Origin of the sequence: Nocardia wallacei, from assembly GCF_014466955.1 — a bacterium.
Classification (GTDB): Bacteria; Actinomycetota; Actinomycetes; order Mycobacteriales; family Mycobacteriaceae; genus Nocardia; species Nocardia wallacei.
Window position 1 is genome coordinate 2,097,180 of record NZ_AP023396.1, and the last position, 54,689, is coordinate 2,151,868.

The 54,689-nt window shown below is 69.3% G+C and carries 59 protein-coding genes (2 of these 59 cut by a window edge); 33 read left to right on the top strand and 26 right to left on the bottom strand.

From position 1 onward, the window contains the following. From ctaD to NWFMUON74_RS09490, 9 genes are all read left to right on the top strand, one after another. Positions 1-1,038, top strand: the 3' portion of a protein-coding gene (gene ctaD / locus NWFMUON74_RS09450; RefSeq protein ID WP_187687453.1) for an aa3-type cytochrome oxidase subunit I. The gene continues 699 nt to the left of window position 1, outside the view; the window shows 1,038 of its 1,737 coding nt (coding positions 700-1,737); the start codon falls outside the window, past its left edge; it ends in the stop codon at positions 1,036-1,038. Between the two features lie 186 nt (positions 1,039-1,224). Further along, positions 1,225-2,481, top strand: a complete 1,257-nt coding sequence (gene serB, locus NWFMUON74_RS09455) for a phosphoserine phosphatase SerB (RefSeq protein WP_187689039.1) — start codon at positions 1,225-1,227, stop codon at positions 2,479-2,481. Between the two features lie 113 nt (positions 2,482-2,594). Continuing rightward, complete coding sequence (locus NWFMUON74_RS09460; protein WP_232111135.1) at positions 2,595-3,080, top strand: protease inhibitor I42 family protein; 486 nt, start codon at positions 2,595-2,597, stop codon at positions 3,078-3,080. A 202-nt stretch (positions 3,081-3,282) separates the two neighbouring features. Beyond that, a complete protein-coding gene (locus NWFMUON74_RS09465; protein WP_187687455.1) occupies positions 3,283-4,041 on the top strand; it encodes a peptidyl-tRNA hydrolase in 759 nt (252 codons plus the stop codon). A gap of 118 nt (positions 4,042-4,159) precedes the next feature. Beyond that, a complete protein-coding gene (locus NWFMUON74_RS09470) occupies positions 4,160-4,999 on the top strand; it encodes an ABC transporter ATP-binding protein (protein ID WP_187689040.1) in 840 nt (279 codons plus the stop codon). Between the two features lie 146 nt (positions 5,000-5,145). Further along, positions 5,146-5,919 (top strand): NUDIX hydrolase, encoded by a 774-nt coding sequence (locus tag NWFMUON74_RS09475; protein ID WP_232111136.1) that lies wholly within the window; start codon positions 5,146-5,148, stop codon positions 5,917-5,919. 54 nt (positions 5,920-5,973) lie between these two features. Beyond that, on the top strand, positions 5,974-6,738 hold the full coding sequence (locus tag NWFMUON74_RS09480) for an enoyl-CoA hydratase-related protein (RefSeq protein WP_187687457.1): 765 nt from the start codon (positions 5,974-5,976) through the stop codon (positions 6,736-6,738). A gap of 37 nt (positions 6,739-6,775) precedes the next feature. After that, positions 6,776-7,753: a class I SAM-dependent methyltransferase gene (locus NWFMUON74_RS09485; protein WP_187687458.1), complete on the top strand. Its 978-nt coding sequence runs from the start codon at positions 6,776-6,778 to the stop codon at positions 7,751-7,753. A gap of 202 nt (positions 7,754-7,955) precedes the next feature. Next, complete coding sequence (locus NWFMUON74_RS09490; protein WP_187687459.1) at positions 7,956-9,194, top strand: THUMP-like domain-containing protein; 1,239 nt, start codon at positions 7,956-7,958, stop codon at positions 9,192-9,194. Between the two features lie 64 nt (positions 9,195-9,258). Here NWFMUON74_RS09490 and NWFMUON74_RS09495 read toward each other — a convergent pair whose 3' ends face one another. Next, the gene (locus tag NWFMUON74_RS09495) at positions 9,259-10,656 is read right to left on the bottom strand and encodes an outer membrane protein assembly factor BamB family protein (RefSeq protein ID WP_232110931.1); all 1,398 of its coding nucleotides are present in this window, start codon (positions 10,654-10,656) and stop codon (positions 9,259-9,261) included. Positions 10,657-10,815: 159 nt separating this feature from the next. Between NWFMUON74_RS09495 and NWFMUON74_RS09500 the strand changes: the two genes are divergently transcribed. After that, positions 10,816-11,571 (top strand): acyltransferase, encoded by a 756-nt coding sequence (locus tag NWFMUON74_RS09500; RefSeq protein ID WP_187687461.1) that lies wholly within the window; start codon positions 10,816-10,818, stop codon positions 11,569-11,571. Positions 11,572-11,612: 41 nt separating this feature from the next. Beyond that, positions 11,613-12,152, top strand: a complete 540-nt coding sequence (locus tag NWFMUON74_RS09505; RefSeq protein WP_187687462.1) for a DUF1697 domain-containing protein — start codon at positions 11,613-11,615, stop codon at positions 12,150-12,152. Positions 12,153-12,179: 27 nt separating this feature from the next. Here the strand turns inward: NWFMUON74_RS09505 and NWFMUON74_RS09510 are convergent, their stop codons facing one another. After that, entirely contained in the window at positions 12,180-13,475 is a 1,296-nt protein-coding gene (locus NWFMUON74_RS09510; RefSeq protein WP_187687463.1) for an NAD(P)/FAD-dependent oxidoreductase, read from the bottom strand. Between the two features lie 111 nt (positions 13,476-13,586). Here NWFMUON74_RS09510 and NWFMUON74_RS09515 point away from each other — a divergent pair, with 111 nt between their 5' ends. Further along, the gene (locus tag NWFMUON74_RS09515; RefSeq protein WP_187687464.1) at positions 13,587-14,444 is read left to right on the top strand and encodes a LysR family transcriptional regulator; all 858 of its coding nucleotides are present in this window, start codon (positions 13,587-13,589) and stop codon (positions 14,442-14,444) included. Positions 14,445-14,447: 3 nt separating this feature from the next. Here NWFMUON74_RS09515 and NWFMUON74_RS09520 read toward each other — a convergent pair whose 3' ends face one another. From NWFMUON74_RS09520 to NWFMUON74_RS09545, 6 genes are all read right to left on the bottom strand, one after another. After that, positions 14,448-15,659 (bottom strand): cytochrome P450, encoded by a 1,212-nt coding sequence (locus NWFMUON74_RS09520; protein ID WP_232110932.1) that lies wholly within the window; start codon positions 15,657-15,659, stop codon positions 14,448-14,450. 32 nt (positions 15,660-15,691) lie between these two features. Then, complete coding sequence (locus NWFMUON74_RS09525) at positions 15,692-16,318, bottom strand: GTP-binding protein (RefSeq protein WP_187687466.1); 627 nt, start codon at positions 16,316-16,318, stop codon at positions 15,692-15,694. Then, positions 16,293-16,643 (bottom strand): DUF742 domain-containing protein, encoded by a 351-nt coding sequence (locus NWFMUON74_RS09530; RefSeq protein ID WP_187687467.1) that lies wholly within the window; start codon positions 16,641-16,643, stop codon positions 16,293-16,295. Before NWFMUON74_RS09530 ends, NWFMUON74_RS09525 begins: the two co-directional genes overlap by 26 nt. An 86-nt stretch (positions 16,644-16,729) precedes the next feature. Beyond that, positions 16,730-17,137 (bottom strand): roadblock/LC7 domain-containing protein, encoded by a 408-nt coding sequence (locus NWFMUON74_RS09535; RefSeq protein WP_187687468.1) that lies wholly within the window; start codon positions 17,135-17,137, stop codon positions 16,730-16,732. Beyond that, on the bottom strand, positions 17,137-18,702 hold the full coding sequence (locus NWFMUON74_RS09540; protein WP_425300683.1) for an ATP-binding protein: 1,566 nt from the start codon (positions 18,700-18,702) through the stop codon (positions 17,137-17,139). Before NWFMUON74_RS09540 ends, NWFMUON74_RS09535 begins: the two co-directional genes overlap by 1 nt. 387 nt (positions 18,703-19,089) lie before the next feature. After that, complete coding sequence (locus NWFMUON74_RS09545; protein WP_187687470.1) at positions 19,090-20,037, bottom strand: aminoglycoside phosphotransferase family protein; 948 nt, start codon at positions 20,035-20,037, stop codon at positions 19,090-19,092. A gap of 130 nt (positions 20,038-20,167) precedes the next feature. Between NWFMUON74_RS09545 and NWFMUON74_RS09550 the strand changes: the two genes are divergently transcribed. Further along, entirely contained in the window at positions 20,168-20,560 is a 393-nt protein-coding gene (locus tag NWFMUON74_RS09550) for a DUF1707 domain-containing protein (RefSeq protein ID WP_187687471.1), read from the top strand. A gap of 59 nt (positions 20,561-20,619) precedes the next feature. Here the strand turns inward: NWFMUON74_RS09550 and NWFMUON74_RS09555 are convergent, their stop codons facing one another. Both NWFMUON74_RS09555 and NWFMUON74_RS09560 read right to left on the bottom strand, forming a co-directional pair. After that, positions 20,620-21,579, bottom strand: a complete 960-nt coding sequence (locus NWFMUON74_RS09555; protein ID WP_187687472.1) for an electron transfer flavoprotein subunit alpha/FixB family protein — start codon at positions 21,577-21,579, stop codon at positions 20,620-20,622. 69 nt (positions 21,580-21,648) lie between these two features. Further along, complete coding sequence (locus tag NWFMUON74_RS09560) at positions 21,649-22,434, bottom strand: electron transfer flavoprotein subunit beta/FixA family protein (RefSeq protein WP_187687473.1); 786 nt, start codon at positions 22,432-22,434, stop codon at positions 21,649-21,651. A 193-nt stretch (positions 22,435-22,627) separates the two neighbouring features. Between NWFMUON74_RS09560 and NWFMUON74_RS09565 the strand changes: the two genes are divergently transcribed. From NWFMUON74_RS09565 to NWFMUON74_RS09590, 6 genes are all read left to right on the top strand, one after another. After that, the gene (locus tag NWFMUON74_RS09565; protein ID WP_187687474.1) at positions 22,628-23,413 is read left to right on the top strand and encodes a class I SAM-dependent methyltransferase; all 786 of its coding nucleotides are present in this window, start codon (positions 22,628-22,630) and stop codon (positions 23,411-23,413) included. Next, the gene (locus tag NWFMUON74_RS09570; RefSeq protein WP_187687475.1) at positions 23,410-24,933 is read left to right on the top strand and encodes a 1,4-alpha-glucan branching protein domain-containing protein; all 1,524 of its coding nucleotides are present in this window, start codon (positions 23,410-23,412) and stop codon (positions 24,931-24,933) included. Before NWFMUON74_RS09565 ends, NWFMUON74_RS09570 begins: the two co-directional genes overlap by 4 nt. Beyond that, positions 24,930-26,192 carry a glycosyltransferase family 4 protein gene (locus tag NWFMUON74_RS09575; protein ID WP_187687476.1) on the top strand — a complete coding sequence of 421 codons (1,263 nt, stop codon included), beginning with the start codon at positions 24,930-24,932 and terminating at the stop codon, positions 26,190-26,192. Before NWFMUON74_RS09570 ends, NWFMUON74_RS09575 begins: the two co-directional genes overlap by 4 nt. Positions 26,193-26,251: 59 nt before the next feature. Beyond that, the gene (locus tag NWFMUON74_RS09580) at positions 26,252-26,563 is read left to right on the top strand and encodes a PadR family transcriptional regulator (protein ID WP_187687477.1); all 312 of its coding nucleotides are present in this window, start codon (positions 26,252-26,254) and stop codon (positions 26,561-26,563) included. Positions 26,564-26,947: 384 nt separating this feature from the next. After that, on the top strand, positions 26,948-27,772 hold the full coding sequence (locus NWFMUON74_RS09585; protein ID WP_187687478.1) for a GNAT family N-acetyltransferase: 825 nt from the start codon (positions 26,948-26,950) through the stop codon (positions 27,770-27,772). Positions 27,773-27,777: 5 nt separating this feature from the next. Further along, positions 27,778-28,749 carry a lysophospholipid acyltransferase family protein gene (locus tag NWFMUON74_RS09590; RefSeq protein ID WP_232110933.1) on the top strand — a complete coding sequence of 324 codons (972 nt, stop codon included), beginning with the start codon at positions 27,778-27,780 and terminating at the stop codon, positions 28,747-28,749. 109 nt (positions 28,750-28,858) lie between these two features. Here the strand turns inward: NWFMUON74_RS09590 and iolB are convergent, their stop codons facing one another. The 3 genes from iolB to NWFMUON74_RS09605 form a co-directional block, all read right to left on the bottom strand. Then, positions 28,859-29,725, bottom strand: coding sequence for a 5-deoxy-glucuronate isomerase (gene iolB / locus NWFMUON74_RS09595; protein ID WP_187689041.1), 867 nt, complete (start codon positions 29,723-29,725; stop codon positions 28,859-28,861). 209 nt (positions 29,726-29,934) lie between these two features. Then, complete coding sequence (locus tag NWFMUON74_RS09600; protein WP_187687480.1) at positions 29,935-31,221, bottom strand: ArsB/NhaD family transporter; 1,287 nt, start codon at positions 31,219-31,221, stop codon at positions 29,935-29,937. 25 nt (positions 31,222-31,246) lie between these two features. Beyond that, positions 31,247-31,693 carry a CBS domain-containing protein gene (locus NWFMUON74_RS09605; RefSeq protein ID WP_187687481.1) on the bottom strand — a complete coding sequence of 149 codons (447 nt, stop codon included), beginning with the start codon at positions 31,691-31,693 and terminating at the stop codon, positions 31,247-31,249. Positions 31,694-31,967: 274 nt separating this feature from the next. Between NWFMUON74_RS09605 and NWFMUON74_RS09610 the strand changes: the two genes are divergently transcribed. Then, positions 31,968-32,450, top strand: coding sequence for a hypothetical protein (locus NWFMUON74_RS09610; RefSeq protein WP_187687482.1), 483 nt, complete (start codon positions 31,968-31,970; stop codon positions 32,448-32,450). A gap of 32 nt (positions 32,451-32,482) precedes the next feature. Here the strand turns inward: NWFMUON74_RS09610 and NWFMUON74_RS09615 are convergent, their stop codons facing one another. Beyond that, a complete protein-coding gene (locus NWFMUON74_RS09615; protein ID WP_187687483.1) occupies positions 32,483-33,310 on the bottom strand; it encodes an endonuclease/exonuclease/phosphatase family protein in 828 nt (275 codons plus the stop codon). Between the two features lie 31 nt (positions 33,311-33,341). Next, positions 33,342-33,818 carry a carboxymuconolactone decarboxylase family protein gene (locus NWFMUON74_RS09620; protein WP_187687484.1) on the bottom strand — a complete coding sequence of 159 codons (477 nt, stop codon included), beginning with the start codon at positions 33,816-33,818 and terminating at the stop codon, positions 33,342-33,344. A 248-nt stretch (positions 33,819-34,066) separates the two neighbouring features. Between NWFMUON74_RS09620 and NWFMUON74_RS09625 the strand changes: the two genes are divergently transcribed. After that, on the top strand, positions 34,067-34,573 hold the full coding sequence (locus tag NWFMUON74_RS09625; RefSeq protein WP_187687485.1) for a MarR family winged helix-turn-helix transcriptional regulator: 507 nt from the start codon (positions 34,067-34,069) through the stop codon (positions 34,571-34,573). Beyond that, entirely contained in the window at positions 34,570-35,787 is a 1,218-nt protein-coding gene (locus NWFMUON74_RS09630; RefSeq protein ID WP_187687486.1) for a multidrug effflux MFS transporter, read from the top strand. Before NWFMUON74_RS09625 ends, NWFMUON74_RS09630 begins: the two co-directional genes overlap by 4 nt. A gap of 141 nt (positions 35,788-35,928) precedes the next feature. Here NWFMUON74_RS09630 and NWFMUON74_RS09635 read toward each other — a convergent pair whose 3' ends face one another. The 3 genes from NWFMUON74_RS09635 to NWFMUON74_RS09645 are packed head-to-tail and all read right to left on the bottom strand — an operon-like array spanning position 35,929 to position 38,136. Next, on the bottom strand, positions 35,929-36,441 hold the full coding sequence (locus tag NWFMUON74_RS09635) for a carboxymuconolactone decarboxylase family protein (protein WP_187687487.1): 513 nt from the start codon (positions 36,439-36,441) through the stop codon (positions 35,929-35,931). 37 nt (positions 36,442-36,478) lie between these two features. Continuing rightward, positions 36,479-36,919: a DoxX family protein gene (locus NWFMUON74_RS09640; RefSeq protein WP_187687488.1), complete on the bottom strand. Its 441-nt coding sequence runs from the start codon at positions 36,917-36,919 to the stop codon at positions 36,479-36,481. A 44-nt stretch (positions 36,920-36,963) separates the two neighbouring features. After that, complete coding sequence (locus NWFMUON74_RS09645; protein WP_187687489.1) at positions 36,964-38,136, bottom strand: serine hydrolase domain-containing protein; 1,173 nt, start codon at positions 38,134-38,136, stop codon at positions 36,964-36,966. Between the two features lie 241 nt (positions 38,137-38,377). On the opposite strand from NWFMUON74_RS09645, the gene NWFMUON74_RS09650 reads away from it, so the two are divergent. Next, on the top strand, positions 38,378-39,259 hold the full coding sequence (locus NWFMUON74_RS09650) for a sigma-70 family RNA polymerase sigma factor (protein WP_187687490.1): 882 nt from the start codon (positions 38,378-38,380) through the stop codon (positions 39,257-39,259). A gap of 112 nt (positions 39,260-39,371) precedes the next feature. Here the strand turns inward: NWFMUON74_RS09650 and NWFMUON74_RS36535 are convergent, their stop codons facing one another. The 3 genes from NWFMUON74_RS36535 to NWFMUON74_RS09660 form a co-directional block, all read right to left on the bottom strand. Further along, the gene (locus tag NWFMUON74_RS36535) at positions 39,372-39,500 is read right to left on the bottom strand and encodes a hypothetical protein (protein WP_269475327.1); all 129 of its coding nucleotides are present in this window, start codon (positions 39,498-39,500) and stop codon (positions 39,372-39,374) included. A gap of 236 nt (positions 39,501-39,736) precedes the next feature. Further along, positions 39,737-40,039, bottom strand: a complete 303-nt coding sequence (locus NWFMUON74_RS09655; RefSeq protein ID WP_187687491.1) for a hypothetical protein — start codon at positions 40,037-40,039, stop codon at positions 39,737-39,739. A gap of 51 nt (positions 40,040-40,090) precedes the next feature. Beyond that, positions 40,091-40,624, bottom strand: coding sequence for a hypothetical protein (locus tag NWFMUON74_RS09660; RefSeq protein WP_187687492.1), 534 nt, complete (start codon positions 40,622-40,624; stop codon positions 40,091-40,093). A gap of 360 nt (positions 40,625-40,984) precedes the next feature. On the opposite strand from NWFMUON74_RS09660, the gene NWFMUON74_RS09665 reads away from it, so the two are divergent. The 4 genes from NWFMUON74_RS09665 to NWFMUON74_RS09680 all read left to right on the top strand — a co-directional run bounded on the left by NWFMUON74_RS09665 (position 40,985) and on the right by NWFMUON74_RS09680 (position 45,475). Further along, positions 40,985-41,764, top strand: coding sequence for a hypothetical protein (locus tag NWFMUON74_RS09665; RefSeq protein ID WP_187687493.1), 780 nt, complete (start codon positions 40,985-40,987; stop codon positions 41,762-41,764). Between the two features lie 195 nt (positions 41,765-41,959). Continuing rightward, positions 41,960-43,189 carry a cysteine desulfurase family protein gene (locus NWFMUON74_RS09670; protein ID WP_187687494.1) on the top strand — a complete coding sequence of 410 codons (1,230 nt, stop codon included), beginning with the start codon at positions 41,960-41,962 and terminating at the stop codon, positions 43,187-43,189. After that, entirely contained in the window at positions 43,186-44,304 is a 1,119-nt protein-coding gene (gene mnmA / locus NWFMUON74_RS09675) for a tRNA 2-thiouridine(34) synthase MnmA (RefSeq protein WP_187687495.1), read from the top strand. Before NWFMUON74_RS09670 ends, mnmA begins: the two co-directional genes overlap by 4 nt. A gap of 121 nt (positions 44,305-44,425) precedes the next feature. Next, positions 44,426-45,475: a methionine synthase gene (locus NWFMUON74_RS09680; protein ID WP_187687496.1), complete on the top strand. Its 1,050-nt coding sequence runs from the start codon at positions 44,426-44,428 to the stop codon at positions 45,473-45,475. Positions 45,476-45,482: 7 nt separating this feature from the next. Here NWFMUON74_RS09680 and NWFMUON74_RS09685 read toward each other — a convergent pair whose 3' ends face one another. After that, positions 45,483-45,851: a hypothetical protein gene (locus NWFMUON74_RS09685; protein WP_187687497.1), complete on the bottom strand. Its 369-nt coding sequence runs from the start codon at positions 45,849-45,851 to the stop codon at positions 45,483-45,485. A 31-nt stretch (positions 45,852-45,882) separates the two neighbouring features. Beyond that, entirely contained in the window at positions 45,883-47,181 is a 1,299-nt protein-coding gene (locus NWFMUON74_RS09690; RefSeq protein ID WP_232110934.1) for an AAA family ATPase, read from the bottom strand. A gap of 61 nt (positions 47,182-47,242) precedes the next feature. On the opposite strand from NWFMUON74_RS09690, the gene NWFMUON74_RS09695 reads away from it, so the two are divergent. After that, positions 47,243-48,028: an ArsR/SmtB family transcription factor gene (locus NWFMUON74_RS09695; RefSeq protein WP_187689043.1), complete on the top strand. Its 786-nt coding sequence runs from the start codon at positions 47,243-47,245 to the stop codon at positions 48,026-48,028. A gap of 92 nt (positions 48,029-48,120) precedes the next feature. Beyond that, entirely contained in the window at positions 48,121-48,423 is a 303-nt protein-coding gene (locus tag NWFMUON74_RS09700) for a hypothetical protein (protein WP_187687498.1), read from the top strand. A 32-nt stretch (positions 48,424-48,455) separates the two neighbouring features. Here NWFMUON74_RS09700 and NWFMUON74_RS09705 read toward each other — a convergent pair whose 3' ends face one another. Beyond that, the gene (locus NWFMUON74_RS09705) at positions 48,456-48,875 is read right to left on the bottom strand and encodes a PPOX class F420-dependent oxidoreductase (RefSeq protein ID WP_187687499.1); all 420 of its coding nucleotides are present in this window, start codon (positions 48,873-48,875) and stop codon (positions 48,456-48,458) included. A gap of 173 nt (positions 48,876-49,048) precedes the next feature. Here NWFMUON74_RS09705 and ligA point away from each other — a divergent pair, with 173 nt between their 5' ends. Together ligA and NWFMUON74_RS09715 are read left to right on the top strand one after the other, a co-directional pair. Next, positions 49,049-51,127: an NAD-dependent DNA ligase LigA gene (ligA, locus tag NWFMUON74_RS09710; protein WP_187687500.1), complete on the top strand. Its 2,079-nt coding sequence runs from the start codon at positions 49,049-49,051 to the stop codon at positions 51,125-51,127. 49 nt (positions 51,128-51,176) lie between these two features. Beyond that, positions 51,177-51,674 (top strand): GNAT family N-acetyltransferase, encoded by a 498-nt coding sequence (locus tag NWFMUON74_RS09715; RefSeq protein WP_187687501.1) that lies wholly within the window; start codon positions 51,177-51,179, stop codon positions 51,672-51,674. Positions 51,675-51,693: 19 nt separating this feature from the next. Here NWFMUON74_RS09715 and NWFMUON74_RS09720 read toward each other — a convergent pair whose 3' ends face one another. After that, positions 51,694-52,344: an ACT domain-containing protein gene (locus NWFMUON74_RS09720; protein ID WP_187687502.1), complete on the bottom strand. Its 651-nt coding sequence runs from the start codon at positions 52,342-52,344 to the stop codon at positions 51,694-51,696. Positions 52,345-52,538: 194 nt separating this feature from the next. On the opposite strand from NWFMUON74_RS09720, the gene gatC reads away from it, so the two are divergent. Next, a complete protein-coding gene (gatC, locus tag NWFMUON74_RS09725) occupies positions 52,539-52,835 on the top strand; it encodes an Asp-tRNA(Asn)/Glu-tRNA(Gln) amidotransferase subunit GatC (protein WP_187687503.1) in 297 nt (98 codons plus the stop codon). Beyond that, complete coding sequence (gene gatA / locus NWFMUON74_RS09730) at positions 52,832-54,307, top strand: Asp-tRNA(Asn)/Glu-tRNA(Gln) amidotransferase subunit GatA (RefSeq protein ID WP_187687504.1); 1,476 nt, start codon at positions 52,832-52,834, stop codon at positions 54,305-54,307. The genes gatC and gatA overlap by 4 nt, the downstream gene beginning before the upstream one ends. 73 nt (positions 54,308-54,380) lie before the next feature. Here gatA and NWFMUON74_RS09735 read toward each other — a convergent pair whose 3' ends face one another. After that, positions 54,381-54,689, bottom strand: the 3' portion of a protein-coding gene (locus NWFMUON74_RS09735; RefSeq protein WP_187687505.1) for a MarR family winged helix-turn-helix transcriptional regulator. It continues 141 nt past the right edge of the window; only the last 309 of its 450 coding nucleotides appear in the window; its start codon lies beyond the right edge, outside the window — the gene reads right to left on this strand; its stop codon occupies positions 54,381-54,383.

Below are 54,689 nucleotides of genomic sequence, written 5' to 3' on the forward strand. Positions count from 1 at the left end.
GCGCTGGCCTACGACCGGCACCTCGGCGGCCACATCTACGACCCGGCCAACGGCGGCGCGCTGCTCTACCAGCACCTGTTCTGGTACTTCGGCCACCCCGAGGTGTACATCATCGCATTGCCGTTCTTCGGCATCGTGTCCGAGATCTTCCCGGTGTTCAGCCGCAAGCCGATCTTCGGATACACCACGCTGGTCTACGCCACCCTGGGCATCGCCGCGCTGTCGATCGCGGTGTGGGCGCACCACATGTACGCGACCGGTGCGGTGCTGCTGCCGTTCTTCTCGTTCATGACGTTCCTGATCGCGGTACCGACGGGCGTGAAGTTCTTCAACTGGATCGGCACGATGTGGAAGGGGCAGTTGACCTTCGAGTCGCCGATGCTGTTCTCGGTCGGCTTCCTCGTCACCTTCCTGTTCGGTGGGCTGTCGGGCGTCATCCTGGCCAGCCCGCCGCTGGACTTCCACGTGTCCGACTCGTACTTCGTGGTCGCGCACTTCCACTACGTGCTCTTCGGCACCATCGTGTTCGCCACCTTCGCGGGCATCTACTTCTGGTTCCCGAAGATGACCGGCCGCATGATGGACGAGCGCCTGGGCAAGTGGCACTTCTGGGCGACCATGGTCGGCTTCCACACCACCTTCCTGGTGCAGCACTGGCTGGGTGCGGAGGGCATGCCGCGCCGCTACGCCGACTACCTGCCCACCGACGGGTTCACGATGCTGAACACCATCTCCACCATCGGCGCCTTCATCCTCGGCGCCTCGACGCTGCCGTTCATCTGGAACGTCTTCAAGAGCTACCGCTACGGTGAGGTCGTCACGGTGGACGATCCGTGGGGTTACGGCAGTTCGCTGGAGTGGGCCACCACCTGCCCGCCGCCACGGCACAATTTCTACGAGTTGCCGCGCATCCGGTCGGAGCGTCCGGCGTTCGAACTGCACTACCCGCACATGATCGAGCGAATGCGGGCCGAGGCCCACGTCGGCTGGGGCTCGAAGTCCCACCACGTCGAGGAACTCGACAAGGTTTCCAGCTAGTCGGGATCGAATCCGCGGCGGCCGTCGACACGACGGCCGCCGCGTTTCGGTTTTCGGGTGGCCGCCGAGGCTCCCGGGCCGACCTGAGAGAATGTGCGAGCCGTCATCGGCGGCCGAGCATGTCACGAGAAACGGAGTTTTCGCTTGAGCACGTCCGAGTCTGATGGCGCTACCCGCGAGCCCTCCGTGGTCGGGCAAGCTGCCTCCTCCGGGCCTGACGCGGGTACCGCGGCGACGACCGTGCTGATCACCGTCACAGGCCCCGACAAGCCGGGCGTGACCTCGGTACTGCTGACCGCGCTGGCGCGCAACGCCGTGAGCCTGCTCGACGTCGAACAGGTCGTGATCCGCGGGCGACTCACCCTCGGCGTGCTGGTGAGTTGCCCCCGCGACCCGGAGGATCTGCAAGACCAGCTCGAGGAGGCCATGGCCACGGTCGGCATGCAGGTCGACATCGAGATCGGCGCGAACTCGGTGAGCGGCGCCCGGCTCTCGACCCATGCGGTGGTGGTGCTCGGCAGTCCCGTGACGGCGCGGGCGTTCAGCGTGATCGCGCGCAAGCTGGCCGAGCAGAACGTCAATATCGACTCGATTCGCGGCATCGCGGACTATCCGGTGACCGGCCTGGAACTGATGGTGACCGCGCCGACCGACCCGGCGGCGGAAACCGCGATGCGCACCGTGCTGTCGGTGGTGGCGGCGAAGGAGAACGTCGACGTCGCCGTCGAACGCGCGGGCCTGGCACGACGGGCCAAGCGGCTCATCGTGTTCGACGTCGACTCCACCCTCATCCAGGGCGAGGTGATCGAGATGCTGGCCGCGCACGCCGGCGTCGAGGACGAGGTCCGCAAGGTCACCGAGGCGGCGATGCGCGGCGAGATCGACTTCGCGGAATCGCTGCGGCAGCGGGTCGCGACGCTGGCGGGACTGGACGAGTCGGTCATCGACGAGGTCGCCGAGGTCATCGAGCTGACGCCCGGCGCCCGCACCACGATTCGCACGCTGCGGCGGCTCGGCTTCCGCTGCGGTGTGGTGTCCGGGGGCTTCCGGCAGGTGATCGAGCCGCTGGCGCACGACCTGGAACTGGACTTCGTGCAGGCCAATACGCTCGAGGTGGTCGGCGGCAAGCTGACCGGCAAGGTGATCGGCGAGATCGTGGACAGGCCCGCGAAGGCCGTGGCGTTGCGCCGTTTCGCCGCCGAGGCCGGGGTGCCGATGGAACAGACCGTCGCGGTCGGCGACGGCGCCAACGACATCGACATGCTCAACGCGGCCGGGCTGGGCATCGCGTTCAACGCCAAGCCCGCGCTGCGCGAGGTCGCCGACGCCGCGCTCTCGCACCCGTATCTGGACGCGGTGCTGTTCATTCTCGGCGTCACCCGCGACGAGGTGGAAGCCGCCGACGCCCGCGACGGACTGCTGCGCCGGGTGCCGTTGACCTGAGGTTAGCCGGGCGATCGCTCCGGCGCGGTGCAGGTCACCCGACGTGGGCCGCCGATACAGTCTGCCCTGAGTTTGCCCGAACGCCGGATCGATGACTGGAGAACAACGTGCGGATGCCTCTGCTGGTATTGGTGTCGGGCCTCGTGCTGGTCGCGTGCGGGGACGAGAATTCGGGGCGAGTGGCGGCGAATTCCGCTACGCCGCAACCGTTTTCGTCGGCGGTCCGGCCCTCGCTCGACCGGACCACGCAATCCGTCGCGCCCGGCAGGCCGCTGACCGTCACCGGTGACTCCGACGGCAAGGAGATATCGCTGGCGCCCGGCCGACGGCTCGAGGTGTCGCTCGCGGCCAACCCGAGCACCGGCTACCAGTGGGAGCTGGACGCCCTCGATCCGGCAGTCCTCGAGCAGACCGGTGACCCGGAATACCGGTCCGCCCCCGGCGCGGAAACCGCCGTCGGTGTGGGCGGCGCCTCGATCTGGCACTTCGTCGCCGTAGCCCCCGGCAGGACCCGACTGCGCCTCGGCTACGCACGCCCCTGGGAGCCGGGAATCGAACCGGCACAACGCTTCACACTCGAGGTGACCGTCGGCAACTGATCGCGCGCGAGTGTGTCCTCGTCGGCGGGTGATCGAATCGGCTCGGTCCGGTGTGACCGGTGAGCGGCCGGGAATTTCGTGGCGGGCACGCTCGCTGTAGTTGCGGGTCGTTCGCCGCGCGGCGATAGGCTGACAAGCGGTTGTTCGCGTGATCGGAGTGAGGGTTGGGTATGGGGGCTGTGGGCGTACGGGGAACTCGAGGATGACCGATTCGATCGATGCCGTGACGCGCGGGCTGGACGCGGGATTCCTCGCGCGGCACGCGGAATTGGCGCAGGGTTACGGCGGCGGCGACCCGGACGACCCCGCCATGGTCCAGGCGATGCAGATGGTGCTGCACGTCCCCAAGGTCGGCCCACCGGCGCGCAGCTCCCTGCTCGCCGCCGCCGCCACGGCGGTGGTGCGGCTGTGCCTGGATCCGCGGGTGGGCCCGGACGGGGAATGGTCGGACCGATACCTGGCCTGGAAGCGTTCCCGCATCCGCAAGGTGGCACGGCGGGCCCGGGGCGCCCAGTGGCTGGCGGCGGGCGAGGTCGACGGCGTGACAGTCGACATCGGCGGGGCACAGGCGCGCGCCCTGGTGCCCGGTCCGGTCGGTGCCGTCGACCCGCGCATCCGGAAACTCCAGATCGGCGGCACCGACCTCGAGCCCGACGAACCCGGCCCGCCCGCTCCGGAACTCCCGGTGCTCTGGGTGAACTCGGAGCTGGGCATGACCGTGGGCAAGGCCGCCGCACAGGTCGGGCACGCGAGCATGCTGCTGGCCGGGGCGCTGCCGGTGGAGCGGGCGTACGCGTGGTCACTGCGCGGCTTCGAATGCTCGGTCCGCGACGCGGACCCGCGGCAGTGGTCGGCGTTGTGCGACCGGGTCCGCCGCGGTGCGGCGACCGCGGTCCGCGACGCCGGTTTCACCGAGGTCGCGCCTGGTTCGACGACGGTGATCGCCGTTCCGCCCGGGTAGGAGTCCCGAATCACACCCGTCGCGACGACGATTCGGCACGCGCCCGGCCGCCCGGCCGACTATGACACTTACCGTGCAAACCGACCACGTTGGGCGCGGTTCGAAGGCGTGGGCCAAGATGGAGCCCGTGCCGCAACCGGATCCCGATCTGCTCATCGACTTCAACGAGGTGACTGTCCGGCGCTCGGGTCACACCCTGGTGGGTCCCGTCAGCTGGCAGGTGGAACTAGACGAACGCTGGGTCGTGCTCGGCCCCAACGGCGCCGGCAAGACCTCACTGCTGCGAATGGCGGCCGCCGAGGTGCATCCGACGTCGGGCACGGCCACTCTGCTCGGCGAGGTGATCGGCCGGACCGACCTCACCGAGCTGCGCCCGCGCATCGGGATGTCCTCCGCGGCCGTCGCCAGCCGGGTCCCGCTGGACGAGAAGGTCTGTGACCTGGTCGTTTCCGCCGGGTACGCCGTGATCGGGCGCTGGCGCGAGGAATACGCCGACATCGACACCGACCGCGCCATCGACATGCTGGAAAGCCTGGGCGCCGAACATCTTTCCGATCGCGCCTACGGCACCCTGTCGGAGGGCGAGCGCAAACGCGTGCTGATCGCGCGCGCCCTGATGACCGATCCGGAACTGCTGCTGCTCGACGAACCGGCCGCGGGCCTCGACCTGGGTGGCCGCGAGGAACTGGTCGAGAAGCTCGGCGATCTCGCGGCCGACCCCGACGCCCCGGCGACGGTGCTCGTCACCCATCACGTCGAGGAGATCCCGCCGGGCTTCACCCACGCGCTGCTGCTGAACGAGGGCAGCGTGGTGGCGCAGGGACTGCTCGAGGAGGTGGTGACCGCGGAGAACCTCAGCGAGGCGTTCCGCCAGTCGATCACCCTCGATCGCATCGACGGCCGGTACTTCGCTCGCCGCTCGCACCGCTTCGGCCGCCACCGTCACCGCCGCGGCTGACGGGGCGGCGGCGCGTACCGGCACGTTTGTACGGTGCATACCTGTCGGCGGTCGGCGCCCGAGCAGACGTTAGGGTGCGAGATGTGAGCGAGACTGTTGCCGAGCCCGATTCGACGCCGCCGCGGGCCAGGGACGCCTCCACGGTGATGCTGGTGCGCGACGGCGCGTCCGGCCCCGAGGTGTTCATGCAGCGACGGGTGCAGGCGATGGCGTTCGCCGCGGGCATGACGGTCTTTCCCGGCGGCGGCGTCGACCCCTCCGACGCCCAGGCCGAAATCGCCTGGGCCGGGCCCGATCCGGTGTGGTGGGGCCGGCGGTTCGGCACCGACGCGGCCCGGGCCCAGGCACTGGTGTGCGCGGCGGTCCGCGAGACGTTCGAGGAGTGCGGGGTGCTGCTGGCCGGGCCGACCGCCGACACCGTCGTCTCCGACACCGCCGTCCACCGCGAGGCGCGCGGGCGGCTGGAACGCCGGGACCTGTCGCTGGGGACCTTCCTCGCCGAGGCGAACCTGGTGCTGCGCGCGGATCTGCTGCGCCCCTGGGCCAACTGGATCACGCCGGTCGTCGAGGAACGCCGCTACGACACCCGGTTCTTCGTCGCGGTGCTGCCCACCGGCCAGCGGGCCGACGGTGCGACGTCGGAGGCGCACGAGGTCGCCTGGCGCACACCCGCCGAATCCCTGCGGCGCTGGCGCGCGGGCGACGACGTGCTGCTCCCCCCGACCTGGTCACAGCTGGTGGCACTCGGCGAATTCGGCTCCACCGCGGACATTCTCGCCGCCGACCCGATCATCGAGCCGATCCAGCCCGTGCTGGGCACGCTCGACGGCAGACCGAGACTGCAATTCCCCGACAACGACCGCTATTTCGCCGACCTGCCCGACCCCTCCCGCCTGCAAGGCTCGAAGCGTCCGAGCTGAGGCGTCGCCCACCGCCTCCGGAGCGGGCGTCGTTGCCCAGTAGGCTCCAGCCCCGTGGCCGAATACGTGACCGTGGACCGTGCCGAGGCGGGGATTGCCGTGCTGCGCTTCGCGCGGCCGCCGATGAACCTGATCGACGTGCAGTCGGCGCTGGAGCTGGCCGAGGCCGCCGATCGGATCGCGGGGGACGCCGAGGTGCGCGCGGTGCTCGTCTACGGAGACGAGCGCGTTTTCAGCGCGGGCGACGAACTCGCGGAACTGGCCCGGCTGTCCGCGGAGCAGGCTCGCGCGGTGGTCGGTGACCTGCAGCGGGCCCTCGGCTGCCTGGCCCGCCTGCCGCAGCCGACGGTCGCCGCGATCAGCGGGTACGCGCTCGGCGCCGGGCTGGAACTGGCCCTGGGCGCCGATCGCCGGATCATCGGCGACAACGTCAAGCTCGGCCTGCCACAGATTCACGCGGGCCTGATCCCCGTCGCCGGGATCCGGCGGCTGAGCCTGCTGATCGGACCGGCTCGCGCCAAGGACCTGGTGTACACCGGCCGTTTCGTCGAGGCCGAGGAGGCGGCGGCGCTCGGCTTGGCCGACGAGGTCGTCGCCCCCGACGACGTGTACACCGCCGCCCTGCGCTGGGCGCGCCGGTTCACCGCCGGCCCGGCCCGCGCGCTCGCCGCCGCCAAGCGGGTCTTCGAGGCCGGTACGCACGGCCACGATCGGGCTCGCGCCGAATGGTCGGAGCTGTTCGACACCGAGGACCGCAGCATAGGAACACGTTCCTATTCGGCGTCGGGTCCGGGTTCCGCCGAATTCGTGGGCCGCTGATCTCGGCCCGCTGATCGCTCGAGTACGCTAGCGGACCATGACCGCACGTCCTGACGACCCCGCGCCGAACCCGCACGCCACCGAGGCGGAGGTCCAGGCGGCGCTTGCCGACAACAAGCTGGCCCAGGTGCTTTACCACGACTGGGAAGCGGAGACCTACGACGACAAGTGGTCGATCTCCTACGACGAGCGTTGCATCGAGTACGCCCGGGGCCGTTTCGACGCCGTCGCGCCGAATGCGCCGCTGCCGTACGAACGGGCTCTGGAACTCGGCTGCGGTACCGGCTTCTTCCTGCTGAACCTGATGCAGGCCGGGGTCGCGAAACGCGGCTCGGTCACCGACCTGTCCCCGGGCATGGTCAAGGTGGCGCTGCGCAATGCCGAGCACCTCGGCCTGGAGGTGGACGGCCGGGTCGCCGACGCGGAGACCATCCCGTACGAGGACGACACCTTCGACCTCGTCGTCGGGCACGCCGTGCTGCACCACATTCCCGACGTGGAACTGGCTCTGAAGGAATGCCTGCGGGTGCTCAAGCCGGGCGGGCGGTTCGTCTTCGCGGGCGAGCCGACCACGGTGGGCAACCTGTACGCCCGCAAGCTGGGTCAGGTCACCTGGAAGGTCACCACCGAGGTCACCAAGCTGCCGTTCCTGCGGGAGTGGCGGCGTCCGCAGGAGGAACTCGACGAGTCCTCGCGCGCGGCCGCGCTGGAGGCCGTGGTCGACCTGCACACCTTCGATCCGTCCCAGCTGGAGGGCATCGCCCGCGCGGCCGGCGCGACCCAGGTGCACGCCGAGACCGAGGAGTTCGCCGCCGCCCTGTGGGGCTGGCCCGTGCGCACCTTCGAGGCCGCCGTCCCCGCCGAGAAGCTCAGCTGGCGCTACCGCCTCGCCCAGTACCGCGCCTGGCTGGGCCTGAGCTGGGTGGACGAGCGCGTCCTCAAGCACATCGTCCCCCGCCGCTTCTTCTACAACGCCATGATCACCGGCGTGAAGCCCCTGGCCGCCGGAAAGTAGTGCGCCCCAGCCTTATTCGCACGATGGCCGAACCGGCCCGGTCCGTACGCACCCGGGCTGTAGGGCATCGGCGGGTGCCGGTCTCGGCTCGAGCGTGCCGTCGCACGCCCGCGTTACCGCGGATCGGCCGTCCGCTGCCGAGTGACTCGGTGGGCGCTGACATGCTCGGCGCCGGGTCGGTCGTCGGGGAGGGGCGGCGGTAGTGGGCTATCGGTTCTCGGTGGCGGACGTCGCGTATTTGCGTAGTGGCACCGGGGTTTCGGCGTTGGCGGAGGTGGGGCGGCTCGGGTTGACGGCGGGGTCACTGGTGGGGGACTTGGAGCGGGTGCGGCGTGAGCACGGGGAACGGGCGGCGGCGCTGGTGGAGACCGTGCGGCTGCGGCGGCGGGCCGGGGCGAAGCTGGCGCGGCCGGGGGAGTGGCTGTTCACCGACGACGCTCTGCAGCAGGCGACGCCGAGTGCGGTCGCGCGGCATCGGGCCCGGCGGCTGGCGGGCCGGGACGTCCACGACGTGACCTGCTCGATCGGGGCGGAACTGGTTGCGCTGCAAGAAGTCTGCCCGGCGGTGATCGGCAGCGACCTCGACGACGTCCGGCTGGCCATGGCCGCGCACAACCTGTCCGGGGCCGGGAACGTGCTACTGGCCCGCGCCGACGCGCTCGCCCCGTGCACCACCGGCACCGTGGTCGTCGCCGACCCGGCCCGGCGCTCGGACGGCCGCCGTACGCACGACCCCGCCAAGCTGCAGCCCCCGCTTCCGGACCTGATCGACGCCTATCGCGGCCGGGATCTGGTCGTCAAGTGCGCTCCCGGCCTCGATTTCGACGGTTTCGCGCCGCGGGGGATCGGGCATCCACTCCGCGACTCCAGTCCGGCAGCGGGGCGCACAGCCGCCATGACGTGGGCCGGTGAGGTGGAGGTGGTCTCCCTGGACGGCGCGGTCCGGGAGGCCTGTCTGTGGTCGTCGGCCCTCACCGAGCCGGGCGTCACCCGCCGCGCCACGGTCCTCGGTTCCGACGGCTCGTCCTGGTCGCTCACCGACGCCGAACCCGACGACATCCCCGACCGCGCCCCCGGCGAGTGGATCATCGACCCCGACGGCGCGGTGGTGCGGGCCGGACTCGTCCGCCACTACGCGGCGAAACACCGGCTGTGGCAGCTCGATCCCCGTATCGCCTATCTCACCGGCGACAGCGTTCCCACCGGCGTGCGCGGCTTCCGCGTCCTCGACCGCCTCGACTTCCGCGAGAAACCCCTCCGCGCCGAACTGCACCGCCGCGACTGCGGCCCCTTGGAAATCCTCACCCGCGGAGTCGATCTCGACCCGGACGCCCTGCGCGCCCGCCTCAAACCCCGCGGCACCCACCCGCACACCTTGGTGGTCACCCGAATAGGCCGCACCCCGACGGTCTTCCTCTGCGAGACCCCGCCGCCCCGCTGAGTCGGGTTCGGCCCGGTGTTCGACCACCGAGGGGGTGAATGCCGTTGCCGCGCAAGGGGAAGTTCTACTCGTCCGGCTGGAAGGCGAACAGCTCGCCGATGCGGGTGGTCACGACCACATCACCATTGGCGCTCACCGCGGTACCGACGGTCGTGCCCTGGGCGCCGGGCAGACCGATGGAGGCGAGGGTCTTGCCGTCGCTGGTGTCGAAAGTGACCAGGCTCAGCGAGTCACCGAGGGGAGCCACCGCGTAGCCGGTGTTTCCCGCGGTCTGCACCGGGCGGCCACGCAGCCGCAGATCCTTGCGCTCCCAGGCGATCTCGGCACTGTCGCCGTTGTCGCGCAGCGCCAGCAGGTGACCGTCGTCGCCACCGGGGATCAGCAGCCCGTCCTGCGCCGAGACCGCGCCTTGCGGTGCGAAGCCCAGCGGCTGCGTCCATTTCGTGTGCCCGTCGGCGGCGTCGACGGCCAGCAACCGGCCGCTGTTGTCGCCGACGTACACGGTCTCCCCGTCTCCGGACAGCGTCGGGCTGGTGGCACTGCCGTCGGTGAGGATGTCGACGCTCCACTCCTGCCGGATCTGCTTGTCCGCGTAGCGCAGGGCGACCAGCGCCGCGGTGGTCGTGCCCGGCCGTCGCACGGTGAGATAGAAGCGGCCGGAGTTCTGTTCCAGCGCGGACACATTCGCCACCGGGCACTGCGGGCCGCCGGTGGCGCAGTCGCCGACGCCCTGGCCGTCCGGTGGCCGCGGCAGGCCCGGCTGCCGCAGGAAATCGGGCTCACCCAGCGTCTGGAAGGTGGCCGCCGCCAGCTTCCCGGTCTGCCGTTCGACCACGTCGATCTGACCGGACTGCGTCACCGACAGCACCTTGCCGTCGCTGGTGAACTGGACCGATACCGGCACTCCCGCCACCGGGGTGCGCCAGCGCGGCTGCCCGAGCGCGTTGAACGAGAACAGGCCGCCGTTGTCGCCGACGTAGACGTTGTCCAGCCCGTCGACCGCCGCGCCCGCCGCGGCGACATCCGGTCCCATGGCATTACAGAACCGCTTGCGGCCCGTCGGCATCTGCAGCGACACGATCGCGCCCGTGGCGCCCGGAACGCCGACGCAGTCCGTCGCGAGGCGGGTGGTGACATACATCTGCCCACCGGGCCCGATGATGGTCGGCGTCGCGGCGGGCCCACCGAGCGGCCGGGCCCAGCGCGCGACCAGATGCCGCGACCCGGTGACCGGGCTGGCGCCGCTGTTACGCGCGTCGTGATAGGCCACCGGCCAGCCCTTACCCGGGCCGACCTTGATGTCGTCCAAGGTGGTGCTGCCGCACGCGGTCAGCGCGAGTAGGCCGCAGGCGCCCGCCAGCGCGGCCACTCGGCGCGCGGGACGGCGCGACGCCGCGCGGTGATCGGTGACTGTCCCCCGGTCGTGCTCGCTGCGCGGGGATCGCCGGCTGCCGCTTCGCACCTGCTGGACTCCCATCTGCTCGTACGGGCCTGCACGAGACTAGAACATCGGCCCCGCTACCACCGGGCTGGGTGAGCCGAGGGCAGCGGGTGCCGCATCGCGCGGCGAAAGTACCCTGGTACCTCGACGACGACACCGCTGGACGAGGGAGCAGAGTTCGTGACGAGCATGTGGGGCGCACCGTTGCGCTCGCGATGGCGTGGGTCGCGCCGGCGGGACCCCGAGCAGGCGCGTTTCCTGACCATGGCATCGCTGCGCTGGGTGCTCGCCAACCGCGCCTACACCCCCTGGTACCTGGTGCGGTATTACCGCTTGTTCAAATTCCGGCTGACCAACCCGCATATCGTGCTGCGCGGCATGGTCTTCCTGGGCAAGCGGGTGGAGATCCACGCGACGCCGGAGCTGAGCCGCATGGAGATCGGCAAGTGGGTGCACATCGGTGACGGCAACGCCATCCGCTGCCACGAGGGCTCGCTGCGCATCGGCGACAAGGTGGTGTTCGGCAAGGACAACGTCGTCAACACCTACCTCGACATCGAGATCGGTGAATCCACGCTGGTCGCCGACTGGTGCTACATCTGCGACTTCGACCATCGCATGGACGACATCACGCTGCCGATCAAGGACCAGGGCATCGTCAAGAGCCCGGTGCGCATCGGCCCCGACACCTGGATCGCGGCCAAGGTGACCGTGCTGCGCGAGACCCGGGTCGGTCGCGGGTGCGTGCTCGGCGCGCACGCGGTGGTCAAGGGCGACATCCCCGATTACGGCATCGCCGTCGGCGCCCCCGCCCGCGTGGTCAAGAACCGCAAGGAGGCGTGGGAGGCCGGAGCCGCGGAGCGCGCGAAGTACCTGGCGGCGCTGGAGGACATCGAACGCAAGAAGAACGGGGTCGGCGCGTCGCAGGCCGGCTGACACGTTCGAACCTGTCCGAGGGCGCGAGTACCGTCAGGCCCATGCACCGGTACGCCGCCCTGCTACGCGGGATCATGCCCAGCAACCCGAACATGCGCAACGAGAAGTTGCGGGGCGTGTTCGAGGGGCTGGGTTTCGACGCGGTGGGCTCGGTGCTGAGCAGCGGCAACATCGTGTTCGGCAGTGCCGAATCCGACGCTGCCGCACTGGAATCGCGCATCCAGAAGGCGTTGAACGCCGAGTTGGGCATCGGCGGCGGCACCATCCTCCGCAGCCGCGAGGAACTGCGCGCACTGGTCGACTCCGACCCCTTCCCGGGGCTGACCCATGGGCGCGGCACCTACCTCACGGTGACATTCCTGAAGGACCGCACGGCGGCCGCCCCGGACGCGCTCCCGGCGGAACTCGCTGCCGCGGTACGCATCGTGGGGTACGACGAGGCGGCCGCGGCCGTGCTCGCCGTCATCGACAACACGGCGAGCACCACGCCCAACCACATGGCGTGGCTGGAATCCGTGTACGGCAAGGACATCACCACCCGCACCTGGCTGACGGTGCGCAAGGTGCTGGCGAAGCTGTAGGCCCCGCCACAACCTCGGGCGTGATGGTTACGCCGCGCGGCGCTCCGAATCCGAGCGCGGCGCGGCGGTGGGCTTCTCGGTCTCGGCGAAGCCCGGGCGGCCGGTACCGATGAAGGCCACCAGCCACGACACCACCGCGACGAACCGGTTGCGGAAGCCGACCAGGTAGAACAGGTGCACCGCGAGCCAGGCCATCCACGCGATGAAACCGGTGAACTTCACCTTGTCGTTGAGCTTGGTGACCGCGCTGAACCGGCTGATCACCGCCATGGAACCCTTGTCCCAGTAGACGAAAGGAGTGCCCGGTTGCTTCTTGCGGCGAATGATGTCGGCGACGTGCCGGCCCTCCTGCATCGCCGTCGGCGACTGCCCGGGGTAGCCGTTGAGCGAGGTCATGTCGCCGATGGCGTAGATATCGGCGTGCCCGCCGACGGTGCAGTCGGGGTTGATCAGCAGCCGCCCGGCGCGATCGGTCTCGCAGCCGGTGGCCTCGGCCAGCAGCCGCGCGAATCCGCCGGCCTGCACACCCGCCGACCACACCACCGTCTCCGCGCCGATGCCGCGTTCGACACCGTCCTTCGTCTTGACCGTCACCTTGCCGGCCTCGATGTCGGTGACGAATGTGTCCAGCAGCACCTCGACACCGTTGCGCGCCAACGACTCCCGCGCGTACTCCGACAGGCTGCCCCCGAACGGCGGCAAGACCGCCGGCGCGCCCTCCACCAGCGACACCGAGATCTCCTGGTGGTAATGCCGCTTGGCGAGCTCCTTGAGCTGCCCGGCGACCTCCACGCCGGTGGGCCCCGCGCCGACCACCACGAAGCTCAGCAGCCGCTCCCGCGAATCGGGGTCGGCCGTCGCCGCCTCGGTGAACACCCGCTCGATCTGCGCGCGCAACCGCTTGGCGTCGTCGATGGTCTTGAGCGAGAACGTCTTCCGGGCGAAATCGTCACGCCCGAAGTAGGACTGGTTGGCGCCCGTCGCGGCGATCAGCGAGCCGTAGCGGATCCGGCGCGGGCCGTCCGCCGTCTCGTAGGTGAGCACCGCGTCCTCGGCGTCGATGTCGACGACCTTGCCGAGCCGCACATCGGCGCCCTTGTGCCGGTGCAGGATTCCCGCGATCGGCGGCGCGATGTCCGTGCTGGGCAGCACACCGGTCGCTACTTGGTAGAGCAGCGGCTGAAACAGGTGCTCGGGCGTGCTCGAGATGAGTACGTAGTTGACCCCCGACTTGCTCAGCTGCTTCGCGGCGGCGAGTCCGCCGAAGCCCGAGCCGACGATGACGACCTCAGCGGTTTCGATTCCCGCATCCACGTGTTGCATGACAGCCTCCTTCTGTCATTACTAACCGTGATTCGGAATCCAGATGTTCCGAGGGTCAGGGCGCATAATTTAGATGAATCTTATCTGGATCGGTCATGAATGGAGATCTTGATGGAACTGCGGCAGCTGTCCTACTTCGTCGCTGTCTGCGAGGAACTCAGCTTCAGCCGAGCCGCGCAGCGGTGCTTCATATCGCAATCAGCTATCAGTCACCAGATCGCCCGGCTCGAACATGATCTTGGTGTACAGCTCTTCGAGCGCTCCACGCGGTCGGTCGTTCCGACCGACGCAACGACGCGGCTACTTCCCCTTGCGAAACAAATGCTGAGCCTGGAATCGGCCATTCGCGCAGCTGTGCGGTCGTCTGGGCCGCGAATTCGCTTGGCCGCCAACATGTCCTTCGCAACAAGATCGCTCTCGGCCATCGCGGGTGCGCGCGAGGCGCATCCGGGTGCGGAGATCGAGTTCGTGATCAAGCCGTTCCGGCAGCGCATCGCCGCGGTGGCGGACGGCGACTGTGATCTCGCTCTCATCCGTGGCCGGGTGGATCAGCCGGGTCTGACGGTCGAGAAACTCTGGGTGGAGGACCTCGTGATCGCCGTGTCGACGGCCCATCCGCTGGCCGGTCGCGACGATGTGACGCTCACGGAATTGGGGAACTATCCGCTGCTCCTGCCCCCGGAGCAAGAACAGGTGCTGTTGCACAACGTGGTTCGGCGCGCGTTCGCGGACCTGCCCGCCCCGCCGACCTACGGCCCGCCGATCCCGCCCGACCACACCGCCACCATGGAACTGATCAACCGCCCCGACGCGTGGACGATCCTCTACGCCGATACCCCCGCCGAGGGCATTGCCGGACTGCGCCTGTCGGGCCGACCGCTGCGCGTGCCGGTCTCGGCGGTACTGCGCAGCGACCTGCGCCCGTCACCGATCCTCACCACGCTGCTGGCGGCATTGCACAGCGCCTGACGACTACACGCGCAGCGGCGGCGATTTCGGGAAGGTGACCGGCAGCGCCGTCAGCGCGCGATGGAACGGCCCGGGTCGCCAGGTCAATTCGTCGCCGGGCACGGCCAGCTGCAACTCCGGCAACGCGTCGAGCAGCTGATCGATGGCGTCCTGCGCGACCAGATAGGCCACCGACCGGGCCGGGCACGAGTGCGGGCCGACGCTCCACGCCAGATGCGAACGGTTGTCGGTGAATTCACGCACCCCGACGGCCGGGTCGTTGTTGGCCCCCGACATGCTGATGATCACCGGATGATTCGCGGGCAGCCAGACGTCGTCGATCAGCACCGGCTGCCGCGGGTAGGTGACGCAGTAATTGGCCATCGGCGGGTCGGTGAACAGCACCTCGTCCAGCGCGTCCCGCGTCGACAGGCTGCCGCCCAGCAGGTTTCCGGCGAAGCGGTCGTCGGTCATCATCAGCAGCAGCGTGTTGACGATGAGGTTCTGCTGGGGTTCGATGCCCGCGCCGTAGAGGGTGACCAGCTGGTGGATCATCTCCGTGTCGTCCAGACCGACCGGATGCGCCAGCAGTCGCGAGATGATGTCGTCGCCGGGGTGGGCCCGCTTGAGCGCGACCAGCTCGACCAGCGCCTGGGTGAGCATCTCGTTACCGCGCTCGGCCTCGACGACCTCGAACATCATCGCCATACCCTGCGCCACCCGCTGCCCGATCTCGGCGGGGCAGCCCAGCATCACATTGAGCACCTCGAACGACAGCGGGAAGGCGTAGTGCTGGATCAGCTCGGCCGAGCCGGTCTCGCAGAACGTGTTGATCAACCGGGACGCGATGCGCTCGACGGTGGCGTGCATCGCGTGCAGATCCACCCCGTCGATCGCGGCGACGTTGGCCTGGCGGTACCGCTCGTGTTCGACGCCCGCGCTGCGCAGCGCGTTCGGCCGCCACTCCAGCATCGGGAGGATGGGGGAGTCGGCGGGCGCGGACTGCTGCCAGGCGCGCGGGTCGGCCGGAAAGTGCTCGGGGTCGTTGAGGATTCGCACCGCCGTCCGATACCCGATGACCAGCGTGGCCGGCACGCCAGGCGCCAGATCGACCGGCACCAGCGACCCGTAGCGCCGCCGCATGTCCCGATAGGCCGCGTGCGGATCGGCGGCGAACTCGGGGACGTGCAACGGAACCCGCGGACCGTCGGTGTCGATCGGTGAGCCGTGGCGCACCGGGCACCCCTGGTTCGGTGCCGGCGGCCGGGTCAACCCTGCGACTCCAGCCGCTGGAACAGGAACTCGACGAGCGTGATGAGCGATCGCAGGCACGGGCCGCGATCGCGCGCGTCCAAGGCCGTCAGCGGGGTATCGGGCTCGAGGTCCAGCGCCTCCCGGATCTCGTGCAGCGGAAAGCGTTGCGCGCCCTCGAACTCGTTGACCGCGACCGAATACGGCACCCCGCGCTCCTCGAGCACCGCGAGCACCTCGTCGGCCTTGTCGATGCGGCGGGTGTCCACGAGGACCAGCGCGCCGAGCGCACCGCGGGACAGCTCCTCCCACAGGGGCAGGAACCGCCGCTGCCCGGGTGTGCCGAAGAGATACAGCGCCAGTTGCGGATTCAGCGTGATGCGGCCGAAGTCCATGGCGACCGTGGTGGTCACCTTGCCCGGCAGGTCGGCCATGTCGTCCACACCGATGCTGGCCTCGGTGATGGTTTCCTCGGTACGCAGCGGCCGGATCTCGGACACGCTGTTGACGAACGTGGTCTTACCGACGCCGAAATTACCCGCCACCAACAGCTTGACCGACCGGGTGACGGTTTCGGGCACGTAGTCGACGGTGCGTTCGGTGAGGGCAGACGGGCGCTCAGACGGCGAGAGCGCGGAGCCCATTGAGTACCTCCTCCAGCAAGGCGAGTTCCGGAACCTGGTCGGCGGGTGCCGGATTGACCAGATGGCCGCTGTCCAACAGATCGGATGCGATGATCTTGACCACCGAGGGCGGAAGATCGAGATAGGCGGCGATCTCGGCGATCGACAGGGCGCCGCGCCGGCTGCACACGCTCATCACCCGCCGCCCGTCGGGGCTCAGCCCCGGCGGCGGGTCCTGCGCCACCACAACCAGGGTGACCAGATCGAGCACCCGGCTCGCGCGCGAGCGTCCACCCGTGCGCACATACGCCCGTACCAGGTCGGGGTCGCGACGATGCCTGCTCATATCACCGCCTCGCTCGCGCTCGGCGTCATCACGAGCAGGCGCCGGGCTGTGCCGTCAGTTCGCTCGCTGCGCGCTCCCATGGCCCGCTACCGCGTGCGCGGCAGGCTGCCGAGTTCGCGGCCCACCCGCGCCGCGAGCTCGTTCATCCGATGCGCGACCAGACTGACGTCCACCTGCGAGGTGGTGGATACGCCGATCAGCGCGCCTTCCCCGGCGGCGGTAATGAAGATCATCCCGTCGTCGTATTCGGTCATGTTCTGCCGCACCGAATTCGCCGCGCCGCAGAATTCACCGAGCGCCTTGCCCAGCGACCGCAGGCCGGAGGCCGCGGCGGCGAATCGTTCGGCGTCGTCGACGGAGATCTCGCCGATCTGCGCGATCCGCAGGCCGTCTTCGGAAAGCAGGACGGCGAAGCGGACGCCGGGAACGTTGAGGTCCTCGAGCATCCAGGCCAGTTTGTTGCCGTCACTGACGGCTGTACCGGGTGTGCCCATCAGGATGTCATCCCTTCGGTGTTTTCGTGCGCGGCAGACGTGCGGCCGCTCTGGGTGCCGCTCTGCCACGCGGCGGCGATATCGGGGCGGGGGAGTTCGGTATCGGTGTCCGGCCCACGCGACAGCGTGGACACCGACACGGTCCGGCGTCGGCGACGCGGCAACCCGCCCGGTGTGATTTCGTGGACGGTCGATATGGATTCGGATTCGTCCTCGGCTTCGTTCGCTGTCACAAACTGATCATCCGTCGCTGCGGCGTGCGCGCCGCTGGTGGTCAGAGGCCGCGGGCCCGATGCGGTGGCCCGGATGTCGTCCGTCCCGCCCGTACGCAATCCCTCCGTTGTCACCGTGTGTGCTCCGCCCGTCATCCGGACGGGGGCCTGGCCGGAATCCGCGGTCTCCCGGTCGAATCCGTGCCGTGCCGAGGGCGAGGTGGCCGGCTCGGGAGCCGCGGAGATCATCGGCGGCGTACCGGCCTCGAGCTCCGGAGTGGTGGATTCGCGCGGGGCCAGCAGCGCCTCGGGGACGTAGACCATGGCCCGCATGCCACCGTAGGTGTTGGGGCCGTCGATGTACACGGTGAACCCGTAGCGGCGGGCCAGGGCGGCGATGCCCGGGAAACCCACCCGCGGAGCGGGTCCGAGCTGGTGGATGTCGACCACGCGCTCGCCGGCGAGCACCTGCCGGGCCTCTTCCATCTGCTCGGCGTTCATGCGCACACCCGCGTCGTCGACGATCACGGTGACGCCGTGGTGACCTTCCTGGAAGGTGACGTCGACGAACGAGGTGGGCGGCGAGTAGCGCAGCGCGTTGTCCAGCAGCGTCGCCAGCGTGTGTACCAGCGGTTCCACCGCGCGGCTGATCACGACGCGGTCGAGCTGGTGCGGCCGCACGCGGGTGAAGTCGCGGACGCGGCCGACGGCGCCACCGACGACGTCGGTGAGCGCCTGCTGCGGCCAGCGGCGACCGGGCAGGCCACCACACACGATCACGTAGGACTGCGCCTGGCGGATCATCTGCTGGACACTGTGGTCGATGCGGGTCAGCGTCTCGTACACATCGTCACCGCGGTGCTCACGTAGCGCGGTGCTCACCACCTGGCTCACGTCGGCGCCGAGGCTGACCACCGAGGTGCCGAAGGCGCGCACCGCGGCGCTTGTCGCCTCGCGGGCGGCGTTCTCGGTATCGGTGCGGGCCTTGGCCTCGGCCCGGGCGGCTGCCTGCTGCGCCTCGTAGTCGGCCTCGCGGCGGGCCCGGTCGCGGGTCTCGGCCTGCATCATGCGGAGATCGCCGATATAGCGCTCGCCGAGTGCGTGCAGCAGCTGCCCCAGGCGGGTCTGCCCGCCGGCGACCGGTATCTCCACCGTCACCTCGGATCGGCGTACCGCATCGGCCACATAGGGCATGGTGCTGGTGGTGAACTGTTCGAGTTCGTCCTCTTGCCCGCGCAGCGCCTGTTCGGCCGTCTCGGCGCGCGAGCGCTGATGTACGGCGTAGTACGCCGCATACAGCGCCGCCGCGACGGCCAATATGAGAACTGCAGCGAGGATCCACGAAATCGTCACGGCGGTAGATTGATTCATCAGGTTCCCTTGTTGCCGGCTGCCCGGCCGCCTCGTCCTTCCTCAACTCGCCGACCACCAGACACCAGGGCCGGATGACTCTCACGTCGGCACCGGCTCGAAGTTGCTTACCGGACAGTAGGTTTCGATTTCGAAATCCTGCCCGAGCGGGCCGTATTCGGCCCCGATGCCCGACGACGGCAAACATTATCAGTTATTCCGAGCAACAGCGACCGATTCGTTATGGACTTCCCGGTCTGCATGGAGTCGGTGCGAAGGTTGCAAATGCCTTGTCCGGTAGCCGATCACGGCAAATCCGCCGCACCGCCAGGCGAGTCGCGGGTCGGCCCGGCGTGAGCGGCCATTCGCTCGGGCACACCCGGCGACGTGTCAACTATCCGCGAGGGCGTGCGCGACGGCCAGGTGCAGCCGCACCATGTCCGGTTCGTCGTCCTCCACCGCGTACGCGACTTCCTCCAGCGCACGCATGAACGCCCAGCCCCGGGCGCGTTCCGGGTCGACCTCGAGGGCGCGGGCGGTGTGCCGCACGACTCGCCGGGCCTGCTCGGTCGTCGGTGCGCACTGCGTTTGGATCATGATCAGGAAGCCGGCGTCGAAGGCGGCCTCGCCCAGGTACGGTTTCGGGTCGATGAGCAACCAGGGTTCCCGCTCGGCGGCCAGGATATTGCCCAGGTGGGTGTCGCGGTTGACGATCAGCAACGGCCCGTCCGGGACGGCGAGCGTCTCGCACCAGGTGGCCGCCCGGTCGAACAGGACACGCGGAATCACCTGCGCGACTTCGGCATTCGGGTGGCCGAACAGAACCGTCCAGTCGGCGACCATGGCGGCCGCTTCGGGCAGGGCGGGGAACTCTTCGCCGATCCCGGTCGGCGGCCGTCGCAGGCGGCGATACAGCCGACCGGCCAGTTCGATCTTGTCGGCGTGCTCGGGACGCCCCTCCAGACTCGGGAAGCCGGGCTGGCGCAGCAGCGGCGTGCCCGGCCGGGCCCACTCCAGCAGCAGCGCTCCGGAGGTGGCATCGAAGTCGTACATCCGTACCGCGCCGTCGCCGCCGTAGCAGCGCAGCCCGGCCGGTTCGCCGACATTCTCCTCGTCGACCACCGGGACCTTCAGCACCGCGACCGACCCGTCCGCACGCCGCACCGGCGCCACGAAGGAATGCGTGCCCCCGCGCAAGGAATCCCCGATCAGCTCCAGACCCCAACCGGCGCAGAGTTTGTCCACCACCGCGGGCAACCGGCGCAACCACTGTTCACCCCGCTCCTCGAAGACGGTGCGAATTGTCGACTCGACCTCGGGCGGCAGCGCGATCGGCATCCGCCCAGCATTCCCGTCGAAGGTCGGGCCGCGCAATCGAATTCTTTCGCCGCCGCATGATCTCCCCGTGATCTGTCGCCGCATACGTGATCGGGCAGCGCCGACGCCGCTGTCGACTTAGGCTGACGGCGTGGGGAACGAGAACTTGCGGGCGTCCGACGCCGATCGCGAGAAGTATGTCGCGCGTCTGCGCCTCGCCATGGACGAGGGCCGGTTGAATCTGCCCGAATTCGACGAGCGGGTGCAGCGGGTATATACCGCCCGGACGTACGGCGAACTGGAGCCGCTGCTGTCCGACCTTCCGGCCCAGCGCATTTCGCCGCACGCCGAGCGGTCGTCCGCGGGCCGGGTGCCGACGTGGGTGCTGATCATGTGGACCCCGTGGGTCTTCGTCAATCTGCTGTGCGTGGTGATCTGGCTGGCCACGGGAATGGGCTACTTCTGGCCGTTCTGGGTCGAGGTCCCGTGGGGCCTGGCCCTCTGCATCCCCACCGCCATCGGCGTCATCACCAACCGCCGCTGAGCAGTGCGGGACACGCGAACGGCCCCGGGGCAGCTGCCCCGGGGCCGTTCGCGAGTGAATCAGCCCTTGTGGGTCTTGACCGCCTCGGTCAGCTGCGGGGCGACGTTGAACAGGTCGCCCACGATGCCGTAGTCGCTGATCTCGAAGATCGGCGCTTCTTCGTCCTTGTTGACGGCGACGATGGTCTTCGAGGTCTGCATGCCGGCCCGGTGCTGGATCGCGCCGGAGATACCCAGGGCGACATACAGCTGCGGCGAGACCGTCTTACCGGTCTGGCCGACCTGGAACTGGCCCGGGTAGTAGCCGGAGTCGACGGCGGCACGCGAGGCGCCGACCGCGGCGCCGAGCGCGTCGGCCAGCGGCTCGACGACCTTGTGGAAGTTGTCCTCACTGCCGACGCCGCGGCCACCGGAGACCACGATGGTGGCCTCGGTGAGTTCCGGCCGGTCGCCGCCCGCGACGGGCTCGCGGGAGGTCACCTTGGTGACGCCCTCTTCCTGCGCGGGGACCTCGACGGTCACCTTCTCGCCGGCGCCGGCCTGCGGGGCGGCCTCGACGGCGCCCGGGCGGACCGAGATCACCGGCACGTCGCCGGTGGCCTTGTAGTCCACGGTGAACGCGCCACCGAAGATGGAGCCGGTGACCGAGCCGTCGGACTTCACGTCGATGACGTCCACCAGCAGGCCGGAGCCGATGCGCGCGGCCAGCCGACCGGACACCTCCTTGCCCTCGGCGGAGGCGGCGACCAGCACCGCGGCGGGGGAGGCGGACTCGACCAGACCGGCCAGCACGTCGACCTTGGGGGTCACCAGGAAGCCCTCGACGTCGTCGGACTCGGCGACGTAGATCTTCTCGGCGCCGGCCGCGGCCAGGGCGTCGGCGAGCTTGTCGGCGGTACCGGCCGCGCCGAGCACGACGGCGGCCGGGCTGCCCAGCGTGCGGGCGGCAGTGAGGAGTTCCGTGGTGACCTTCTTCGGCGCACCCTCCGCGTGCTCGACGAGCACGAGTACTTCTGCCATTTGTTCTCTTCTCCTAGTATCGAGATTCTCGTCCGGCGGTCGAAAGCCGGCGCAGCGTACGGGCGCGGATCAGATGACCTTCTGGCCGACCAGGTACTGGGCGATCTGGTTGCCGCCCTCGCCCTCGTCGACGATCTTCTCGCCCGCCGTGCGCGGCGGCTTCGGGGTGACAGCGGTGACGACGGAACCCGCGTTGCCCACACCGACGGTCGACGGGTCGATGCCCAGATCGGCCAGGGTGAAGGTCTGCACTTCCTTCTTCTTCGCGGCCATGATGCCCTTGAAGGACGGGAAGCGCGGCTCGTTGATCTTCTCGGTGACCGAGACGATGGCCGGGAGGCTGGCCTCGAGCTTGAACACGCCCTCGTCGGTCTCGCGCTCGCCGGAGATCTTCTCCCCGTCGACGCTCAGCTTCCGCAGGTGGGTGAGCTGGGGAATGCCCAGGTACTCGGCGATGATGGCCGGCACCGCACCGGAGCGGCCGTCGGTGGCCTCGTTGCCGGCGATGACCAGTTCGACGCCCTCGATCTGGCCCAGCGCACCCGCCAGCACCCACGCGGTCTGCACGGCGTCGGAGCCGTGGATGGCGTCGTCCTTGACGTGGATGGCCTTGTCGGCGCCCATGGACAGCGCCTTGCGGATGGCCTCGGTCGCGCGTTCGGGTCCCATGGCCAGGACGGTGACCTCGCCGCCCTGGGCTTCCTTGATCAGCAAGGCCTCTTCGACGGCGCGCTCGTTGATCTCGTCCAGGATCGCGTCGGCGGCCTCACGGTCGAGGGTGTAGTCACCGTCGGTCAGCTTGCGCTCGGACCAGGTGTCGGGAACCTGCTTGATCAGTACGACGATGTTCGGCATTGGTCTTCGTCGACCTCCTGTTCTGGTGGCACGTGAGGTGGGGTCGCACGATCGGGGTGGCCGTACGTCCACGAAAAGTCTTCGTGCGGGACATTACCCTACGTTAAGTTACTCGTGGGTAACTTAGGGTGTGATGTTCTCCATCACTACTCCGAGCGCGGGTGTGATAGAGGCAACCGCTAACGTCGGTCGAATGAGTGAGGCCGTTTTCTCCCCGGCGAACGGGGAGTCCGCCGCGGTGGACCCGCTACCTCTGACCGGTGAGCGGACGGTGCCGGGAGTCGCGGAGGAGAACTACTGGTTCCGCCGCCACGAGATCGTGTACGCGCGCCTGCTGGAGCGCTGCGCCGGCCGCACCGTACTGGAGGCCGGGTCGGGAGAAGGCTACGGCGCCAACATGATTGCCGGGGTGGCCACCCGGGTGATCGGGCTGGACTACGACGTGAGCGCGGTCGAGCACGTGCGCGCGGCCTATCCGCGGGTGGAGATGATCCAGGGCAACCTCGCCGAGCTGCCCTTCGACGACGAGTCGGTCGATGTGGTGGTCAATTTCCAGGTCATCGAACATCTCTGGGATCAGGCGCAATTCCTGCGCGAATGCTCGCGAGTGCTGCGTCCGGGCGGTGAACTGCTGATCAGCACGCCGAACCGGATCACCTTCTCGCCGGGGCGCGACACCCCGCTCAATCCCTTCCACACCCGCGAACTGAACGCCGCCGAACTCTCGGAGTTGTTGGTGGGCGCGGGTTTCCGGGTCGAGGTGATGACCGGCGTGCACCACGGTCCCGCACTGGCCGAACTGGATGTCAAGTGGGGTGGGTCGCTGATCGACGCGCAGATCCAGCGGGCGCTGGCCGGGGAGCCGTGGCCCGCCGAGTTGGCCGCCGACGTCGCCGCTGTGCGGATCGATGACTTCGAACTGACGGCCGAGGATATCGACGCGAGCCTCGACCTGGTCGCCGTCGCGGTGAAGCCTTGACCGCAGTACCCGGTCAGTTCACCCTGGTCCTGCACTCCCATCTGCCGTGGCTGGCCCATCACGGCCGCTGGCCGGTCGGCGAGGAGTGGCTGTACCAGTCCTGGGCGGCGTCCTATCTGCCCCTCGCCCGGGTACTGAGAACCCTTGCCGCCGAAGGGCGTTCGCATCTGCTGAGTTTCGGTATCACGCCGGTGCTGGCGGCGCAGCTCGACGACCCGCACAGCCTGGCGGGCATGCACCACTGGCTGGGCAACTGGCAGCTGCGCGCCGACGAGGCGGCGATGGCGGGCAATATCGCCCTCGGCGCGCACGAGCACCGGCTGGCCGCGGCGGCGCTCGCCGATTTCGAGCAGCGCTGGCGGCACGGCGGCTCGCCGGTCTGGCGCGAACTGATCGACGCCGGGACCATCGAACTGCTCGGCGGCCCGCTGGCCCATCCGTTCCAGCCGCTGCTGGATCCGCGGCTGCGCGCCTTCGAGCTGACCGAGGGCCTGTCCGACGCCCGGCACCGCTGGGGCCACACCCCGTCGGGCATCTGGGCGCCGGAATGCGGTTTCACGCCCGGTATGGAGAGCGGGTACGCGGCGGCGGGTGTGACGCATTTCATGGTCGACGGGCCCGCGCTGCGCGGCGACACCACGCTGGGCCGGCCGGTGTGGGATTCGGACGTGCTCGCGTTCGGGCGTGACCTGCAGGTCAGCTACCGGGTGTGGTCGCCGAAATCCGGATACCCGGGCCACACCGCCTACCGGGACTTCCACCACTACGACCACGCCACCGGTCTCAAGCCGAGCCGGGTCACCGGTAAGCAGGTCGCTGGCCCGGACAAGGCGCCCTACGACCCGGAGCTGGCCGACGCGGCGATCCGCACCGACGTCGAGGACTTCGTGCGCACCGTGCGGGAGCGATTGCTCGCCGAATCCGCGCGGATCGGCCGCCCCGCGCTGGTGGTGGCCGCCTTCGACACCGAATTGTTCGGGCACTGGTGGCACGAGGGTCCGCAGTGGCTCGAGCAGGTGCTGCGCGCGCTGCCCGAGGCCGGGGTCACCGTCGGGACGCTGGCCGACGCGCGGGCGCGGGGTTTCGTCGGCGAGCCGGTGCGGCTGGCGGACTCGTCGTGGGGTTCCGGCAAGGACTGGCGGGTGTGGGCCGGAGACCAGGTGCGGGATCTGGTGGAGCTGAACGCCGATATCGTCCGGCTGACCCTGGACACGATGGACAAGGTGCGGTCGCAGGGCCACAGCCTGCGCGATCCGGTGGCCGACCAGTTGCTTCGCGAGGCGGTGCTGACCGTGTCCAGCGATTGGGCGTTCATGGTCAGCAAGGACTCCGCGGCCGGTTACGCCCGCGACCGCGCGCATCAGCACGCGCACGCCGTTCGCGAGATCGCGGCCGCGGTCGCCGCCGGACAACTCGCCAAAGCCCGGCAGTTGGCGGCAGGATGGTACGCGGCCGACGGTTTGTTCCCGGCGCTCGACGCGCGCCGGCTCGCCGCGTCCGATACAGAAGGACCCGCATGAAGATTCTGATGGTGTCGTGGGAGTACCCGCCGGTGGTGGTCGGCGGGCTGGGCCGGCACGTGCATCACCTCGCCACCGAGCTGGCCTCCGCCGGGCACGAGGTCGTGGTGCTGGCGCGCCGCCCGATGGGGACCGACTCCTCGACCCACCCCACCTACACCTTCATCGAGGACCGGGTGCTGGTGGTCGCGGCCGCCGAGGACCCGCCGTGTTTCGACTTCGGCGAGGACATGCTGGCGTGGACGCTGGCGATGGGCCACGCGATGGTGCGGGCCGGGATCGCGCTGAGCAAGCCGGGCATCGCCGAGGGCTGGACCCCGGATGTGGTGCACGCGCACGACTGGCTGGTCGCGCATCCGGCGATCGCGCTGGCCGAGCACTACGACGTGCCGCTGGTGTCGACCATCCACGCCACCGAGGCCGGCCGGCACAGCGGCTGGGTGTCCGGCCGGGTGAACCGGCAGGTGCATTCGGTGGAGTGGTGGCTGGCCCGTGACTCCGACGCGCTCATCACCTGCTCGGCGTCGATGCAGGACGAGGTGGAGCGGCTCTACGGTCCGGATTTGTCGCCGGTGACGGTGATCCGCAACGGAATCGACGTGGGCGCGTGGAGTTTTCGCGAGCGCGCCCCGCGCTCGGGGCCGCCGAAACTGCTGTATGTCGGGCGGCTCGAGTACGAGAAGGGTGTGCAGGACGCGATCGCCGCGCTGCCGCGCATCCGCCGGGCGCATCCGGGCACCACGCTCACCATCGCCGGTGTCGGCACCCAGTTCGAATGGCTGCGCGAGCGCGCCCGCGCCCATCGGGTGGCGCGGGCGGTGAACTTCACCGGGCGCCTGGATCACACCGAACTGCTGGGCTGGCTGCACGGCGCCGACGCCATCGTGCTGCCCAGCCGCTACGAGCCGTTCGGGATCGTGGCCCTCGAGGCCGCCGCCGCGGGCACGCCGCTGGTCACCTCGAACGCGGGCGGTCTGGGTGAACTCGTCATCGACGGTGTCACCGGCGCCTCCTTCGCCCCCGCCGATGTGAACGGTCTCGTCGACGCGGTCTGCGCGGTCCTCGACGACCCGCCCACCGCCCAGGCCCGCGCGCACGCCGCCCGCGCCCGCCTCACCGCCGACTTCGCCTGGGACGTCGTCGCCGCCGAGACCATCCAGGTCTACCAGGGCGCCAAGCGCCGCGTCCGCAACCCGCTGGGCCGCCCGGTGGTCGTGGAACGTCCACTGCCGGAACGGGATCCGAACAACCCGTACTGATCCTCTCCGTCGGCGGTGGACCGGCCGGGTACCGCCGGTGCCGAGGGCAGAATTTCGGCATGGCCGTTCCGGCGACGCGCATGCAGGTGCCGGCTGTCGTGCGCATGATGCAACCCGTGCACGGTTACGACGTGCGACGCGAACTGCTGTCCTGGCATGCCGACGAATGGGCCAACCTCGAACAGGGTTCGGTGTACGGCGCGATGAAGACCATGCAGCGCGACGGGTCGATCGCCGTCGAGGGTGTCGGGCAGGACGGCGCCCGGCCCGAACGCACGACCTATCGGCTGACCGCCGAGGGCGAGAAGGTCTTCGGCGACCTGCTGCGCGAGGCGCGCTGCGCCCGCAGCTTCGCCCGCGAGAACGCGTGACCCCGCCGCTGCGCGTCGGGGTAGCGGTGTAGGTGGCAGTGCCGGGGAGCGGTGTAGGTGGCAGTGCCGGGGAGCGGTGTAGGTGGTAGCGCCGGGGAGCGGTGTAGGTGGTAGCGCCGGGGAGCGGTGTAGGTGGTAGTGCCGGGGAGCGGTGCAGGCGATAGCGCCGGGGAACGGTGTGGTGATAGCGGAATGGTGTGGGCCTAGGTAAGTGGTGCGGTCCCAGGTAGGTGGGCGGTCCAGTTGTGCAGCAGGCAAACTGGGCGAACCCGACGCATCGGGACGGTGAACGGCGCGTGTGACTGGCGTCTCGTTCACCGGACTGGCATCGGCCGGACACGCGATGGTAGCCGCGACGCTGATTCGGACTGGCTTCATCGGGACATGACAACAATGTCCGTGCTGACAGCGCCGACCCGCACGACGGACACCGGGGTGGAGCGGCCACGGTACTCGCTGGTCGTGTCCTCCGACGCGGAGCACCGCCGGGCGGCACAGCGACTGCGCTACCGCGTCTTCGCCGCCGAGCCCGGATTCCACATTCCCGAGAGCGCCGACGGCCTGGACGCCGATCGCTTCGACGAACACTGCGACCACCTGCTGGTGCGCGACGATCGCACCGACGAGTTCGTCGGCTGCTACCGGATGTTGCCTCCGCATCAGGTCGCCACGGCGGGCGGGTACTACACCGCCACCGAATTCGACCTGGCCGCAATGGATCCCGAGGGGCGGCGGATCGTGGAGATGGGACGCGCCTGCGTGGTCCCCGAACACCGCAACGGTTCCACGCTGACACTCATGTGGGCGGGCATCCTGCACTACATCCAGCTCACCGGTTACGACTGGGTGATGGGCTGCGTGTCGGTGCCGATGCAGGACAGCCCCGGCGATCCGGCCGGTGTCAACGTGCGAGGCGTGCGGGATCTGTTGCTGCGCAAACACGGCGGCGATCCGGCCCGGCGGGTGCGGCCCTACCGCCCGGTGGTCGTGGACGGCCGCCCGCTCGACGAACTGGCGGCGCCCGCCCGCCCGAAACTTCCGCCGCTGTTGCGCGGCTACCTCCGGCTGGGTGCGGAGATCTGCGGCGAACCCGCGCACGATCCGGACTTCGGCGTCGCGGATTTCGTGGCGCTGCTGGGCCTGGAAACCATCAACCGGCGCTACCTGGACCGCCTACAGAGCGCCGCGAACACCTTCGACGAACGGTGAGATAGATGCCCGCTCTGATTGCGCCCGGAACCTCCGCGCTGTCGTGTCCCCCGGCGGCGCCGTCCCATGCCTGGATGCCGTCGAGCCCATGCGGGCCCCGCTGCGTGGATGTTCCCGCCGCGGTCGGGACGGTGCGGGTGGCGGTGCGGGTGGCAGGCTTGATCGTCCTGCTGGCCGGTTTCCCGGTGATCAATCTGGCCACGCCGCGCGGTCGGCGCACCGGGTTGCACAAGCGCTATGCCCGCACGGTATTGCGGTGCTGCGGAATAGATTTACGGGTCGTCGATCAGCGCGGTGGGGAGCCGGAGGGGCGGCGCGCGGCCGGCGGCGGGCCACGGGTAGCCGATGAGGGGCTGCTCGTGGTCGCCGGTCATATCGGGTGGACCGATGTGCTGGCGCTGGCGGCGGTGCAGCCGATGGGCTTCGTGGCGCGGGCCGACCTCATCGAATGGCCCGTGCTGGGCAAGCTCGCTCGCCTGATGCGGGTGATTCCGATCGAGCGGGAACGCCTGCGGCAGTTGCCCGAGGTGATCGCGGCGATATCGCGGCGGCTGGCGGCGGGGGAGCGGGTCGGCATGTTCCCCGAGGGCACCACCTGGTGCGGCCGGGCGCACGGCCGCCTGCGGCCCGCACTGTTCCAGGCGGCGCTGGACTCCGGCGCGCCCGTGCAGCCGATCCGGGTGCGGTACCTCGACCGCGACGGTGAACTGTCGACGGTGCCGGGTTTCGTCGGACTGGACACCTTCATCGATTCCGCCCGCCGCGTACTGCGGTCCAAGGGCGTCGTCGCCGAGATCGTCCTGCTGCCCCTCGAGCGGCCCGGCGCCGACCGTCACGAGCTGGCCCGGCGTTGCGAGCGCGCGATCCGGGGCCGCGAAACCCTCGACATCGACGCCCATGCGACCGCGGTCGGCACCGGCCCCACCCGCGACATCGTGCCGGACGAACCGGCCGAAACCCTCGCTCCCGCACGGTAACTCGGCACCGAGCCGGTGAGGATCACCCTCCGGATACCGGCTCATTGTGACCACCGGCCGCCGAGTCGGCGCCGGAATTCGTTGCCGGTGCGGCCGGGTTCGGGCTCGCCTAGTGCGGTGGGTTCGTGTTGCCCAGGGGGAGTCTGGAGTCGATAGGCATGTCCCGCCAGGTTTCACGGAGCCACGCATGGGCCGGGTCGTCGCAGCTGCGCCAGGCGCGTTCGGGGCCCGACATGATGTTCAGGTAGTACATGTGGTGGCCGGGGGCGGCGATGGACGGGCCGTGGTAGCCGTGTGGGACCAGCACCACGTCGCCGCCGCGGACCTCCTCCAGGACATCGATGGGGCGCTCCGCCGTGCCGTATACACGGTGGTAGCCGAAACCGGGCGAATCGCCCGCGCCGGAAGCGAATTCGAAGTAGTAGATCTCCTCCAGCGGTGTCTCGCGGTCGGAGTACTCGTCGTGTTTGTGCGCGGGATACGACGACCAGTTGCCGCCCGGTGTGAGCACCTCGCAGGCCAGGATGGCGTCGGCCTCGAACGTGTCGGCCATCGCGAAATTGTGCACCTGGCGGCTGGCGCTGCCCGCGCCGCGCAACTCCACCGCGACACCCGCGGCAGGGGCATATCGGAACGGCAGCGACCGCCGGGCCACCGCGCCACCGAGGGCGACCCGGCCGGTGCCGGTGACGGTGTACGCGCTGTCCCGGCCGACATACGCGAAATCGGTGGGGCCGTCGAAAATACTGCTCCGGCCGGACAATTCGTGCGACTCGCCGCCGCAGGACACCCGGAACGACCCGGCGAGCGGCACCACCACGATCTCCTCCGCGCCGCTGTGCGCCCGAAGAGGTTGCCGCGCGGTCACATCCGCGACGTGCAGGCTGCAATGGTTCCATCCGGCGGACTCCCGGGTGACCGACACGGTGTACGGCGCGGCGGCGCTGCCCGCCGGAATGTAGAACCTGCTGTGCATCGTGCTCACCGCACCAGCGGACGGCGGCGGCGCGCGGCGAACCCGCGAGCGACGGCATCCGGATCGGCCGCTCGCAGGTGGGTCAGCTCGGCGGGGGTACGCACGAGGAGCGCGGGAGGTCTTGTCCGATCGAGGGTTTCGGTCACTGCGGGGCCTTCCGGTCGGTGCCGGCGGAGCGGCATTCGTGGTGCGATCGAGGCTGGGCCCGATCAGCCGAGTGCGAAGTAGCGCAGCCACAGGTAGGGGGCGGCGATGGCGATGGTGATCCCCGTGACGATGGCGCCCTTGCGGGTGAACTCCCAGAACGAGATCGGGGTGTCGGCGCGTTTGGCGATACCGAGCATCACCACGTTCGCGCTGGCGCCGACGGCGGTGAGGTTCCCGCCGAAGTCCGCGCCCGCGGCCAGCGCCCACCACAGCGAGTGACCGTGTCCTTCCATGCCACCGGCCAGCTCGGCCACCAGCGGGCTCATCGTGGCGACATAGGGAATGTTGTCGATGACTCCGGACAGCACCGCGGACACGACGAGGATGAGCATGGTCGCCACCAGCGCGTTGCCGCCGGTGGCATCGACCGCGTGCCGCGAAAGATTCTCGATGACACCGGTTTTCACCAGCGCGCCGATCATGACGAACAGTCCGGCGAAGAACAGCAGCGTGTCCCACTCGACGGCGGACAGGAACTCCTGTTGCGGCACTCCGGAAATCAGCACGAGAACCCCGGCGCCGAGCAGCGCGACCACCGACGGGTCGATGTGGAACAGCGAGTGCCCGATGAATCCGGCGAACACCGCGGCCAGCACGAGCGCGCATTTGATCAGCAGCCCACGGTCACGAATGGCTTCGCGTTCGTTCAGCGTCATGATATCCGCGGCGCGGTCGGGATCGACGGTGAAGCTGCCGCGGAACAGCCACGGCAACACCAGCGTGAACACCACCAACTCCACCAGCACGAGCGGCGTCATGTGGACGAGGAAGTCGTTGAACGTCAACCCCGCGCGACTACCGATGATGATGTTGGGCGGGTCGCCGATGAGAGTGGCGGCGCCGCCGATATTGGAGGCGAGGACCTCGGCGATCAGGAACGGCGAGGGGTTGATCTCGAGTCGATCGCATACCAGCAGCGTCACCGGTGCGATGAGCAGCACGGTGGTCACATTGTCGAGGAACGCCGACGCCACCGCCGTGATGAGGGTCAGCAGGATCATGACCCGCAGCGGAGAACCCTTGGCGCGCTTGGCCGCCCAGATGGCGGTGAACTCGAAAACACCGGTCTGCCGCAGGATACCGACGATGATCATCATCCCGAGCAGCAGGAATATGACGTCCCAGTCGATACCGGTCTCGTGGGAGAAGAAACTGTCGGCCGAGTCGACGACCCCGAACGCCAGCACGATCGCCGCGCCGCCGAGCGCGGCGGTCGTCTTGTGGATTCGCTCGGTGGCGATCAGCGCGTAGGCGACGACGAAAACGGCGATCGCCAGGACGACACTCACCGCGCGTCCCGCCCGCCGGGTGCGGTCAGTGGTTGTGCAGCGTCGCCGCCAACAGGCGCGAGGCGGTGACGACCCCGATCAGTTCGGCGTCCTTCATGACCGCGACCAGTGGGCTGCGGTACTGCGACATGGTGGCCGCGACCTCGATGATGGTGTCGTCGGCTGCGGCCGCGGGCACCTTGATCAACCGTTCGGGAATGACGTCGCGGACCTTCTTGCCCCGAAGCTTCGTCACCATCCGGTCGCAGGTCGATTCGTCGATCACCCCGGCCAGCGATGGATCGTCCTGCACATACCGCGGTACGAGGAACCGCACGACCTGCGAGGCCGGTAGCACCGCCTCCGGCCGCCCGTCGGCCGTGGTGACCAGGATGCCGGGCAGCCGGTGCTCGGCCAGCAGCCGGGCGGCGTCCAGCGCGTCGGTGTCCATGGTGACCACCGGATATTCCTCGGCCATCTGCGATGCGTGCACACCCGCAGGATACGACAGCGCCGGTGATGATCGCCCGAACGAAAACCGTCAAGATCATTTCGGTGATCACCATCGGCCGCTCCCAGCGTCGGACCCGCGTTGCCCGAGGTCTCGGGCAACGTTCGCCGACCAGACTTCCCGGCACACCGCCAGTAAAGATGCCGTAAAGGTGGTGCTCACGGCAACCCGACGCTCCGGTGCGGCCGGCAACGACGACTGCAGCCGGGTGCGTCGGGCGTGCGCGGGCAGTAGGTTCGCGGGAGTGAGACTCGATATGGACGAATTCCGACGATTCGCCGACCTCACGAAGTCTGGTGGGCCATACGCCGGCACGGCGCCGTCCGATGTCGTGTACGCGCTCGCGGCGCTGGCGGGCGGAAACGACATCGAGGCGAGTCACGTCTGGTACACATCCGAGGGCCGGGAGACCACCTGGGTCGGGCTGTGGCTGGTTCCGGCCGGGCTGATCTACGTGACGGCCGCCTACAACGAGCCGAATTGGACGGGAACCCGCGAGAGCAACGCCGGGCGGCGGCGCCCGTCCATCTTCCTCAGCTGGTATCGCCGGACAGCCGACATCAAAGCGATCGGTATCAACTCCATCGACGGCGGTAGCGACCCTGCCGGAAAGCAACTCGTGCTACACGGTGAAGCAGTACTCGAACTCGAAGGGAAACCGCGGCAGCTCACGGTGAAGTTCGGCGACGCCGGTTCGGGCGCCTCCGAACTCCTCACCAAGCTCCGCGACCGCCTGTAGTTCGAGGCTTTCAGGTCTGACGTGCGGCGGTGTCATCCGTCCTTGCCGATGTCGACATCGACGACGACGCCGTAATGGTCACTGGGGTGAACGCCGTCGACGGGGCGATCGAAAGCCAATGCCGCGGAACGAATCTCGCAGCGGGCGTGTGGATGCGCGTGCCACGAACCGGTGAACACGTAGTCGAGTCGGCGGCGATGACCGGGCTGGCGCACGATCCGATCGAACAGGTCCGCGGCATTGGCGTTGTCGGCGCTCCAGGTGTGCCCCGGTCCCGCCCCGGCGACCTCCCAGGCGTCGTGGTAGTGCACGCTGCGTCCCGAAAGTGATTGGCGGCCGGTGAGATAACGGATACTGGCGGCCTCGGGCCCGGCATTGAAATCGCCCGCGATGATCGTCGGCAGCTCGGTGCGGTGCCGGGCATCGAGATCGCCGAGCGCCACGGCCTGCCGCTCACGCACGGCCTCGGCATCCAGTCGCCACGCCGCGGTGGCGGAGATGAACAGCACCTCGCCCTCGCCCGGCAGCGAGACCTTGGCCGCCAGCGTGCACCAGGGCACATCCGCCGCACCGGCCAGGCGCAGGTCGAGGACCTCCACGACCCGGTGCGGCAGGCGCGAGGCGATCGCGTTGCCGCCGTAGCGATCCGCGTACGGCGGGGTGTAGGCCATCGCCTCGGACTGATGGGTGCCGTGCAGCCCGGTGCCCTCCAGCAACTCGGCGAGATGACCGGCGTCGACGACTTCCTGCAACGCGACGACATCGGGGGCGAGACGGCGCAACTGCTGATTCAGCAGGCCGAGCCGCCGGGGATCGCCCTCCCGGTTCTGGACGTTGATCGTGAGAATTCGAAGGTGCACGGGGCTCCTTTTCTGGTGAGCGGGCGCGCTGCTAGACGACGTACTGCCCGGCGCGGTAGCTGCCACCGTGCTGGCGGGTGATGACGTTGAGCCGGTTGAAGGCGTTGATATTGGCGATCAGCGCCACCAGAGCTCCGAGCTGTTCCTCGTCGTAGTGTTCGGCGGCGTTCGCCCACACTTCGTCGCTCACCCCGACGGTGGAGTCGGCGAGGCGCGTGCCCGCCTCGGCCAGCGCCAAGGCCGCGCGCTCGGCGGCGGTGAACACCGTGGCCTCCCGCCAGACCGCGACCAGGTGCAGACGCACCTCGGTCTCCCCGGCGTGCGCGGCCTCCTTGGTGTGGATGTCCACGCACGCCCCACAGCCGTTGATCTGGCTGGCACGCAACCGCACCAGCTCCTGCGTGGACCGCGGCAGCGCCGACTCTCCGAGCGCCGCACCCGCCGAGACGAGGTACTTCAACGACTTGGCCGTAACAGGGTTGTCGAACAAATTCATGCGAGCTTCCATGACAGGCTCCCGGTGGTTGCGAATGCTTACACCCTTCCGACGGGGCAGCCCCGCCGAATGTGAGGTGATGCGGCGCAACCCCGCGGCAGAACCTGGCGTGACCGAACTTCCACCGCATCTGCGGCGTCCTGCCCGTTCGACTCGACGCAAGGCGCTGGTTTGCTGTACTGAATTACTAAGCGTTCACATGTCTATTCTCGGCATAATACGTGTTGACGAACTAAAGTAGTAAGCATTAGCTTGTAAATATGAGTGCTGACAATGTGCGGGAAGACGATCTGCGATTGGCGGAGTCGGTGCGCTGGGCGGTGTCGCGGCTGTCGTCACGACTGCGCGCGGAGCAGCCGGGCAGCGGACGGCCGTTGACTCGGATGGCGGCCTCGGTACTGGCGAATCTCGCGCACAGCGGCCCGTTGACGGCATCGAAGCTCGCCGCGATCGAGGGGCTGCAGGTGCAATCGCTGACCCGCGTCCTCAACGAACTCGATGACCACGGCCGAATTCGCCGTTCCCGCAGCGACATCGACGCCAGACAGCAGGACATCGTGATCACCGAGGCGGGACGCGCGGCGTTGCGCGAGCATGTGCGCGACGGCAACGCCTGGCTGGCCGCCGCGCTGCGGCACACCCTCAGCGACGCCGAGCGCGGGGTGCTGGCCATCGCCGCCGGACTACTGCGCGAACTCGCCGATGCCGATAACACCGGCGACCCCGCGGTCTCACCGCGTGACGACGGTGCGGCACCCGCGCTGTGACCAGCCATCGCGCACCGGCCGCACAGCCGAAACCGCTGGCGGAGCGCAGAATTCGTCTACTTCTGGTGCTGGCCGGACTCAGCGGCGCGGCGCCACTGGCCACCGACATGTACGTGCCCGGCCTGCCGGACCTGGCCGTCTCGCTGGGCACCGACACGTCGGGCGCGCAGCTGTCGCTGACCGGTTTCCTCGCCGGGATCATCCTCGGCCAACTGCTTCTCGGACCACTCAGCGACGCCATCGGGCGGCGTCCCGTCCTGCTGGCGGGCACCGCCGGTTTCGCCGTCTGCTCCGTGGTGTGCGCGCTGGCGCCGGGCATCGCGGTCTTCGACGTGGCGCGGTTCGGGCAGGGGGTGGGCGGCGCGGCCGGTATCGTCGTCGCCCGCGCCGTGGTCGCCGACCTGTTCGACGACCACGATATCGCTGCCGTGTACTCCCGCCTCGGCGCGATCACTGCCGCCGCACCGGTTCTCGCGCCCCTGGTCGGCGGAGCCCTGTTGCTCGCCCTGTCCTGGCGCGGCGTCTTCGGTGTACTCGCCGCCTTCGGTCTGCTCCTGGCCGTCGGTGTCCGGCGATGGATCCCGGAATCACATCCGCCGCGGGCCCGGCTGTCCGGTGGCGTCACCGGGGGACTACGCGCGATCGCCGCCCTGATCACCCGCCGTGCCGTCCTGGCGCCCGTGCTGGCGTTGTCGTTCGGTGGCGCAGCGGTTTTCGCCTACATCGCCGGGACTACTTTCGTCTTCCAGGACTTCTATCATCTCGGCCCGGCCGCGGCGAGCCTCGTCTATGGCGTCAACGCGATCGGCAACATGCTCGGCAGTCTCGCCTACGGGCGACTGGTGAAACGCCGATCGCCGGAAACGCTGCTCATCGCCGGTGCCGCCGTCGCCGCGACCGGATCCGCGCTGCTGGTCCTCGTCGCCGTCACCACCGGGAGCCCGATGGCCGTGACCTGGGGTTGTCTGTTCGTCGCACTGACCGCGTTCGGCGTCTTCTTTCCCGCCGTGGTCACCATCGCCCAGCAACGCGGCCGCACCGCTCCGGGCGCCACCTCGGCGCTCCTCGGCGGCGGGCAATTTCTCCTCGGCGCCGCTAGCTCTCCCTTGGTGGGCCTGTTCGGTACCCACGGCCCAGCACCCCTGGCCACAGTCATGACCGCCGTCCTCGCCCTGGCCACCTTCGCCGCCATCCTCACCGCGCGAATTTCGTAGCGGGCAGGCGGGCGCCCCACGATGCAGGTGTCGGAATCGCCTGTGCGGCAAGCGTTTCGACTTCAACAAGAAGGTATCGATGAGAGCAGGACGATGCGGGTCCGGGCGCTGCGCCCGGACCCGCATCAAAGATGTGGCGGGTCAGGCCGAGACGGGGGTCCATTGTTCGGCCGGGGTCCGGCCGGGCAGCGGCTGTCCGATCAGTGCCAGCGGGACGAAGAAGTTCACCTGCCCGATGGCGAGGGCGAGGGTGGCGAGGGCCTTGTCGTCGTAGTGCTCGGCGGCGAGGGCGTAGAGCTCCTCGGGGACCCGCTCACCGTGTGCTGCCGGTTGCAGAACCGCTTCCACCAGGGCGAGCGCGGCGCGTTCGGCGTCGGTGAAGTAGGGGGCGTCGCGCCAGGTCGCGACCGCGGCGATCCGCTCCTCGGTTTCTCCGGCACTGCGCAGGTTCCCGGCGTGCAGGATCGCCAGGTAGGTGCTGCCGACGAGCTGGCCGGCCCGCAGTTGGACGAGGCCGATGGTGGTCCGGGGAATCGTCCCGTTGCCGGTGGCTTTGAACAGCGCGGCGCCGATCTCGCCGAGTTCGGGGACGAGTTGCTGCGGGTTGGGCAGCCGGGAGCCGTCGCGCCGCGGGGTGGTGATGTTGGCGTGCATGGTGGTGCTTCCTTATCTGTTGTGGTGAACTGGCAGGTCAGGCGGTCTGGGGGCGAGCGGTGGTGCCGAGGGCGCGCAGTGCGGCGGTGGTGGATCCGCCTTGTGGCAGCCAGGCGCGGGCGGCGAAGGTGGCCGCGGCGAAGAACAGGGGCATCGCCCATTTGTCGGGACCGTCACCGGCCGCCATGTGGGAGGTGGCGGCGCCGCCGTAGACGAAGACCAGCCCGGCGTAGGCCCATTCCTTCGTCCGGGGATGGCCGGGGGTCAGGATCGCGGCGAGCGCGGCGGTTTTCGCGACGCCGAGGATGGTGGCGAAGTAGAGGGGATAGCCGAGGTGGTCGAAGGAGTCGCGGACGTAGGAGATCCGGGCCAGATCCCAGTAGGCGCCGACGGCGGTTTCGGCGAGTACAGCGGTGACGGGGACACAGCGGGCGAGTTCGAGGCCGCGGGTGAGCATCGTGGCGGTGCGAGTGGACATGGTTGTGTCGCTCCTGACAGTGAGAGGGGGTGGTCGCCGAAGGGTCAGGCGGCGGTCGCGAGACCGGTGGCGGTCGCGGCGCGGTGCAAGGCGGCGGCGAGCCGGGCGTTCTCGGGGGCGTTGAAGGCGAAGGCAGCGCGGCGGCGGGTGTAGCCGTAGGTCAGGCCGCTGTGCGGGTCGGCGAATCCGTCGGAGCCCGCGGAGCCGGTGTGCCCGAAGGCGTGTGCGCCCAGGAAGGGATACAGCAGGGATTTGGCTTCGAAACCCAGCGTGTAGGCGGCGCGATCCCCGCGCACCAGATCCGGACCGGGAGAATGGATCGCGGAAATGGTGGCGATGGTTTCCAGGGACAGCAGCGGTTCCCGGTCGTCGATGCCGGTGGTGGCTGCCGCGTACATCGCTGCCACGCCGTGCGCACTACCGACGCCGCCGGCCGAGCCCTGGCCCAGGCGACGCAGTTTCGTGTTGTTGGGCAGGGCCATGACGTCGAGGGCGGTGAAACCGCGGGCGTTGAGGTTGTAGGAGATACCCGCGATCCCGTGCGGGTTGGGTGAGTTCGCGGCGAAGGCCGCTTCCATCTCCGGCGTGGCCCGCCAGGGCAGGATCGGCAGATAGCGGTGATCGAGTTCGGCAGGCAGGCCCAGGTACACATCGAGTCCGTACGGTGCGCGGATCCGGCGCTCGAAGTGCTCCTGGATGGTGCTGCCGGTGACCGCGCGCACCACCTCGCCGATGATGGCGTAGGTGACGAACCCGCCGTAGCCGTGCGTCGACCGCGGTTCGAAGAAGGGCCGCTGGCCCACCAATCGTTCGGCGACAACCCGTTCGTCGGCGAGTTCGTCGACGGTGAAACCACCGTCGACCCCTACTACCCCGGATCTGTGTACCAGCACGTCACGCACGGTGATGCGATCCTTGCCCGCTGTGGCGAACCGTGGCCAGTAGTGGGCCACCGGCCGGTCGACATCGAGGACCCCGTCCTGCAACAGCAGCGCCACCACCAGCCCGGCCGCGCCCTTGCTCGTGGAATGCAAACCCGTCAGGGTGGTGCCGGACACCGCGCGTCCGGCCCACAGGTCCACCACCTTCCGGCCCCGCACGAACGCGGCCAGCTGCGCACCCGATTCCCCGTTCTCTTCGGCGACGACGGCGGCGAACTCGGCGCGCACCTGCTCGTATCCGTCGGCGACGGTGCCGTGTACTTCGATCGCTTCCACTGTGCTGTTCCCTTCGATTGCTGCCGAGGTGGCTCACGCGGCGGGAGGTCTTCCGCTCCGACGTTCGCCGCGATTCGTCTTCTGGCGCACTGACGGACGGCGGTGAGTAAACGTGACCGCAGCGCCGAAAGCAGCAGATCAACGCGGGGGCCGCGCAGGGAGTAGGTCGCCGGAAACGGTTAGGGTCACGTTTCCCGTCGCCCGTTCGTCATCGGTACGGGACGAAACCGAGGAGGACCCCGTGCACGATGAGCAGTACCTGGCCGACCGATTCGAAGAGCACCGCACCCATCTGCGGGCGGTCGCCTACCGGATACTCGGCTCGCTCACCGACGCCGACGATGCCGTGCAGGAAGCGTGGCTGCGGCTGGCCCGCACCGATACCGGTGACGTCGGCAACCTCGGCGGCTGGCTGACCACCGTGGTGGGCCGGATCTGCCTGGATATGTTGCGCACCCGCAAGACCCGTCACGAAGAGCCCCTCGAGACCGAGCATCTGCCGGACCCGGTGATCGTCAGCGAAAGCACACCGGACCCGGAACATGAGGCGCTGCTCGCCGATTCGGTGGGGCTGGCGCTGCTGGTGGTGCTGGACTCGCTGAGCCCGGCCGAACGACTCGCCTTCGTCCTGCACGACATGTTCGCCATGCCCTACGAGCAGATCGCCCCCATCGTCGACCGCACTCCACAGACCGCGAAGAAGCTGGCCAGCCAAGCGCGCCGCCGCGTTCAGGGTATGACACCGGGACCCGATCCCGATCTGCCCCGTCAACGCCGTGTCGTGGATGCCTTCCTCGCCGCCGCCCGCGGCGGCGACTTCGACGAACTCCTGCGACTCCTCGACCCCGACGTGGTGCTGCGCGCCGACGCCGGCGATGCCATGCGCGTGATCCGCGGCGCGGCCGCCGTGGCCGGGCAAGCGGAAACGTTCCAGCGCATGGCCACCCTCTGCACTACCCACCCGGCAGTGGTCAACGGCGGTACGGGACTGGTCAACACTCTCGAAGGCGCCCCGTTCTCCGTCATCGGCTTCACCGTCGCCAACGACCGCATCACCGCGATCGACATCCTCTCCGACCGCACTCGCCTGGCCCGCCTCGACCTGACCACGGTCCTGAATTGACAACCTCCTCCGGAAGCGAATCCCGTTGGGCGACTGAGCATTCCCTCGAGAGTGCCGAGAGTATGCCAGAGTCGGTGTCGGGCCGGACTCGACAGCGAATAGTCCGCCCGGTTCACGTGGTCAGCACGGCCGGAACGGGTAGCACGGTGCCGGCGCGGCTTGCCGGATCGGCGCGACGGTCGAGGTCACGGCCGATCTTGTGCGAGCGGCCCCCGTACGCGCGTGGTGTGTCGAACCCCATGCTCGAACGCCTCACGCTGCCATTTGCTGTTTCCACACACAGAGCGCGTCATGATGGGCACCGCACGGGACCGGTCCCGCGATGCCTATGCGGAAATCGCACTGGCGCACGGGACCGGCGGCAGGGTTCGGTGTGTGGGTGATGCGGTCACGGTGGTGGTGTGAGTGCGCCCGCGGGCCGCGCCCGGAGGACGTCGGAAGACCGCGTCTCCCGCGAAACGGCGCGGGCGCGGCCGGTCAGCTGATGTACCAGTCGTAGACGGCGTTCTCCGGCGGATATCCGCGGTGCTCGCAGGTCCAGAATCCTCGTTCGACGCCGACGGACGGGGGCTGGGGAATCTGCTGTCCCTCATTTGCTTTGGTGCAGGGGATGGTGGGTTTGTCCGCTGGATGTAGCAGCGGGGCCACCGCGGCGGGTGCGGTGATCGCGCGGGTGCCGCCGGGTGTGTGCGCCGCGGCGGGGCCGGCCGCGCCGGAGATGAGCGCGACGAGTGCCGCGAGCGAGCCGATGGTAGCGATCACGGCGGAGCGTGGGTTCATGATGTTCTCCTGTTGTCGTGCGGACCGAGGTGTGGGCCGTGAGCGGCCGTGTCAGCAGTTGTCTTTCCCGGCTTGGACATGCGCTGTCTCGCCGTCGTGGACCTGGTGGTACACCGGGCCGTAGACGCAGAGCGCACGGGGCTGGAGGGCGGATTCGACGGTGACGAACGCGCGCATGTGCGGGCCGATGTAGAAGCCGTCGGTGTCTTTGAAACCGGGGCCGAGCGAGGACGAGGTGGCGCCGGCATCGAGCAGGGTCGCCTGCATGCCGTCTGGGTCCTTGGTGGTCGACCAGTGGTCCCAGATCAGGGTGGCGGTATCGGGGTGCTTCTGGGCGTAGGTGTTCCAGTCGTCGCTGCCGGGCATCGTGAGCGGGGGATTCTCGCTGTCGGGCAGTGGCCGGTCCCAGTTGTTGAAAACGCCGATCTTGACGGCGCTTTCGTTGATGACGACACCGCACGGCGCCGGATCGTCGAGCTGCAGGCAGTGGCCCGGCGGCCCGGCCGACGCCGGAGCCGCCAGGACGATCCCGGCGCCGACGACGGCGGCGAACGCGGTGACCCAATGGTGTGTGGCTGTACCCATGATCAGTGAAATCCCTTTCTGGCCAGCGGGTTCCGTCGCGCGAAACGAGGTGGGCGCGAGGAGTCGTCCCGGCAGTGAACCAGGAGATCGCGGGGACCGGTCCCGGACGACTGCGATTACGCTGCGCCCACCTCGGACAGCTGGCGGGCATAACCGGTGTGCCGGGGGCGCAGGTCGACAACCGAACTCGCGCAGTGGTTTTGCGCTGTCCCGAGACCGTCTCCGCGCGTTGTGGGCGGGCGCTACCGCCGGCCGCGACGTGCGCTGCGATCGCGCAGGCGTTGTTGCCCGGCCGACCAGGATTCATGCCGGGCGGTAGCGCAGGAGGACAGATTCTTCGTTGAGCGAGGGAGCAGATCGATGGCCGACGAGTTCGATCGGTTGCAGCGACAAGCACTGGAATCGTGGCGACACGCGATGCGCGCGTACCAGAAGCTGGTGGAGACGCCGTCGGCGAATCGGCTCGCCCGGCGGATGGCGGCACCTCGGTTCGGGAGAGCGGCCAGCGCCGGCGAATCGGTGCTGTTCCGGTTGATCTGCACCGACCTCGACGCCCCGGCGCCGCGCTGTGCCTACGGCGAAATCGCGATGCGCCGATCGGTCGTGGCGGCCGGCGTGACGGGCCGGATGATGTCGGAGGTCACTGTCAACGCGGCCCGAGCTGTGCTGTGGGCGTGGGACCGCCCGGAACTGACCACTCTGGACCCGGTGCGGATCATGGCGTTGGCGGACCAGGATCCGGTGAGATCGCCGTTCGCGTTGGCCGACGGAACAGTCACCGTGTTCACCGGAGCGCGCCGGGTGACACTGGCGGCGCAGGCACGGTTGTTCCTGGCCGAACGGCTGATATCAACGCAACTACGGATCAAATCCGATTCGATGACCACAAGGCATCTGGACGCGACACTGGCGGCCCGGGACAAGTTCTACAGTTCCGACGAGTGGCTGGTATGGCATTGCCGGCTGGAATCGTGCCGGGCGATGGCCGCTCTGCCCGAGGCCATGACCCTGGCCACCGAAGCCCTGCGCATCTACGAAATCCTTGCCGGCCTCGGCACCGAGGTCAGCGGCGAGGAGCTGGATCGGACACGCGCACGGTACGACGCGGTGGTCAGCCGGATACCGCTCGATCTGCGATAACCAGCGGCAGCTCCGGCGGGTCGTCGCCCCGCGTCATTCCCGCTCGGCGTTCTCATCAGCGCCTTGTCGTCGATCCAGGAATACAGACAGGTGATACACGTGTTGGAGATCGTGGGTAAATCGTAGAAAATTCGTGGAAGGCAGGGGTGGACCCCGAAGATGACCAGGTCAGCGGTGGGATAGGCTTTATCGGTCATGAAGTCGGCTTTCCCGGGTCCGGTCGGTGCGGTGCCCAAGACGGTCTACCTCGATCACGCGGCCACGACACCCATGTTCCCTGGCGCGGTCGAGGCGATGACGGCTGCCCTGCACAGCGCGGGTAACGCGTCGTCGCTGCACGGTTCCGGGCGGGCGGCGCGGCGGCAGCTGGAGGAGGCGCGCGAGTCGATCGCTGCGGACCTGGGCGCGCGGCCCTCGGAGGTCATCTTCACCTCCGGCGGGACGGAGAGCGACAACCTCGGCGTGAAGGGGATCTACCGGGCGCGACGCGACGCCGATCCGCGGCGGAGCCGCATTCTGGTCAGCGCCGTCGAACACCACGCGGTACTCGATGCCGTCGAGTGGCTGGAGCAGCACGAGGGCGCGCGGGTCACACTGCTGGAGGTCGACGGGACGGGCACGGTGTCGCCGCGCACGTTGCGCGCGGCACTGTCCGAGCACGCCGCCGAGACGGCGCTGGTCACCGTCATGTGGGCGAACAACGAAGTCGGCACCATCCAGCCGATCAACGAATTGTCCGCTGTCGCACAGGAATTCGACATCCCGATGCACAGCGACGCGGTGCAGGCCGCCGCGCAGCTGCCCATCGACTTCGGCGTCACTGGCCTGTCCGCGGCCAGTTTCGCGGGCCACAAGGTGGGCGGCCCGCACGGTATCGGCGTCCTGCTGCTGGGCCGGCAGGTGCCCTGCGTGCCGATGATCCACGGCGGCGGCCACGAACGCGACCTGCGGTCGGGCACCTCCGACGTGCCCGGAGCGCTCGGCCTGGCCGCGGCGCTGCGCGAGACCGCGCGTGGATTGCCCACGCGCACAGAGGAATTGGTGCGGCTGCGCGACGATCTGATCGCCGGGGTGCGGGCGGCGATTCCCGACGCCGTCCTCAACGGCCCGGAGGGTGTGCGCCGGTTGCCCGGCAACGTCCACTTCACTTTCCCGGGCTGTGAAGGTGATTCGCTGCTGATGCTGCTGGACGCCGCCGGGATCGAATGCTCCACGGGCTCGGCCTGCAATGCCGGGGTCGCCGCGCCCAGCCACGTGCTGCTGGCCATGGGGGTCGAGACTCGGCAGGCGCGCGGTTCGCTGCGATTCTCGTTGGGGCACACCACAACCGAATACGACATAGCGAGACTGCTGGAGGTGTTGCCGCCGGTGGTGGAGCGGGCCAAGGCGGCCGGACTGGCCGGTGCGAAAGGAGGTACGCGATGAGAGTGCTCGCAGCGATGAGCGGCGGTGTGGATTCCGCCGTGGCGGCCGCCCGCGCGGTCGAGGCCGGTCACGAGGTGGTCGGCGTGCACCTGGCGCTGTCGGCGACGCCCGGAACCCTGCGCACCGGGTCGCGCGGCTGCTGCTCCAAGGAGGATGCCGGCGACGCCCGGCGCGCCGCGGATGTGCTCGGAATCCCTTTCTACGTCTGGGATTTCGCCGACCGCTTCAAAGAAGACGTGATCGACGACTTCGTCGCCGCCTACGCCGCCGGTGAGACCCCCAACCCCTGCCTGCGGTGCAACGAGAAGATCAAGTTCTCCGCGCTGGCGGACCGGGCGGTGGCCCTCGGCTTCGACGCCGTCGCGACCGGCCACTACGCGCGACTCGAGAACGGCGTGCTGCGCCGGGCGGTCGATGCCGACAAGGATCAGTCCTACGTGCTGGCCGTGCTCACGGCCGAGCAGCTGAGCCGCGCCATGTTCCCGGTGGGCGACACCCCGAAGCCGCAGATCCGCGCCGAGGCCGCCGAGCGCGGTCTCGCCGTGGCCGACAAGCCCGACTCGCACGACATCTGCTTCATCCCCTCCGGCGACACCCGCGCGTTCCTGGGCGCCAAGATCGGTGTGCGGCCCGGCGCGATCGTCGATTCCGATGGCCGCAAGCTCGCCGAACACGAAGGGGTGCACGGCTTTACGATCGGCCAGCGCAAGGGGCTGGGACTGCCCGGGCCCGCGCCGGACGGCCGCCCGCGCTACGTCACCGAGATCGATCCCGATTCGGGTACCGTGCGCGTCGGCGGCGCCGAGGAGCTCGAGGTGTCCACGGTGCTGGCCGAGCGGCCGATCTGGACCTCCGGCGCCGCGCCGGACGGGCCGATCGAATGCGTGGCGCAGGTGCGCGCGCACGGCGGCACCGCGCCCGCGGTCGCGGAGGCGGTTGAGGGCGGGCTCGTGGTGCGGTTGCGGGAGCCGCTGACCGGGGTGGCCCGTGGCCAGGCCGTCGTGCTGTACCGCCCGGACGCGGCGGGTGACGAGGTGATCGGCAGCGGCACCATCAGCGGCACCGCCCGCGCCGAGGCCGATCTGGTGCGATCGGCGCCCGATTCGGCCCGCTGAGGGGCGTGCGCCGTAGGCTGTGGGTATCGCGTGCGGACGCGCGGTGAAGTCGACGTCCGCGGTCCGCGACGATTTCGCCGTGGCGACTCGCGGGTGTGGACATCACAATCGAACGAGCTGGATGGTGCACGTGACGTCGGGTGAACAAGTAGTGCTGCGAGGCGGCATCGCGACCGGTGTCGGGTCCTGGCCCGGCACGGACGTGCGCGAGGCGGCGGCGACCATCGTCGGTGAACTCGGCAGCCTGCCGCACCTGGTCGAATTGCCCGGCCGCGGAGTAGGTTCCGACCTGATCGGGCGAGCCTCGGCGCTGCTGGTGGATATGCAGTTCGAGACCTCGACGCGCGCCTACCGGATCGCGCCGCGGCCCGGCTCGGTCTCGCGGCGCGCGTTCGATCTGCTGCGCACCGATCTGGACGCGCTCGAAGAGGCTTGGGAGACAGCGGGTCCGGCGGGGACGGGCCGGTCGGTGAAGGTGCAGGCGCCGGGCCCGCTGACGCTGGCCGCGCAGGTCGAGCTCGCCAATGGGCATCGGGTGCTCACCGATCCCGGTGCGGTGCGCGATCTTTCGGCCTCGCTGGCCGAGGGCCTGGCCGAGCACGCCGCCGAGGTCGGCAAGCGGCTCGGCGCGAATGTCGTGGTGCAGCTGGACGAACCGTCGCTGACCGCGGTGCTCGACGGCTCCATCCGGGGGGCGAGCGTGCTGCACACGGTGCGTGCGGTGCCGGAGCCCGAAGCCCTGGACATCCTCGACACCGTCGTGACCGCGCCGGGCGTGCCGGTCCTCGTGCACACGTGCGCCGAACCGCCCGCGCTCGGTCTGTTGCGCCGAAGTTCGGCCGCCGCGATCGGTTTCGATATCGCCACGATCGGCTCCCGCGATCTCGACGGTGTCGGTGAGCTCCTCGACTCCGGCAAGTTCCTGGCCCTCGGACTGGTGCCGACCACCGCCCCGACCGGCCGGGTCACCTGGCGGGAGACGGCGGAGCCCGGCGTCCGGCTGATCGACCGCCTCGGCTTCCCCCGGCGTCTGCTGCGCGAGCGCGTCCTCGTCACGCCCGCTTGCGGCCTGGCGGGCGCCTCGCTGACCTGGGCCCGCCGCGCTCTCGAACTGGCCACCGAGACCGCCCGGGTCTTCGCCCAGGAGCCGGAGTCGATCAGTTTCGAGTGACCGGCCGTCAGCCGCCGAAGTAGGGGCGGGCGCCCGGGTGACCCAGCTGCCAGTTCTGCGGTTTGCCCGGCGGATATTCGACCGGGATCTGATCGCCGGGGGAGGGCCACTGGTTCACGTCCCAGGCGAATCGGCCGTACACCGTCTCTCCGCCGACCGACGGCCCCGAAATCGTGCCGGTGATGGTCACGTACTGATTCCCCTGCGCGGCAGGCCGCGGACTGACCCCGGTCACGTGCAGTGTCCCCACCTCGGGCTGCGGGCGATTCCACCCCGAGCCGCCCCGAGCCGCGCCGCCGCCCCGACCGCGCCGATACGCCATGACCAGCGCCACGAGCACCACGACAGCGGTCACCAGGAACGCGATCTCCACCATGCCACCATGCTATGCGGGCATCGGTGCGTGCTCAGAGTGTGGTGAGTTCGGTGGCGCCCTGCGAGGTGCGGCGGAGTTGCCAGACGGTGGTGCGGCGGGTTTGGGAGCGGCCGTTGCCACGGTCGACCAGGGTGCGGTTGCGGGTGGTGAAGATCAGCTGGGCGCCGCGGGAGTTGGTCTCGGGGTTCTGGAACAGCTGGATCAGCCGGTCGGCCGCGTCGCCGGTGAGGTGGGTGTCGATGTCGTCGACGGCCAGCACCCGGCCGGTGTCCAGGGCGTCCAGCATGGGCGGGAGCAGGCGCAGCAGGGCCAGGGTCGCCGTGGACTCGTCGGCGATGTCGAACGTGGCGTCGATGCCCTCGTGCACCAGGCCCAGGCCGACGCCGCGGCGGGCCACCATGCGCGAATAGAGGGTGTCGCGGGCCGCGCGCAGGTTGCTCAGTTCGCGTTCGAGTCCGGTCGGGGTGAGTCCGTGGGTCTGCTGCAATTGCTCGGCGCGGGCCGGGGAGGCCAGGCAGGCGTCGAGTTCGCTTGCCGCGCCGGCGATGTCGCTGTCCAGATCGCGCAGATAGTCGGCGTACAGCGGGTCGTTCTCGGCGATCAACAGGTCCTCGATGCCGAGATCGGCCGACCGCAGCAGCGTGAGCAGGCGCGCGGCGTTGTCCGCGGAGCGAGAGATGTGGCTGCCGAGCTGGTGCGCGATGGTCTGCGTATCCTGTTGCCCGCGTTGCACATCCAGCTGCGCGGCGAACCAGCGGTACGCCGGGACGAGCGCCTCGGCGTACATCTGCCCGGTCAGGCTGAGCAGCAACGCATTCGGGCGTACCAGGGGCACCAGCGCGCCGATGCCGTAGCGCACCGGCTCGAACAGCGGTCCGATGCGCACGTCGGCGCCCTCGCGCTCGAAGACGACGCGCTTGCGGTTGAGCGGGTGGCTGTGCAACCACTCGGCGGTGACATCGGCGTTGTCGAGGCGGAAACCGTAGGTGTAGGGCACCCCCTCGGCCACGAAGGTGGCGACGAATTCCGAAGGGCGGTCGGCGAATCCGAGATGCGGCCGCCGCACCGGACCGGCGTAGGGATCCCAGCCGGTGACGGAGTTCAGCACCGCGTCGCGCATGTGGCCCAGCGCGTCGACGAGGCTGGACTTGCCGGTCGCCGCGGTGCCGTGCACGGCGGTCACGGGTGCGGGCAGCGCCCCCGCCCGGCTGCCGACCAGCCGCAGCTCCTGCGTCTCGGCCAGTGATCTGTGGTTCGTCACCTGAAAACTGCGCAACACCCGTGCCATCCTGCCGCCCGCCCCGCCGGTCCGCGACATCGGCATTGACATGCAACCAAATGGATGCCTATTGTGGAAAGGCATCCAAATGGTTGCCTATGGAGGTGGCGGAGTGGACGAGGTGTTCAAGGCGCTGGCCGATCCCAGTCGGCGCCTGCTGCTGGACAGCCTGAACGCGGACAACGGTCAGACGCTCCGGCAGCTGTGCGCCGGACTGGACATGACCCGCCAGGCGGTCAGCAAGCACCTGGCCGTACTCGAATCGGCGAATCTGGTCACGACTCGCCGCCGCGGCCGGGAAAAGCTGCACTACCTCAACGCCGAACCCGTCAACGCCATCGCCGACCGCTGGATCAACCGCTACGACCGAGGGCGCGTCACCGCGCTGGCCGACCTGAAAACCGCACTGGAGGGCACAACCATGGCCGAGGAATTCGTCTACACCACCTACATCAAGACAACGGACCGCAAACTGTGGCAGGCGCTCACCGACCCCACCTTCACCAAGCGGTACTGGGGCGCCTCCTTCGACACCGACTGGCAGCCGGGCTCACCCATGACCTGGTATGAAAAGGATTGGAAGAGCAGCGATCCCGAACAGGTAGTGCTGGCAGCCGAGCCCTACCGCAAACTCTCCTACACCTGGCACACCATGAGCCTCGAACACGCGGACCAGTTCGGTATCGACCACGAGACGGCCCAGAAATGGATGAGCGAGCCGCGTTCCAAGGTGACGTTCGAAATCGAGCCCATGGGCGAAGTCGTGAAACTCACTGTCGTACACGACGGTTTCGAAACGGGCAGCACACTGCTCGAGGCATTCAGCGGCGGGTGGCCCAGCATCCTGGCCAACCTGAAGACGCTCCTGGAAACCGGCGAGGTGCTGCAGTTCGAGTGAGCCGCCGGCCTGCGGCTGATTCGCGGCGGTGTGGCGACTTACCGTGCCGAACGGCTGGGAAAATCGGGCTCGGCTCCAATAGATTGGCTGTCGTGAGCGATGGTCTGCGGTTTGTTTCCACGGTGGCGGAACTCGATGCGCTGCCGCTGATGTCGGTGATCATGGCTGCCCGCCCCGCACGTGCGGTTTATCAGAAATGGATAGGTCAGCAGAGTGGGGCGCCGAGTTGGGTTCGGACCATGAGTAGTGATCGCTACAGCTCCGAGGAGTTGGCGGTCGGGCCGTTTCCGCTGTCGGCGCCGCAGCGGTTCTGGTTCGTGGTGCTCTACGACCCGTCCGAGCACGGCCATCCGAACGACTGGGAGACGGCCGAGTCGGTGACGCCCGCGCCCTGATATCGAGTCAGTTCCGTACCGTCGTCACCGACTCAGGGCAGCATGCCGTAGACGCGGGTGGGGGTGATGCGGGCCAGGACGCGGCGTTCGGTGACCATGGCACGGCGATAGTCGTCCCAGTCCGGGTGTTCGCCGCTCGCCGCGCGGTAGTAGTCGACCAGATCCTCGACGGCCGCGTCGTGGGGATCGGCGGCGACCGCCGTCAGCTGCACGTCGCCCTCGACGACCGCGTAGGCCCAGAAATCGTCGCTGGTCACGTGGATCGCGGCCCAGGGCTCGCGGCGCAGGTTGACGTACTTCGCGCGGTCGGCGGTGATCGAGATCCGGATGACATCGTCGTCGCCCACCAGGTGCAGCACATTGGACTGCTGCGGGCGGCCGTTGCGGCGGATGGTGGTCAGCACCGACCTGCGGTGGGTGCGAGCGAAGTCGAGTGCCTTGCCGAGTTCCATCTGGCCTCCAGATCGCGGTGTCCGTGCGGTCACCGGTAGGGCTCGATCATCTACCGTCGCGCCCGGGATGTCGACACGGTCGCGGCCGGTGACCCGCGGACCACCCCGGCAACGGCTGCGACGTGCCCGAATGTGCCGTAGGGGTGTCGGTGGACTCCGCTAATCTGCGTGCTGTGAGCGAATCCGGGATCGAGAGCAGCGAAGCGACAGCGGACGAGCGTACGCAGTGGCAGCGGCTGGCGGAGGAGGTGCGCGAGCACCAGTTCCGCTACTACGTGCGCGACGCGCCGATCATCTCCGACGGCGAGTTCGACGCGCTGTTCCAGCGGCTGCTGGCGCTGGAAGAGGCCCACCCGGACCTGCGCACGCCGGACTCGCCGACGCAGCTGGTCGGCGGCGGCTTCGCCACCGAGTTCACCGCGGTCGACCACCTCGAGCGAATGTTGTCGCTGGACAACGTCTTCGACGAGGAGGAGATGCGGGTGTGGGTGAGCCGGGTGGAGGCGGAGACCGGCCCCGACATCCACTACGTGTGCGAGGTGAAGATCGACGGCGTCGCGCTCAATCTCGTCTACGAGGACGGGCGGCTGACCCGGGCGGCCACCCGCGGCGACGGCCGCACCGGTGAGGACGTCACGCTCAACGCCCGCACCATCGACGACATCCCGGTCCGGCTCGCCGCGAATGACGAATTCCCGATACCGAAACTGCTCGAGGTGCGTGGCGAGGTCTATTTCCGGCTGTCGGATTTCGAGACCCTCAACGCCGCCATCGTCGCCGAGGGCAAGCCGCCCTACGCCAATCCGCGCAACACCGCCGCCGGTTCGCTGCGCCAGAAGGACCCGGCGGTGACGGCGCGCCGGCGGCTGCGGATGATCTGCCACGGCTTCGGCCGCATGCAGGGTTTCACCCCGGCCTCCCAGTACGAGGCCTATCGCGCGCTGGCGGCGTGGGGCCTGCCGGTGTCGTCGCACACGGTCCGGGTGCGGGGCGCCGACGCGGTGGTCGAGCGCATCAGGTACTGGGGCGAGCACCGCCACGACATCGAGCACGAGATCGACGGCCAGGTGGTCAAGGTCGACGAGATGGTGCTGCAGCGCCGCCTCGGCTCCACCTCCCGCGCCCCGCGCTGGGCGATCGCCTACAAGTACCCGCCCGAGGAGGTCACCACCAAACTGCGCGATATCCAGGTCAATGTCGGCCGCACCGGTCGGGTCACGCCGTTCGCGGTGATGGAGCCCGTCACCGTGGCCGGGTCCACGGTGTCGATGGCCACGCTGCACAACGCCGCCGAGGTGCAGCGCAAGGGCGTGCTGATCGGCGACACGGTCACCATCCGCAAGGCGGGCGACGTAATCCCCGAGGTGCTGGGCCCGGTGGTCGACGTGCGCGACGGCTCCGAACGCGAATTCGTGATGCCCACGCACTGCCCGGAGTGCGGCACCGAACTGGCGCCGGAGAAGGAGAGCGACGCCGACATCCGCTGCCCCAACCAGCGGTACTGCCCGGCACAGTTGCGCGAGCGGGTATTTCACATGGCCGGGCGCGGTGCGTTCGACATCGAGGCGCTCGGTTACGAGGCCGCCGTCGACCTGCTGAAGTCGGGCGTGATCGCCGACGAGGGCGACCTGTTCGACCTCGACGAGGAAAAGCTGCTCACCACAACGCTTTTCGTCAACAAGAACGGCAGCCTGTCGGCCAACGGCAAGCGGTTGCTGCAGAACCTGGACAGCGCCAAGGACCGTCCGCTGTGGCGGGTGCTGGTCGCGCTGTCGATCCGCCACGTCGGCCCGACCGCGGCCCGCGCGCTCGCCGCCGAACTCGGCAGCATGGACCGCATCGAGAACGCGACACTCGAGGAGTTGTCCGCGGTCGACGGCGTAGGCCCCACCATCGCGGTCGCGGTGAAGGAATGGTTCGCCGTCGACTGGCACCGCGCCATCGTGGCGAAGTGGGACGCCGCCGGCGTGCGGATGGCCGACGAACGCGACGAATCCATCGAGCGCACTCTCGAGGGCCTGTCGATCGTGGTCACCGGTTCGCTGCAGACCCTTTCCCGCGACGAGGCCAAGGAGGCGATCCTGGTCCGCGGCGGCAAGGCGGCGGGCTCGGTCTCGAAGAAGACCGCGTACGTGGTGATCGGCGACGCGCCGGGCTCCAAGGCGGCCAAGGCGGAGGAACTGGGCGTCCCGATCCTGGACGAGGACGGCTTCCGGCGATTACTCGAGGGCGGTCCGTCCGCGCTGGAGTGATCCGGCGGAGGTCTCCGTGCCGGGTAGAACAAGCGAAAGGTGTTGTGTGATGGTGGATTCCGGCATCGAGCTCCGGACGGCGCGGACCGAGGAGTTCGCGACCGTGGGCGCACTGACCGTCGAGGTCTATGTCGGTGAGGGGCACGTCGACGCCGAAAGCCCCTACGTCGCAGAGCTGTTCGACACCGCGACCCGCTCGGCGGCTGCCGAGGTGCTGGTGGCCGTGCGCGACGGCGAGGTGCTCGGCTCGCTCACCATCGCCCGGTACGGGACCGACTACGCCGCCATCGCCCGGCCGGGTGAACTGGAGTTCCGGATGCTCGCGGTGGCCAAGCGAGCGCGCGGCGCGGGTGTGGGCACGGCGCTGGTGAATCGGGTCATCGACACCGCGCGCGCCGAGGGCCTGTCCGCGGTCGTGCTCACCACCATGCCGTCGATGCCCGAGGCGCGGCGCATCTACGAGCGGCTGGGCTTCGCCGGTGTGCCCGAACGTGATTGGCGGACCGCCACCGGACTGCCCCTGACGGTCATGCGACTGGCGGTGTGAGCGGTCCCGGGTGCACGTCTCAGCCGAGGACGGTGGCGATTATCCCCGTGAGATAACCCAGCCGCGCCACTTCCGACGGCCGGAACTCCGGTCCGCCCGGGCGGCCGAGCAGCAGCACCTTGCCGGTGTTACCCAGCGGGGCCGCGGCCAGCTTGGTGTCCATGTCCTTCCAGATCTGCGGCACCCAGCCGGCCTCGCCGTCGAGCGCGGCCGGCTTCTCCAGCGGCATCCACGGCACCGTCACCGCCTGGGTCTGCGGTGCGCTCTGGCTGCCCACCACCCGGTAGGCGCCCTGCGGGCCCATGTCGATCACGGTGCTCCAGCCGACGCGCAGTACGCGGGGCACCCCCTCGACGAGCACCTGTAATCGGTCGTCGCGGGCGCTGGCCACCTGGTCGATCAGTTCCAGCTCGCGATGGGTGTCGAGGATGCCGGAGTACGGTCGCAGCGAGTCGACCCGCACATCGGCCAGGGATTCGGCCGCGGTGATCAAGGTGTCGGGTAGCGCGCCCGAGGGAACCTCCACCACGAGATCGTCGATCGCGTAGCCGGCGCCGCGTTCGACCACATCCAGCGAGAGGATGTCGGCGCCGACGGAGCCCAGAGCCAATGCGAGTGAACCGAGACTTCCCGGGCGATCCGGAAGTTGCACGCGAAGCAGGAATGACACGTGCGTTCCTTCCTTTCCTGTGCGACCGAAACTTTCGGACGGATACCCCCGTCTCGCAATACTTACACTCGCGGGTCTCGGTCACCGACTCGAAGCCGGGGGAGTGACGTATGCCACTGCCATTGTGGGCCGGGTGGCGCCGAACGGCTAGGCTATAGCCTCGCCATCTCCAACCTGCCGAAAGGGGTCCCGCGGTGCCCGCCATCTCCCGCGACGAGGTCGCACACCTCGCCCGGTTGTCCCGGCTCGCCCTGACCGACGAAGAGCTCGACCGGTATGCCGGCCAGCTCGATTCGATCCTGAGCCACGTGCAGGTCATCGCGGAAGTCGCCGCCGACGTGCCGGCCACCGCCTCGCCGAACCCGACCACCAACGTGACCCGCCCGGACACCGTCGTGCCCGGCCTCACGCCGGAGCAGGCGCTGTCGGGTGCGCCCGCGGTCGAGGAACAGCGCTTCATGGTCCCGCAGATCCTGGGAGAGGGCGAATGAGCGACAGCGAGCTGACGAAGCTGAGCGCGGCCGAGCTGGCGGCGAAGATCCACGCCCGCGAGGTGTCCTCCGTCGAGGTCACCGAGGCGCATCTGCGGCGCATCGCGGATGTGGACGGCGAGTACAACGCCTTCCTGCACGTGGCCGGTGAGCAGGCCCGCCGGACCGCCGCCGAGGTGGACCGCGCGATCGCCGCCGGAACCGTGGCCTCGCCGCTGGCCGGAGTTCCGTTGGCGCTCAAGGATGTTTTCACCACCACGGACATGCCGACCACCTGCGGGTCGAAGATCCTGGAGGGCTGGGTTCCGCCGTACGACGCGACCGTGACGGCGAAGCTGCGCGAGGCCGGCATCCCGATCCTCGGCAAGACCAACATGGACGAGTTCGCGATGGGTTCGTCCACGGAGAACTCGGCCTACGGCCCGACGCTGAATCCGTGGGATCCCCAGCGCATTCCGGGCGGTTCCGGCGGCGGATCGGCGACGGCGCTGGCGGCCTATGAGGCACCGCTGTCCATCGGCACCGACACGGGCGGTTCGATCCGCCAGCCCGCCGCGATGACCGGTACGGTCGGGACCAAGCCGACCTACGGCACGGTGTCGCGGTACGGCCTGGTGGCCTGCGCCTCGTCGCTGGACCAGGGCGGTCCGTGCGGGCGCACCGTGCTCGACACGGCGCTGCTGCACGAGGTGATCGCCGGTTACGACCCGAAGGATTCGACCTCGCGCAACGCCCCGGTCGCCCCGGTGGTCGAGGCGGCGCGCCAGGGTGCGCGCGGCGATCTCGGCGGCGTGAAGATCGGTGTGGTCAAGGAGTTGCACTCCGAGAGCTATCAGCCGGGCGTGCTCGCCTCCTTCGACGCGGCCGTGGCCGTGCTGAAGGACCTGGGCGCCGAGGTGATCGAGGTGTCCTGCCCGCACTTCGAATACGCGCTGCCCGCCTACTATCTGATCCTCCCCAGCGAGGTGTCGTCGAACCTGGCCCGGTTCGACGCCATGCGCTATGGCCTGCGCGTGGACGACGACGGGCAGCACAGCGCCGAACAGGTGATGGCCGCGACCCGCGAGGCCGGTTTCGGGCCGGAGGTCAAGCGCCGCATCATGATCGGCACCTACGCGCTGTCGGCCGGGTACTACGACGCCTACTACGGTCAGGCGCTGAAGGTGCGCACGCTGATCGCGCAGGACTTCGACAAGGCCTACGAGCAGGTCGATGTGCTGGTCTCGCCGACGAGCCCGTTCACCGCGTGGAAACTGGGCGAGAAGGTCGACGACCCCCTGGCCATGTACCTGTCGGACCTGTGCACGCTCCCGACCAACCTGGCCGGATACTGCGGCATGTCGGTGCCGTCCGGGCTGAGCCGCGACGACGGCATGCCGGTCGGCCTCCAGATCATGGCACCGGCACTCGCCGACGACCGCCTCTACCGCGTGGGCGCGGCCTACGAGACAGCCCGCGGTGCCATCGCCTGAGCGCACGGCGCTTTCGCGTAAGGGAGGCAACGGCTTCGATGGGCGGGCCCGCCCTCGGAGCGGTGCCCGTCGCTCAAGGCCGCGGCCAGGGCCGTCCGTCGATGCGTTCTATGTCGGTGTTGAGCCGTTGGAGGTAGCCGGCGAAGGTGGCGACGTCGTCGGCCGACCAGTCCTTCATTACGCGGCCCAGGCCGTCGACGTTGGCCTTGCGCTCGGCGGCGAGGCGCTGCTCGCCCTCGTCGGTGATCCGGAACTTGCGGGCCATGCCGCCCTCCGGATCCGGGATGCGCTCGACCAGTCCGCTCCGCACCAGCGCGGCGGTCTGGCGGTTGAGGGTGGACGCGTCGAGTCCGAAGGCGTCGCTGAGTTGGCCGATCGACAT

What these genes read in the sequence shown, in the direction of transcription:
- NWFMUON74_RS09460 (WP_232111135.1), top strand. Translation starts at nt 2,595, where the DNA reads ATGCCTCTGCTGGTATTGGTGTCGGGCCTCGTGCTGGTCGCGTGCGGG.
- NWFMUON74_RS09465 (WP_187687455.1), top strand. Translation starts at nt 3,283, where the DNA reads ATGACCGATTCGATCGATGCCGTGACGCGCGGGCTGGACGCGGGATTC.
- NWFMUON74_RS09470 (WP_187689040.1), top strand. Translation starts at nt 4,160, where the DNA reads ATGGAGCCCGTGCCGCAACCGGATCCCGATCTGCTCATCGACTTCAAC.
- NWFMUON74_RS09475 (WP_232111136.1), top strand. Translation starts at nt 5,146, where the DNA reads ATGCTGGTGCGCGACGGCGCGTCCGGCCCCGAGGTGTTCATGCAGCGA.
- NWFMUON74_RS09485 (WP_187687458.1), top strand. Translation starts at nt 6,776, where the DNA reads ATGACCGCACGTCCTGACGACCCCGCGCCGAACCCGCACGCCACCGAG.
- NWFMUON74_RS09505 (WP_187687462.1), top strand. Translation starts at nt 11,613, where the DNA reads ATGCACCGGTACGCCGCCCTGCTACGCGGGATCATGCCCAGCAACCCG.
- NWFMUON74_RS09510 (WP_187687463.1), bottom strand. Translation starts at nt 13,475, where the DNA reads ATGCAACACGTGGATGCGGGAATCGAAACCGCTGAGGTCGTCATCGTC.
- NWFMUON74_RS09515 (WP_187687464.1), top strand. Translation starts at nt 13,587, where the DNA reads ATGGAACTGCGGCAGCTGTCCTACTTCGTCGCTGTCTGCGAGGAACTC.
- NWFMUON74_RS09525 (WP_187687466.1), bottom strand. Translation starts at nt 16,318, where the DNA reads ATGGGCTCCGCGCTCTCGCCGTCTGAGCGCCCGTCTGCCCTCACCGAA.
- NWFMUON74_RS09530 (WP_187687467.1), bottom strand. Translation starts at nt 16,643, where the DNA reads ATGAGCAGGCATCGTCGCGACCCCGACCTGGTACGGGCGTATGTGCGC.
- NWFMUON74_RS09535 (WP_187687468.1), bottom strand. Translation starts at nt 17,137, where the DNA reads ATGGGCACACCCGGTACAGCCGTCAGTGACGGCAACAAACTGGCCTGG.
- NWFMUON74_RS09545 (WP_187687470.1), bottom strand. Translation starts at nt 20,037, where the DNA reads ATGCCGATCGCGCTGCCGCCCGAGGTCGAGTCGACAATTCGCACCGTC.
- NWFMUON74_RS09555 (WP_187687472.1), bottom strand. Translation starts at nt 21,579, where the DNA reads ATGGCAGAAGTACTCGTGCTCGTCGAGCACGCGGAGGGTGCGCCGAAG.
- NWFMUON74_RS09560 (WP_187687473.1), bottom strand. Translation starts at nt 22,434, where the DNA reads ATGCCGAACATCGTCGTACTGATCAAGCAGGTTCCCGACACCTGGTCC.
- NWFMUON74_RS09565 (WP_187687474.1), top strand. Translation starts at nt 22,628, where the DNA reads ATGAGTGAGGCCGTTTTCTCCCCGGCGAACGGGGAGTCCGCCGCGGTG.
- NWFMUON74_RS09575 (WP_187687476.1), top strand. Translation starts at nt 24,930, where the DNA reads ATGAAGATTCTGATGGTGTCGTGGGAGTACCCGCCGGTGGTGGTCGGC.
- NWFMUON74_RS09580 (WP_187687477.1), top strand. Translation starts at nt 26,252, where the DNA reads ATGGCCGTTCCGGCGACGCGCATGCAGGTGCCGGCTGTCGTGCGCATG.
- NWFMUON74_RS09585 (WP_187687478.1), top strand. Translation starts at nt 26,948, where the DNA reads ATGACAACAATGTCCGTGCTGACAGCGCCGACCCGCACGACGGACACC.
- NWFMUON74_RS09590 (WP_232110933.1), top strand. Translation starts at nt 27,778, where the DNA reads ATGCCCGCTCTGATTGCGCCCGGAACCTCCGCGCTGTCGTGTCCCCCG.
- iolB (WP_187689041.1), bottom strand. Translation starts at nt 29,725, where the DNA reads ATGCACAGCAGGTTCTACATTCCGGCGGGCAGCGCCGCCGCGCCGTAC.
- NWFMUON74_RS09610 (WP_187687482.1), top strand. Translation starts at nt 31,968, where the DNA reads ATGGACGAATTCCGACGATTCGCCGACCTCACGAAGTCTGGTGGGCCA.
- NWFMUON74_RS09620 (WP_187687484.1), bottom strand. Translation starts at nt 33,818, where the DNA reads ATGGAAGCTCGCATGAATTTGTTCGACAACCCTGTTACGGCCAAGTCG.
- NWFMUON74_RS09625 (WP_187687485.1), top strand. Translation starts at nt 34,067, where the DNA reads ATGAGTGCTGACAATGTGCGGGAAGACGATCTGCGATTGGCGGAGTCG.
- NWFMUON74_RS09635 (WP_187687487.1), bottom strand. Translation starts at nt 36,441, where the DNA reads ATGCACGCCAACATCACCACCCCGCGGCGCGACGGCTCCCGGCTGCCC.
- NWFMUON74_RS09640 (WP_187687488.1), bottom strand. Translation starts at nt 36,919, where the DNA reads ATGTCCACTCGCACCGCCACGATGCTCACCCGCGGCCTCGAACTCGCC.
- NWFMUON74_RS36535 (WP_269475327.1), bottom strand. Translation starts at nt 39,500, where the DNA reads ATGGGGTTCGACACACCACGCGCGTACGGGGGCCGCTCGCACAAGATC.
- NWFMUON74_RS09655 (WP_187687491.1), bottom strand. Translation starts at nt 40,039, where the DNA reads ATGAACCCACGCTCCGCCGTGATCGCTACCATCGGCTCGCTCGCGGCA.
- NWFMUON74_RS09660 (WP_187687492.1), bottom strand. Translation starts at nt 40,624, where the DNA reads ATGGGTACAGCCACACACCATTGGGTCACCGCGTTCGCCGCCGTCGTC.
- NWFMUON74_RS09665 (WP_187687493.1), top strand. Translation starts at nt 40,985, where the DNA reads ATGGCCGACGAGTTCGATCGGTTGCAGCGACAAGCACTGGAATCGTGG.
- NWFMUON74_RS09670 (WP_187687494.1), top strand. Translation starts at nt 41,960, where the DNA reads ATGAAGTCGGCTTTCCCGGGTCCGGTCGGTGCGGTGCCCAAGACGGTC.
- mnmA (WP_187687495.1), top strand. Translation starts at nt 43,186, where the DNA reads ATGAGAGTGCTCGCAGCGATGAGCGGCGGTGTGGATTCCGCCGTGGCG.
- NWFMUON74_RS09680 (WP_187687496.1), top strand. Translation starts at nt 44,426, where the DNA reads ATGGTGCACGTGACGTCGGGTGAACAAGTAGTGCTGCGAGGCGGCATC.
- NWFMUON74_RS09685 (WP_187687497.1), bottom strand. Translation starts at nt 45,851, where the DNA reads ATGGTGGAGATCGCGTTCCTGGTGACCGCTGTCGTGGTGCTCGTGGCG.
- NWFMUON74_RS09690 (WP_232110934.1), bottom strand. Translation starts at nt 47,181, where the DNA reads ATGTCAATGCCGATGTCGCGGACCGGCGGGGCGGGCGGCAGGATGGCA.
- NWFMUON74_RS09705 (WP_187687499.1), bottom strand. Translation starts at nt 48,875, where the DNA reads ATGGAACTCGGCAAGGCACTCGACTTCGCTCGCACCCACCGCAGGTCG.
- NWFMUON74_RS09715 (WP_187687501.1), top strand. Translation starts at nt 51,177, where the DNA reads ATGGTGGATTCCGGCATCGAGCTCCGGACGGCGCGGACCGAGGAGTTC.
- gatA (WP_187687504.1), top strand. Translation starts at nt 52,832, where the DNA reads ATGAGCGACAGCGAGCTGACGAAGCTGAGCGCGGCCGAGCTGGCGGCG.